51 protein-coding genes and 1 tRNA gene (1 of these 52 running past the window's edge) are annotated in these 57,671 nt (G+C 45.9%); 21 read left to right on the top strand and 31 right to left on the bottom strand.

Features of this window, described 5'->3' with window-relative positions:
* From KTH90_RS23520 to KTH90_RS23480, 9 genes are all read right to left on the bottom strand, one after another.
* A protein-coding gene (locus KTH90_RS23520) for a peptidase G2 autoproteolytic cleavage domain-containing protein (RefSeq protein ID WP_158355366.1) crosses the window boundary here: on the bottom strand, positions 1 to 1,553 show its 5' portion. It extends 397 nt beyond the left edge of the window; 1,553 of the gene's 1,950 nt are visible here — the first part of the coding sequence; its start codon is at positions 1,551 to 1,553; its stop codon lies beyond the left edge, outside the window.
* A 221-nt stretch (positions 1,554 to 1,774) separates the two neighbouring features.
* Entirely contained in the window at positions 1,775 to 1,918 is a 144-nt protein-coding gene (locus tag KTH90_RS23515) for a hypothetical protein (protein WP_238727541.1), read from the bottom strand.
* The gene (locus tag KTH90_RS23510; RefSeq protein ID WP_158355368.1) at positions 1,919 to 2,173 is read right to left on the bottom strand and encodes a hypothetical protein; all 255 of its coding nucleotides are present in this window, start codon (positions 2,171 to 2,173) and stop codon (positions 1,919 to 1,921) included.
* Positions 2,170 to 2,538, bottom strand: a complete 369-nt coding sequence (locus KTH90_RS23505; RefSeq protein WP_158355370.1) for a hypothetical protein — start codon at positions 2,536 to 2,538, stop codon at positions 2,170 to 2,172. The genes KTH90_RS23510 and KTH90_RS23505 overlap by 4 nt, the downstream gene beginning before the upstream one ends.
* Before the next feature lie 105 nt (positions 2,539 to 2,643).
* Positions 2,644 to 3,444: a hypothetical protein gene (locus KTH90_RS23500; RefSeq protein WP_158355371.1), complete on the bottom strand. Its 801-nt coding sequence runs from the start codon at positions 3,442 to 3,444 to the stop codon at positions 2,644 to 2,646.
* The gene (locus KTH90_RS23495) at positions 3,444 to 5,579 is read right to left on the bottom strand and encodes a hypothetical protein (RefSeq protein ID WP_158355373.1); all 2,136 of its coding nucleotides are present in this window, start codon (positions 5,577 to 5,579) and stop codon (positions 3,444 to 3,446) included. The genes KTH90_RS23500 and KTH90_RS23495 overlap by 1 nt, the downstream gene beginning before the upstream one ends.
* A gap of 1 nt (position 5,580) precedes the next feature.
* Positions 5,581 to 8,676, bottom strand: coding sequence for a phage tail protein (locus KTH90_RS23490; RefSeq protein ID WP_158355375.1), 3,096 nt, complete (start codon positions 8,674 to 8,676; stop codon positions 5,581 to 5,583).
* Positions 8,676 to 9,467: a phage tail domain-containing protein gene (locus tag KTH90_RS23485; RefSeq protein WP_158355377.1), complete on the bottom strand. Its 792-nt coding sequence runs from the start codon at positions 9,465 to 9,467 to the stop codon at positions 8,676 to 8,678. Before KTH90_RS23485 ends, KTH90_RS23490 begins: the two co-directional genes overlap by 1 nt.
* Before the next feature lie 370 nt (positions 9,468 to 9,837).
* Positions 9,838 to 13,848, bottom strand: a complete 4,011-nt coding sequence (locus KTH90_RS23480; protein WP_158355379.1) for a coiled-coil domain-containing protein — start codon at positions 13,846 to 13,848, stop codon at positions 9,838 to 9,840.
* Positions 13,849 to 13,867: 19 nt separating this feature from the next.
* Between KTH90_RS23480 and KTH90_RS23475 the strand changes: the two genes are divergently transcribed.
* Complete coding sequence (locus KTH90_RS23475; RefSeq protein WP_238727540.1) at positions 13,868 to 14,026, top strand: hypothetical protein; 159 nt, start codon at positions 13,868 to 13,870, stop codon at positions 14,024 to 14,026.
* Positions 14,010 to 14,516: a hypothetical protein gene (locus tag KTH90_RS23470; RefSeq protein WP_158355381.1), complete on the top strand. Its 507-nt coding sequence runs from the start codon at positions 14,010 to 14,012 to the stop codon at positions 14,514 to 14,516. The genes KTH90_RS23475 and KTH90_RS23470 overlap by 17 nt, the downstream gene beginning before the upstream one ends.
* A gap of 368 nt (positions 14,517 to 14,884) precedes the next feature.
* Here the strand turns inward: KTH90_RS23470 and KTH90_RS23465 are convergent, their stop codons facing one another.
* The 12 genes from KTH90_RS23465 to KTH90_RS23410 form a co-directional block, all read right to left on the bottom strand.
* A complete protein-coding gene (locus KTH90_RS23465) occupies positions 14,885 to 15,310 on the bottom strand; it encodes a hypothetical protein (RefSeq protein WP_158355383.1) in 426 nt (141 codons plus the stop codon).
* 99 nt (positions 15,311 to 15,409) lie between these two features.
* On the bottom strand, positions 15,410 to 16,033 hold the full coding sequence (locus KTH90_RS23460) for a hypothetical protein (protein WP_158355385.1): 624 nt from the start codon (positions 16,031 to 16,033) through the stop codon (positions 15,410 to 15,412).
* Positions 16,034 to 16,189: 156 nt separating this feature from the next.
* Complete coding sequence (locus KTH90_RS23455; protein WP_158355387.1) at positions 16,190 to 16,378, bottom strand: hypothetical protein; 189 nt, start codon at positions 16,376 to 16,378, stop codon at positions 16,190 to 16,192.
* A gap of 325 nt (positions 16,379 to 16,703) precedes the next feature.
* Positions 16,704 to 16,967 (bottom strand): hypothetical protein, encoded by a 264-nt coding sequence (locus KTH90_RS23450; protein WP_158355389.1) that lies wholly within the window; start codon positions 16,965 to 16,967, stop codon positions 16,704 to 16,706.
* 227 nt (positions 16,968 to 17,194) lie between these two features.
* The gene (locus KTH90_RS23445; RefSeq protein ID WP_158355391.1) at positions 17,195 to 17,998 is read right to left on the bottom strand and encodes a hypothetical protein; all 804 of its coding nucleotides are present in this window, start codon (positions 17,996 to 17,998) and stop codon (positions 17,195 to 17,197) included.
* 108 nt (positions 17,999 to 18,106) lie between these two features.
* A complete protein-coding gene (locus tag KTH90_RS23440) occupies positions 18,107 to 18,868 on the bottom strand; it encodes a hypothetical protein (RefSeq protein ID WP_158355392.1) in 762 nt (253 codons plus the stop codon).
* A gap of 5 nt (positions 18,869 to 18,873) precedes the next feature.
* Positions 18,874 to 19,356 carry a hypothetical protein gene (locus tag KTH90_RS23435; protein ID WP_158355394.1) on the bottom strand — a complete coding sequence of 161 codons (483 nt, stop codon included), beginning with the start codon at positions 19,354 to 19,356 and terminating at the stop codon, positions 18,874 to 18,876.
* A 14-nt stretch (positions 19,357 to 19,370) separates the two neighbouring features.
* Positions 19,371 to 19,619, bottom strand: a complete 249-nt coding sequence (locus KTH90_RS23430) for a phage holin (protein ID WP_158355396.1) — start codon at positions 19,617 to 19,619, stop codon at positions 19,371 to 19,373.
* Positions 19,620 to 20,274: 655 nt separating this feature from the next.
* On the bottom strand, positions 20,275 to 20,880 hold the full coding sequence (locus tag KTH90_RS23425; RefSeq protein WP_158355398.1) for a hypothetical protein: 606 nt from the start codon (positions 20,878 to 20,880) through the stop codon (positions 20,275 to 20,277).
* 188 nt (positions 20,881 to 21,068) lie between these two features.
* Positions 21,069 to 23,582: an RNA dependent RNA polymerase gene (locus tag KTH90_RS23420; protein ID WP_158355400.1), complete on the bottom strand. Its 2,514-nt coding sequence runs from the start codon at positions 23,580 to 23,582 to the stop codon at positions 21,069 to 21,071.
* A 27-nt stretch (positions 23,583 to 23,609) separates the two neighbouring features.
* On the bottom strand, positions 23,610 to 23,993 hold the full coding sequence (locus KTH90_RS23415) for a hypothetical protein (protein ID WP_158355402.1): 384 nt from the start codon (positions 23,991 to 23,993) through the stop codon (positions 23,610 to 23,612).
* Between the two features lie 564 nt (positions 23,994 to 24,557).
* Positions 24,558 to 25,859 (bottom strand): sensor domain-containing diguanylate cyclase, encoded by a 1,302-nt coding sequence (locus tag KTH90_RS23410; RefSeq protein WP_158355404.1) that lies wholly within the window; start codon positions 25,857 to 25,859, stop codon positions 24,558 to 24,560.
* A 317-nt stretch (positions 25,860 to 26,176) separates the two neighbouring features.
* On the opposite strand from KTH90_RS23410, the gene KTH90_RS23405 reads away from it, so the two are divergent.
* The 6 genes from KTH90_RS23405 to pdxR all read left to right on the top strand — a co-directional run bounded on the left by KTH90_RS23405 (position 26,177) and on the right by pdxR (position 32,654).
* A tRNA-Thr gene (locus KTH90_RS23405) sits at positions 26,177 to 26,249 on the top strand.
* 257 nt (positions 26,250 to 26,506) lie between these two features.
* Positions 26,507 to 26,671: a hypothetical protein gene (locus KTH90_RS23400; protein WP_238727539.1), complete on the top strand. Its 165-nt coding sequence runs from the start codon at positions 26,507 to 26,509 to the stop codon at positions 26,669 to 26,671.
* A gap of 302 nt (positions 26,672 to 26,973) precedes the next feature.
* Positions 26,974 to 28,011 (top strand): XdhC family protein, encoded by a 1,038-nt coding sequence (locus tag KTH90_RS23395; RefSeq protein WP_158355406.1) that lies wholly within the window; start codon positions 26,974 to 26,976, stop codon positions 28,009 to 28,011.
* 82 nt (positions 28,012 to 28,093) lie between these two features.
* Entirely contained in the window at positions 28,094 to 29,260 is a 1,167-nt protein-coding gene (locus tag KTH90_RS23390; protein WP_158355408.1) for an SAM-dependent methyltransferase, read from the top strand.
* A gap of 320 nt (positions 29,261 to 29,580) precedes the next feature.
* Positions 29,581 to 31,242 carry a glutamine--tRNA ligase/YqeY domain fusion protein gene (locus tag KTH90_RS23385; RefSeq protein WP_158355410.1) on the top strand — a complete coding sequence of 554 codons (1,662 nt, stop codon included), beginning with the start codon at positions 29,581 to 29,583 and terminating at the stop codon, positions 31,240 to 31,242.
* Positions 31,242 to 32,654, top strand: a complete 1,413-nt coding sequence (pdxR, locus tag KTH90_RS23380) for a MocR-like pyridoxine biosynthesis transcription factor PdxR (protein ID WP_158355412.1) — start codon at positions 31,242 to 31,244, stop codon at positions 32,652 to 32,654. Before KTH90_RS23385 ends, pdxR begins: the two co-directional genes overlap by 1 nt.
* Before the next feature lie 177 nt (positions 32,655 to 32,831).
* On the opposite strand, the gene KTH90_RS23375 is transcribed toward pdxR, so the two are convergent.
* The 3 genes from KTH90_RS23375 to KTH90_RS23365 all read right to left on the bottom strand — a co-directional run bounded on the left by KTH90_RS23375 (position 32,832) and on the right by KTH90_RS23365 (position 35,180).
* Positions 32,832 to 33,320 (bottom strand): hypothetical protein, encoded by a 489-nt coding sequence (locus KTH90_RS23375; RefSeq protein ID WP_158355414.1) that lies wholly within the window; start codon positions 33,318 to 33,320, stop codon positions 32,832 to 32,834.
* A 101-nt stretch (positions 33,321 to 33,421) separates the two neighbouring features.
* Complete coding sequence (locus tag KTH90_RS23370; RefSeq protein WP_275061488.1) at positions 33,422 to 34,228, bottom strand: histidinol-phosphatase HisJ family protein; 807 nt, start codon at positions 34,226 to 34,228, stop codon at positions 33,422 to 33,424.
* Between the two features lie 34 nt (positions 34,229 to 34,262).
* A complete protein-coding gene (locus KTH90_RS23365; protein ID WP_158355416.1) occupies positions 34,263 to 35,180 on the bottom strand; it encodes an ArsR/SmtB family transcription factor in 918 nt (305 codons plus the stop codon).
* Positions 35,181 to 35,448: 268 nt separating this feature from the next.
* On the opposite strand from KTH90_RS23365, the gene KTH90_RS23360 reads away from it, so the two are divergent.
* Together KTH90_RS23360 and KTH90_RS23355 are read left to right on the top strand one after the other, a co-directional pair.
* The gene (locus tag KTH90_RS23360) at positions 35,449 to 36,831 is read left to right on the top strand and encodes an alanine/glycine:cation symporter family protein (RefSeq protein ID WP_238727538.1); all 1,383 of its coding nucleotides are present in this window, start codon (positions 35,449 to 35,451) and stop codon (positions 36,829 to 36,831) included.
* Positions 36,832 to 36,922: 91 nt separating this feature from the next.
* Positions 36,923 to 37,402 carry a COG2426 family protein gene (locus tag KTH90_RS23355; protein ID WP_158355418.1) on the top strand — a complete coding sequence of 160 codons (480 nt, stop codon included), beginning with the start codon at positions 36,923 to 36,925 and terminating at the stop codon, positions 37,400 to 37,402.
* A 101-nt stretch (positions 37,403 to 37,503) separates the two neighbouring features.
* Here KTH90_RS23355 and KTH90_RS23350 read toward each other — a convergent pair whose 3' ends face one another.
* The 5 genes from KTH90_RS23350 to KTH90_RS23330 all read right to left on the bottom strand — a co-directional run bounded on the left by KTH90_RS23350 (position 37,504) and on the right by KTH90_RS23330 (position 42,413).
* The gene (locus KTH90_RS23350; protein ID WP_158355419.1) at positions 37,504 to 38,106 is read right to left on the bottom strand and encodes an alpha/beta hydrolase; all 603 of its coding nucleotides are present in this window, start codon (positions 38,104 to 38,106) and stop codon (positions 37,504 to 37,506) included.
* Positions 38,107 to 38,887: 781 nt separating this feature from the next.
* On the bottom strand, positions 38,888 to 39,436 hold the full coding sequence (locus KTH90_RS23345; protein WP_238727547.1) for an RNA-directed DNA polymerase: 549 nt from the start codon (positions 39,434 to 39,436) through the stop codon (positions 38,888 to 38,890).
* Between the two features lie 366 nt (positions 39,437 to 39,802).
* Positions 39,803 to 40,771, bottom strand: a complete 969-nt coding sequence (locus KTH90_RS23340) for an RNA-dependent RNA polymerase family protein (protein WP_158355423.1) — start codon at positions 40,769 to 40,771, stop codon at positions 39,803 to 39,805.
* A 147-nt stretch (positions 40,772 to 40,918) separates the two neighbouring features.
* Positions 40,919 to 41,773 (bottom strand): KilA-N domain-containing protein, encoded by an 855-nt coding sequence (locus KTH90_RS23335; protein WP_158355425.1) that lies wholly within the window; start codon positions 41,771 to 41,773, stop codon positions 40,919 to 40,921.
* A gap of 331 nt (positions 41,774 to 42,104) precedes the next feature.
* On the bottom strand, positions 42,105 to 42,413 hold the full coding sequence (locus KTH90_RS23330; RefSeq protein WP_158355427.1) for a recombinase family protein: 309 nt from the start codon (positions 42,411 to 42,413) through the stop codon (positions 42,105 to 42,107).
* A 388-nt stretch (positions 42,414 to 42,801) separates the two neighbouring features.
* On the opposite strand from KTH90_RS23330, the gene KTH90_RS23325 reads away from it, so the two are divergent.
* The 3 genes from KTH90_RS23325 to galT all read left to right on the top strand — a co-directional run bounded on the left by KTH90_RS23325 (position 42,802) and on the right by galT (position 46,574).
* Positions 42,802 to 43,974 carry a galactokinase gene (locus KTH90_RS23325; protein ID WP_158355429.1) on the top strand — a complete coding sequence of 391 codons (1,173 nt, stop codon included), beginning with the start codon at positions 42,802 to 42,804 and terminating at the stop codon, positions 43,972 to 43,974.
* 106 nt (positions 43,975 to 44,080) lie between these two features.
* On the top strand, positions 44,081 to 45,079 hold the full coding sequence (galE, locus tag KTH90_RS23320) for a UDP-glucose 4-epimerase GalE (RefSeq protein WP_158355431.1): 999 nt from the start codon (positions 44,081 to 44,083) through the stop codon (positions 45,077 to 45,079).
* Between the two features lies 1 nt (position 45,080).
* Entirely contained in the window at positions 45,081 to 46,574 is a 1,494-nt protein-coding gene (galT, locus tag KTH90_RS23315) for a UDP-glucose--hexose-1-phosphate uridylyltransferase (protein ID WP_158355433.1), read from the top strand.
* Between the two features lie 432 nt (positions 46,575 to 47,006).
* Here the strand turns inward: galT and KTH90_RS23310 are convergent, their stop codons facing one another.
* A complete protein-coding gene (locus KTH90_RS23310) occupies positions 47,007 to 47,894 on the bottom strand; it encodes a sugar phosphate isomerase/epimerase family protein (RefSeq protein WP_158355435.1) in 888 nt (295 codons plus the stop codon).
* Between the two features lie 239 nt (positions 47,895 to 48,133).
* Between KTH90_RS23310 and KTH90_RS23305 the strand changes: the two genes are divergently transcribed.
* Entirely contained in the window at positions 48,134 to 48,964 is an 831-nt protein-coding gene (locus KTH90_RS23305) for an aldo/keto reductase (protein ID WP_158355437.1), read from the top strand.
* A gap of 5 nt (positions 48,965 to 48,969) precedes the next feature.
* Here KTH90_RS23305 and KTH90_RS23300 read toward each other — a convergent pair whose 3' ends face one another.
* Positions 48,970 to 50,010: a LacI family DNA-binding transcriptional regulator gene (locus KTH90_RS23300; protein WP_158355439.1), complete on the bottom strand. Its 1,041-nt coding sequence runs from the start codon at positions 50,008 to 50,010 to the stop codon at positions 48,970 to 48,972.
* 550 nt (positions 50,011 to 50,560) lie between these two features.
* Here KTH90_RS23300 and KTH90_RS23295 point away from each other — a divergent pair.
* The 7 genes from KTH90_RS23295 (at position 50,561) to KTH90_RS23265 (ending at position 57,456) form a co-directional block, all read left to right on the top strand.
* On the top strand, positions 50,561 to 51,676 hold the full coding sequence (locus KTH90_RS23295; protein WP_158355441.1) for a Gfo/Idh/MocA family protein: 1,116 nt from the start codon (positions 50,561 to 50,563) through the stop codon (positions 51,674 to 51,676).
* Between the two features lie 163 nt (positions 51,677 to 51,839).
* A complete protein-coding gene (locus KTH90_RS23290) occupies positions 51,840 to 53,342 on the top strand; it encodes a 4Fe-4S dicluster domain-containing protein (RefSeq protein WP_158346328.1) in 1,503 nt (500 codons plus the stop codon).
* 280 nt (positions 53,343 to 53,622) lie between these two features.
* Positions 53,623 to 53,883 (top strand): YlmC/YmxH family sporulation protein, encoded by a 261-nt coding sequence (locus KTH90_RS23285; protein WP_158355443.1) that lies wholly within the window; start codon positions 53,623 to 53,625, stop codon positions 53,881 to 53,883.
* A gap of 154 nt (positions 53,884 to 54,037) precedes the next feature.
* Positions 54,038 to 55,063, top strand: a complete 1,026-nt coding sequence (locus KTH90_RS23280; RefSeq protein ID WP_158355445.1) for a molybdopterin-binding protein — start codon at positions 54,038 to 54,040, stop codon at positions 55,061 to 55,063.
* Between the two features lie 6 nt (positions 55,064 to 55,069).
* On the top strand, positions 55,070 to 55,564 hold the full coding sequence (gene moaC / locus KTH90_RS23275; RefSeq protein ID WP_158355447.1) for a cyclic pyranopterin monophosphate synthase MoaC: 495 nt from the start codon (positions 55,070 to 55,072) through the stop codon (positions 55,562 to 55,564).
* A complete protein-coding gene (gene moaA, locus KTH90_RS23270; protein ID WP_238727537.1) occupies positions 55,527 to 56,510 on the top strand; it encodes a GTP 3',8-cyclase MoaA in 984 nt (327 codons plus the stop codon). Before moaC ends, moaA begins: the two co-directional genes overlap by 38 nt.
* Position 56,511: 1 nt before the next feature.
* Positions 56,512 to 57,456: an MOSC domain-containing protein gene (locus KTH90_RS23265; RefSeq protein ID WP_158355448.1), complete on the top strand. Its 945-nt coding sequence runs from the start codon at positions 56,512 to 56,514 to the stop codon at positions 57,454 to 57,456.
* Positions 57,457 to 57,671: the final 215 nt, after the last annotated feature.

The following is a 57,671-nucleotide window of genomic DNA, read 5'->3' as shown; positions in this document are numbered from 1 at the left end:
CCCAACCAGTCTTCGTCGCCGGAGCCGACTACGGAAGGAAAGCCGGATGTCACTCCGGCGATGTAATCTGATTCGCCGGCGTATTTTAATTTCTTGTTTTCTATGGTTACAAAGTGGCCGACACGGTCTTCGGCGCTGGGGTTGCCGTCCTGCCATTCGTAGATGAATTCGGCGTAATCGGCGCCGGAGGTGTTGAAGGTGCCTAACCCGTAGGCGGTACCGGTGAAGCTTACACGGAAAGCGTTCGCCAGGTTAGAGGAGCTGGTGCCTTTTCCTATTACGAAAGCATCGCCGGTTGTGTTATCCACAGCGCCACCAGTCACCAGGGCTTTGTTATATTTTCCGAATACGGTTGAGGCTGTATTGGCTGCGGTTGTATAGTTTCCGGCGGCATGCGAATACACACCGGAAGCTGTGGTGTAAGAACCCTCCGCATGAGAACCAAGACCGGAAGCAACTGTGTAGATACCTTCCGCATGAGATCCGCTATTTAGTGCTTTTGTATGATTCCCTTCCGCATGAGAACTAGAGCCTTGAGCATAGGTCTGTTGGCCTTCTGCATGTGAAAAAGCACCATCAGACGCAGGTCCGTTAATCGTTACGGAAGATGAGGTTACATCGGTAGTTTCCCAACTTGTACCACTGTAGCCGCCCTCCGAATGAGAATAATTTCCTTTTGCGGATGTACGTCCCCCTTCCGCATGGGAAGATGTTCCTATTGCTATTGTGTTTGAACCCTCTGCATGCGAATAGGTTCCCGTGGATTTTGTATCGTACCCTTCTGCATGTGATCCATATCCTGCTGAAATAGTATTCGTTCCTTCAGAGTGAGAATAATTTCCTGCTGCAATTGTCTGTATACCTTCCGAATGTGAGGTGATTCCAGATGCTATAGTCTGATTCCCTTCCGCATGAGATCCGGCAGCAAAAGCGACGCTTTCAATTCCCTCCGAATGAGAGGTTACCGGACCTTGAACCGTGGGAATATATAATATATAGTCAGATGCCGATGAGCTTAAATAGTTATGGTTACCTACACAAACATCGATGGTAGAATTAGTTGAACCATAACTGGCACTTAGTATATGTTCTCTATATAACGCATTATTTTGAAGAAAGTATACAAATACGATTGCATCTTTTCTTATATAATTTATAAATGAAGTTGAGTCTGTAATTCCAAAATGATTGAGGGATGTATTTGATATTGTAAAAGTTTTAACCGTTAAATTAGTTACTACGCTACCAGGCCTTATCACGATGCAGCCGCATGAAGATAATCTTCCTTCTGTATGAGAAGTTTGTCCATTTGAAACAGTCAGATAACCTTCTGCATGTGAAAATTCACTAAGAGCCATATTCTTTTTCGTATCTACGTAAGCATTAAAAATTTCGCCGACACCTTGTGAGTCGGTCTGGCCTATGCCAACTCCATCTTTTCCTTTCGGTCCAACAGGGCCGATATCACCGATATCACCTTTGGGACCTTGAGGCCCGGCGGCACCGACGTCACCTTTTGGACCAGTAAAGTTACCAACAAAAATTTTTGACATAAAATGTCCTCCTGATTTGAAGTGTTTATGGCCTATTCTGTATTAAAATTTATAGTAGAAATAACAGATTTTTAGGTATGTTACCTGTAAATTTGTTACCTTTGAATCGAGCATTCCTAACGGAAAATAGAATTACCCGATTCTACAGCAGAGCAGGCGGAAGGGTGGTCCTTCGCCTGCTGCAAAAATTTTTACGGACATAAAGCTTCCCATAATGCATTTTATAATCGTGCGAGAATTTCTTCTTTTTCCGAAGCTGTTAATTTCGCATATTCCTGAATAATGTCCGCCGCGGTTCTGCCTTCGCGTTCCATACGGACTTTGATCGCATTTACAAATATATTTAATTTCCATTGCGGCATCATTTACACCCCCAGTAATTCGGCCATAGCCAGTGTCAGATCGTCGATCTGTGTTTTCAGTTCATCCATGGTGACCATCCCTTTGTGAATCACTGGAGTGTGCGGCGTCGTGGTAACATCCATACTCTCCACATAGTCACCGGGATCCAGCTGTAGTTCCATATACTGCAGACCGTCCGGGGTACCGAGGCCTGAACCCTGGTACCATACTTTACCGGTATTGTCGTAAATAACAACGACAGAGTTTATTTGAGTCATATTGATTTCCTCCCTTGATTAAATTCTTCGTAATCGTATTTATCATAAAGCCTTTCTTTGTTAAGATGATTGTAAATATTAACTGATTTTACATAGAGATCCCTTGGCGGGACTCCTCCGGCGGCGATAAACAAAAGTTTTCCTTCTTCGATGAGACACTGTATGCCATATTTTGGAATATCCGGTATACTGCGGGGATCGAAGGTAACATCGACAGCGCTGACTCCTTCCAGAAATACTTCGCTGTACATGATAAATATATTGTTTTCCCAGGCATGGGCAGGAATGATAAATGATGGAAAGCGGATAGATACATCCCGGACCGATGTCTCACGGTCCGGGAGATAATTGGGATTTTGATGCAAACCTAATTCGCTCCTCTCTGTTTCTTTTTTCGCTTCGAAAGTTATCCATAGTGACCATTTCTATATGGATCGCCGCAGTGTCTATGCCAGATCGGCTGCCAGGTGTCAGGCACTGCAGGTGACGGCATAGTTACCGGAACCGCTGTGGCCGTCTCCGCCGAAGCCGGGTATGTCCGGTCCGTCGGAATATCGGGCTACGCCGCCGTTTAACCAGCAGTGGTCATTTTGCTTTGTGAGCCATGAGATGTTAGGATCGTATGGATCCAGGGATACGGTGTACCACCAATCGGCTAATTGAGCCCGGCCAAACAGAAGCGTAGGGTTAAACCCGGGTCTAACCTGAAGATAACTGTTATTAATGATAAAGCCTGTTCCGGACCAATAGTACCTTACCCCTGCGGTACCGGTGATTTTCGCACCATTTACCCAAGCGGTATATCCGGAACGGATATGCCCGGCTGAGGCGGTGGCAGAGGTCTGGCTGGCCAGACTGTTGGCAGTGATTTTACCGCTGCCGGCGTGATAACCGGCAGGAACGGTATAGGTGCCGCCGCAGTTCAGGGAGCTGGATACATTACCTCTGTTCGGCATCGTACCTGTTATTTTACTGCCGCCGGCCCAGGCAGTTTTTCCTGTTAGTATGTGGGAGGCACCGGCAGTGGCGGAAGTCTGGCTGGCCAGGCTGTTGGCTGTGATCTTGCCGCTTCCGTTGTGGTAACCTGCCGGGATGGTATAGCTGCCTCCGCAGTTTAAGGAGGAGGTGACACTGCCCCGGTTGGTCATGGTGCCGGTTCGGATGTCTGAATTGGTACCGGCGTAAAAGGTACTGCCGGACAGCACCTGGGTTTCTGTGGCGTTGGCCTGTGAGGGATCGATCCCTCCTTCTAGATTAAATCGTACTGGCATTAGGGATTCACCACCTTTATCACATCGATTGTTAATTGGGCCAATGGGGTTCTCTGGGCAGTGAGCACCAGCCGGCCGTCAAAGGTTTCACCGGTGATTTTCGATTTGGCTGCTTCTGCCAGAGAGTCATTGGAAAAGTAGACATCACAGATACTGGTTGCCTTGATCAGAGAGTTTGTGATGGTATAAGTATTGCTGGACCAGAGTTTAATTGGCAGTTGTATGGATGTAATAGTTTTTATCGTATTTTTCAACTCGTTAACAGCGGCTACCATATTTGTTTTTGCAGTGGTCTGTAAGGACGACAGGGTACCGATTTTATTGTCTACGGCATTTAACTGGGGCGTTTTGACAACGTCGGCTCCGGTTACGAGATCTTGTGCAGCCTGAGCGGCTTCATTGGCCTGGGTAATGGCGGCGGCCGTGTCTGTCTGCCGCTTTGTTTCTGCAGTCTGTCGGGCGGTCTCCGCGGTTTTTCTGGTATTTTCCGCTGACACACGGGTGGATTCGGCACTTGCCCGGCCTTGTTCCGCAGTGACCCGGCTGGTTTCCTGGGAAACACGGGTGTTTTCTGCGCTTACACGGGCAGATTCTGCATTTTTTCGGGCTGATTCCTGACTGGATCTGGTGGATTCTGCCTGAGCTCTGGCGGTTTCGGCTTTGGCCCGGTCAGATTCTACAGAACTGCGGTTGGTTTCAGCGGTTACCCGGGAGGATTCTGCAGATTTCCGGTTGTTTTCCGCAGTTACTCTGGCAGATTCCGCGGTCCCCCGGGATGTCTCAGCGGTTACTCTGGAAGTTTCCGCTTTTACACGGTTCTGTTCTGCGGTTATTCTGTCGGTTTCCTGAGCAGTTCTGGTATCTTCTGCTGCAGCGCGTGAAGTTTCGGCATTCTGTCTGTCTGTTTCCTGGCTGATCCTGATATCTTCGGCCTGACTCCTTTTGGTTTCCGCTGTGTCTCGGGCGGATTCCGCAGATTTGCGTTTGCTTTCCTCTGATATTCTGGAGGTTTCCGCGGTTTTGCGGATGTCTTCTGCGGATACTCTGGTGGATTCCTGGGAGGCTCTAGTAGTTTCCGCGGTGGCTCTGGCTTTTTCGGCGTTAACTCTGGAAGTTTCTGCTTTTACACGGTTCTGTTCTGCGGTAACTCTGCCAGTCTCCTGGGACTTTCGGGTGTTTTCTGCTGCATCGCGTGAAGATTCAGCGTTCTGTCTGGCGGTTTCCTGACTGCCCCGGGTATCTTCTGCCTGGTTTCTTTTCGTTTCTGCTGCATCACGGGCAGATTCCGCAGTCTTACGTTTGTTTTCCTCCGCAACTCTGCCAGATTCCGCAGTTTTACGGCTGTCTTCAGCGGATACTCTGGCGGATTCCTGGGAGGTTCTTGTGGCTTCAGCTGTGGATCTGGCTTTTTCGGCGTTGCTCCTGGAAGTTTCTGCAGTTTTCCTGGAATTTTCCGCCTGGATTCTGGCATTCTCAGCGTTCTTACGGATTTCTTCATTGGAACTGCGGATGGATTCCGCGTCATCTCTGGAAGTTTCCGCGGATATTCTCGCGTTTTCGTGAAGAACGCGCTGTTCCTCTGCGCCGGTTACTTTATCATTTAACTGGCGGCAGTCCTCCGTGGCTTGTATGCAGTCGTTAGAAATCTGCCGGAACTCCTGGTTGAGGATGGAGAAGTCATTGACGACTTTGTCTGCCCGGCCGAGAGCTACCAGAAGATCGCTGAATTCATCGGAGCTTATGATATGGGCTTCGTCGATCATGCCGCCGGAGATTTTGATTTTGAAAAGGGCGGATTTTAATATAGTGATTTCCTGGGTGGCTTCACCGGCTTCGTTGAATTGGGTATCTGTATAAAAGGAAATCTTGCAGACGCAGATGCCTTCGGTGGTGCACATCTGCTCGGTGAAAGGGATGACCACTTTGTTGCCTGCGATCTCTACATTTTTGGTTACGGTTTTGCGGTCCGGTTTGTCGTACTGGATCTTTGCTTTCACGCCTTCGGGGATGGGATAGGGTGCTCCGTGAAGGCGGGGTTCTACCAGGAGAACGCGGCTTCCGCGCTCTCCCTGCTGAAATTCTGCAAAGATTCGGTCTTCGTACCGGCCGATGTCAACTTTAATTAATTCTTGCAAGTTATTTCACCTCCTGGTTCGTGGGTGGGGTTTTTGTGGGTTGAGTAATGGTTTGGGGGGCAGTGAGTTGATTGATCTTTTCTTCGAGGGCGGATACTTTGGCGGCCAGTTCTTTGACGCCGCCCCAGAGGACGCCGATGGAGGAATACATGTTGATCCGTTGGCCATCTTTGCTTAGAATCTTGTTACTGGTTTTGTAACCGTCGCCGATTACAAATCCGTAGGTCGTGTAGTCTACTCCACGGGCCAGTGAACTGTTGTAATTATAGGAATACACATCGGTGTTCAGCACATCATCCAACAGATTATCTGGAATAAAAAAGTTAGATTTCAGTTCGGCTCCGGATCTTTTTTCCGGACCATCCGTAGTGTAGATAGTTCCGTTACCGTTGTCCAGTACGGATACAAATTGGGAATGAACCTGCGTTTCTTCTTTGCCGTTTTTCACTACCAGAGAATTCGTACTAACTTTTGTCACTATATCTTTGTTAATATCACCAGAACGATAGATATGGAACCCGCCGCCAAACATATCTGTGCGGTATGATTGGTCTGAATTGTATATAATACATTTTGCTGCGGTTTCCGTATTACCGTTGATAATAGCATCTTGGGTATAAAATTGCCCATTATGGCCGATTCTGGTCAATGCATCAGTTCCATCCGGATTATGGCCTCCGGCGGCAAAGGCATATTTCGACGGGTTAGAACTGATAAATACGTCGTTACTGCTGATGCTGTCACTGGTGATCTTCCAGCCGCCGATCGTACCGCCGGTCGCAGTGAGATTCCCGGATATAGTGGCCCCCGTAGCCGTTAATTTCCCATCGGTTGTGATCTCTGAGGATATGGTGCCTGAACTGTTGATGATTTTCAGATGGCCGCCGATGATATTCGGAGAGTGAAGCTCTGTGGCGCTGATATAGGTGCTTTTGAGGTAATCGGGAACTTTGGGTAACTCATCCTTCGTGGCCATATTTTCCGGTTTATTTACCTCATCCCAAGTGATCGTCCCGCCCAGGATTGTTATTTTTTTGGCAGTTACAGCGCCGTCTGTACTAACTGTAAAGTTATTTCCATTGCTGATTTCATTTCCGACCAGATGCGATGCTCCGACATAACCGGATAATACAGCGTCAGCTAACAGACCGTAAAACTTCTGTCCTTCAATTTCAAACTGGCCCAGACCGGTTTTAGCAGTAGCCATATTGTCATCGGAATATAATAGCTTATTACCGGTTAACACAGCTTCACAGGTACTGTAACTTCCGTCCTCTTCGAGCATACGAAGATGGATGCCGGTTTCATCAATGGTGATATCGTTTCGGTTAGATGCGGAGTGGATGGAGGTGACGGCCGTATCGAGTCCGTCTTTGATCATATGATCAATTTCCGTAATTTTATCGGCAGATTTCTGCCAGTAGGATTTCCAGTCAGCTACGGTTTTTCCGGAAGTCACAGCCTGCTCCAATAAGTCGGAATGGTTATCAAACTCACTTTTGCTTCTTGCAGCATTGCCGAATTCACAGGTAAATTCGGATGGATTGTCAAAAGAGATCGTGTATTGCAGAAGTCTCACCAGGAAAGAATAATTTTCCCGCAGCGTTACATGAATGTAGTTTCCCACTTCAAACCGGCCAGCCAGAGGTTCGAATTCTTTCAGAGCGAAAATATTGCTTATATCCATGGAAAATGTCAGCTGAGGCCTGGATATTTTTGAAAGATATTTTTTGCCATATGCCAACAGCTCTTTTCTGGTCTTATCTTCTTCGGCAGGAGATTCGTTATCGGTTACGACAAAGTTCGAATCCTGCCAGGTATCTTCTCTGATAAAACGGGTTATTTTCTTTTGCTGCTCAGGGGTTAAGATGTTTTTCCAGTGGACGGCGGCGGCAATCTCGTTCATTTGTTTTAAAAGTTGTTGGATCGCTTCGTTGACGGCATCAATCTCTATATTGCGATTTTTGAGTGCCTCTTTTGCTGCATTTAACTTGTCGAACTCATCTTTATATTTTTTATAATTTTTATTTTGGGGATCAGACCAGCCCAGATCACGTTTATTTGAATTCGTGATTTCTAAACTTTTGATCGCGGTTAACAGTGCTTCGCGGCCATATTTTGTCCAGTCCCCTTCTTTGGCATCAGGAGCCGGTGCGCGGTTGATCAGCTCGTAGACCTCCAGATATTTCGTGTCCACCTGAGTGGCCAGATTCCTGTATTCCTCTGTTCTGGAATTGAATTTATCCAAATATACATTCCAGGCATCGTAAAGCTCCTGCCCCATCCACTCGGGAGTGTGATAGTAGGAGAGGTCCAGGACACTGTCCTGGCCCATATTCAGGTTCCGCACGTCCAGGTCATCGGCTCCGAGAATGGTAAGAGAGGTCACGATATCGTCCGCGTTGTAATTGACAGAGACTGTATTTGCCAGATTCTCATAGGATATGTAGATGCTGGTATCTTCTCCTATATTGTCTTCGGCATAGACCTCAATCGTGTTCGTAATAGTATTAAATACAAAAACACAACCAAAGGTATCTGCCACGTCCTTTGTCAGAAAACTGTATACATCCTGTTCCTCGATTTCAAAGGAGCGTTTGTGTTCTCTGATACTTGAATCTACGTTGCCTATATTCCATTGAGGAAATTTTTCAAGACACAGGTGCAGCAGAGACTTGGAATGATCGATATTCCAAAGCTCCACCCCGTCGATATCTTCTCCGTTGTATAGGTTGATATAAAAGGATTTCAGCTTTTTTTTAGTCAGTTCATATTGCAGACTGTAGGCTGTACATTCCTTATGTTCCGAGACCGCATCTTTTTCGATGGAAGGTTCCTGAATCTCAAAATAACCGAAATTTTCAATATAGATCAAACGGAGAGCCTCTATTTTTTCATACAAGGGTGTCAGGATTTTAGTACCGTAAATATCGGTATATTCTCTGGGTACCTGGAAGGTGATTTCGTCGATATCGTTGAACTTCCTGGTCAGATTAATGCCGGTGGCGGGCAGCGCTCCAAGGATTTCCTTATCCACTTCACACAGATATAGTGCAGGGGGATCGGGCATGTCATATAAATGGAAAGGATATGGCATTACAGGTCACCGCCTTTCAGAAGATAACGATAGCGGAACTCCAGAGAGCTGTTTCCGTTGACTCTGATCTCATTGATTCCGCGTTTCAGACGGATCCAGCCGAGATTAAAGTCTGCCCCCAGATTTTTATAACGGCTGTTGATCAGGATGATCTGATTCTGATTATCTACTGTGATCGTATCGCTGGAGAGGATATGATCCAACTGAAACGTATCGTTGGCAGTCAGGTTCTCGATCTTCAAAGTAGGGAATGAGGGGGCCATTTGTGCGGTTATGAGCGGCCGGATGGGTGTCTCCTCATCGGAGTCGTTATAAAGGGTGAATGTGTAATCGGGTTTATCGATCATAAAGCTTTTAGTGATCTCATCGGAAAAGCCGAAGGACGAATTACAGGTAAATACGATACTCAGGCCGATGATTTTTCCATATTGTTTTCTTTTGTAGATCTCTGTGGCCCGGCAGCAGTAATGAACATCATCGTACTCCGGATGAAGAATCTGAAGCCAGCAGGGATGCTGACGGCCGGTGAGCCAGGCTGCGATTTCCCGAATCTGAAAATAACTGAAATAGGAACCGTCTTTGTGGATTACGGTGATTCGGAAGGATAAGGGATTCGAATACTGGATACCGTAATCCTGCTTAAAGGGTAGCGGGCTTTCGGATACCAGAGGCTCGACATTTAGACCCATATCCACTTCATCGTCGGTTTCGTCGCCAATGCTGGCGAGTAATAATTGGTAGCGGTCTGAGCTGATTCCGTCGTATATAAAGCTTGTTCCATAGACGGGCATAGCAACACCTCCTAAATTTTTCTTTGCTTTGATGGTTATAATTTATTGATTGTGTGGTTGGCTGGAACAGTGGACATGTCCGCTTGGATTAGTTTGGGACATGTTGAGTGGTGTTGATAGGGGACATGTTGATGGGGGACATGTACAAACAGTTCGAGGCTGCTGAAAAAGTCCCTTCTCCAGCAGCCGCTTTCGATATGGACATGTCCCGGATTATGTGGACATGTCCCGGATTATGTGTCCAGGATTATGGATTCCCGGATAAAGGTTAATATGATTGGATTTTGGTGTGGATGGCTGATTAACAGGTTTTAATTTAAATTTTAATTTATTGGTTAATGTTAATTGTCTAATCGTATTTAGTTAATAGTTATGCTTTTCTTACACCTGATTTGTATAAAGATTGGTTCAGCTTTCCTACAGCTTTGAGGATAGAATGGTCTATCTGTTTTTGGATTTTCTGTATATTCTGGTTGTCTACGCTGCCCTGGATGTAGACCGGGCATTTGATGTCGATGTTGGTTGGCGAGTTGGACTGCTGCTGGAGATATGCTCCGGTTCCAGGGAGAGCGGGGGAGGCAATGGCGGATAGAAGAAGGGAGGGGGCAGCGGTGGAGAGACGGTAGAGGTTATCGGTCTGCTGCTTGGTGAATACTTGGTCGCCCTCGTTCATTAGATGGAAGGAGCCGGTTGAAGTTTTGGAGAAGATGGCTTCAGGGCCTTGCTCGTTGACCCAAGCTAGACCTGAGGAAGCGTGGCGGGTTCCTTTAGCGAGTTTTCGTATATATAGATTTTTATCATTATTGACCCATGCACTGGCTTCTTCGTATGATGAGAACTCTTTTACTAAATTACCAAAATAGTTTAAAACTTGATATTTTTGTTTACTTCCTTTATTTGAATTTGAGCCCTTTTCGTTTTCGCCTGATTTTTTTGGAGTTTCTTGTGAATTGGTCGAAGAATCCATGGACTTATAAGACTGATCAATCTGATTAAGCATATTCAGTATTTTATTTGCAGTTTCATCAGCTTTTTTGCCAAGTTCTTCAAAATCCGTTTTTAGATTCCCTAATTCAGTACTAAAATGACTCTTTTTTTCATCAAATGATGTTGTAAACGTTGCCAGAGCTCCCGTGCTTTCAATCCAAGGATTAACAATCGCACCAGACAGTTGTATGCCATATTCATCCCCCATTTGTGTTAGGGTATCATAAACAGCTGTGTGATTGTCCTGAACTGTTTGGAGACTGGTTTTGATAAGTTCTTCCTCGTTGGTAAGAGATTCTTGGAGAAGTGTAATTTTATTTTCCTGGTCCGCCTTGTAGTTTTCAAGTTCAGTATCTAGTGCAGCTTTTTGTTGGTCAATGGATTCGTCATAATAAATTTCATCCAGTTCCTTTTGTGTATCTGTCAGTTGGGCCTGTATTTTTTTCTTCTTAGCGGCAGCTTCCTGTGAATCATCGGTTGCAAGCCCATTTAACTGTCTTTGGAGCTTGTATATCTCATCCTGCTTTTCCGCCACAGAATTCTGAAAATCATGGCTTTCTTTCTCAATATCCAGAGCTTCTTTTTTCTTGTCGATAAGTTCTTCAGTAGCCTTTATTTCTTTTTCGATGCCTTTTTTGGCGGCGTCAACTCTGGCCTTATTTAAATCAATGATCCCTTCTTTTGCCTTTTCGGCAGCTTTGATAGATTCCCATTGCTTATCTGTTAAATCCTGTAGTTTTTCCTGATACTCGGTACTGGAATATTCTCCCCGCTTATAAGCATCCTCTAATTTTTTGATTTCGTCTGAATACTGCTGAGCTTCAAAAATGGCAAGCTCGTAGGCCTGCCCATAGAGAGCGAGGGTAGTAATCCCTTCTTTTGTCCATTCTCCTGTATCTTCTTCGACAAGATCCTTTTTAGATAGAATATCTTGTATATTACTAATTTCACTGTCCAAACCATCCAGCCGATCAATAAAATTGTCGAATTGCTTCCAATGAAGTTCGTTGATCTTATTCTGGAATTCCTCGACATTCAGAGTACATTTCATAATCTCGTCTTTGGTGTCTTCGACGGCTTGGGTCATCTTAAACCATTGTTCCGTACCGACATCAATCTTACCGGAGGAGACACTGTCATTCAGATAGGCTTCAAGATCGGAACGTTTTTGTGTTAATATCTGTATTTGTTTGTTTTGGGAATTGATTAGTTCATCGTAGAAAGCCTTTCCAACTTGATTGCCTTGGGATTCTAATAATTTAATGGAGTCTTTTATTTTATCGTCACGGTCGGTAAATAGGCTGAGGCGAAGATCGTGGCCTTTTTCTAATTCGTCGAATTTCTTGATTAATTCATCGAGAGCTTTTTTGGCTTCTTCAGCAGCATCTTTAACTGAATCTTTCGCACTATTTGCTGAATTGCGAATAGAATTTTCTGCATCCTTAGCATTCTCCTTGTAATTATTATTCCCAGAAGAACTTTTAGATTTTGGACTATAACCACTTTTATTAAACCCAAGATCTTCTACCGTAAGGAACTGATTTTTCGCACTTTCGTTTATAGTTTTACCAACATTTTTAATAGCAGTGCCAATAGCGGATAAAGAATCAGAACGTGCATCTACGGAGAGATTTAGTTCTCCATCTTTAAATGTAGGTTTAAAAGTTAAATCCACATGGAATTTAGAGATTTGTTCTCCTAAAACAGTAAACAAGTCACCAATCGATTTGGCCATGTTAGAGATGGCGATATTTGTATTTGCGACGATTATTTCAGCAGCAATAGCCTGATTTTCAACACTACCTGTCATACTTGAAGCTATTTCAGAAGTAGTAGTTCCAAGCTTTTCTTTTATCTTTTCAGCCATATCACCGTTAGTATTAACTACATGTGATAAAGCTTCGGCAATTACATTAATATTATCTTCGTATTCGGATGTACCTGTCAGAAATTCACCAGAAGAAAGTGCGGATAATGACTTTAAGCTGTCCTTAAAGGTATTTATCTGTGTTATAGCATTTGATAATTGCTCCTGATAATTATCAAGTTGATTAGAGGTAGAAGAGTCTAAAGCCTCTTGATTAGTTAACCATTGTTCATTATTATTTTGTAGAGAATCTGTTAGCGAATTTAAATTTTCAGCAATTGCTGAATATCCATCTAAATAGTCAGTGACATCAATAGTACCTGAATTAAAGTCATCAATTAATTTGGTTAGAAAGTTAGCAGATTCTTCAACGCTACCTAAAAATAATTGTTTGGTTAAATTATTTGCGTCTTCTACACTTGATGTGTATTTACTTAGGTCTATATTATCGAAGCAATCTTGTAAGGAATCAAAATACTGTTTATAAGTAAACTCTCCATCTTCAAATTTTGCTTTAATTTCATTTAACTGTTTACCTATATCAGTATTTTCTAAAAATGAAAATGATGATGCGGGTGCAGAATTACCATAAAATCTTGCAAAGGTTGGCAGGACTGATAGAGTGTCATTAATTGCGTCAGTAATCTCTTCCTGTGTTCCTAAGAATTTGCCACTTTCTGTTGCTGCATCAATAATTTTTTGTTTAAATTCATCAAATTTATCAAGTGATTCAGGGATATCATTAGAAAATATATATGGATAGATTAATTGTTGTGCCTGATTAGTATTTACTTCCTTATTAGCGTTCAAATACTTTTCATATTCTTGATTTAATATATTAATTCTGGATGTTAAATCAAGATACAAGTCTGAAGAAGTCAATTCTTCTATCTTGTCAATTGATGAATAGGCCTCATTTAGAGCAACTATCAAAGCTTCTAACGTCTCTATGTTTGATTTGATTCCTTCTGGTGTATTTGTTGGATTTTTAAGTTCGATGGAATCCATACCATTACCCAGATTTAAAAATGCGTTGTTTAACTGTTTTTTATTTATAATTTCTTCTAATTTCGTATATATATCATTAGGACTTTGCGCCGGTATATTTATACGTTCAATATGTGAATAATTTTTACCATTATCTGAAGTTGTTAATAAATCCTTTTTAGCTAAACCAGCATTAATATACAAATCTGATTCATTTAATTGTAATTTGCTTATTATTGCTTTTTGCGTTGCCTCTTCTAAGCTGCCGTATTTTTTTATTAGATTTTCAATTTGATTTTCCTCAAATCCCAATTGTCTCAAGTAATTATTTTGCAAATTTGACATGCTGATTTTTTGTTCATTATTATTTGACACTTCTTGTGCTAATTGACTATAATTAGTCATTAGATTTTGTATTTCTTCAGATTCGGCTTCTGATGATTGTGCAGCTAATTTGGCATTCTCTATTTGCATTTTTTTAAGTTCTTTTTGTCGCTCTATAGCACTTATTATTCCTGATATACCAAAGTCTATTGCCATAGATATTAAGGAAGATTTTATGGGAGATGAAATTCCTTGTATATTTCCGGTAATTTTGTTATTATATATCTTGCTAGTAATGATGTTGGGAATCATATATGGAAAGGTGAATACATATAAGTTAATAGCTACTAAATTAGAATATGTGAGTGGGGATAGCAATGAAAAAGCAGTATAAATTAAGATTAATTGTTTTATTCGTTATAATAATTTTGATTTGTATATCATTCCTTATATTTATATTTATAAAAAAGAAAGATAATGGAAACATAAATCAGCCTATAGAATATTACATTAAAGCTAATAATTCACGTAATCCGGAATGGTTTGAAAAATGTTTTAAGGATGATGAGTATACTTATACCCTACATGGTGCAGATGGAGTTGTAACAAAACATTATGAAAATATTAAGTATTCGACAAAAAAATTTAAAGAATTTATGGATAGAAATGATGAGCGTTATGGTAAAGATTGGGAGCTAAGTTATCGTATACTATCATGTGAGTGGTTTGAGGATTTAGGATATTATGAAGTATCGGTCGAGCTTTTATTTAAGGGTAACCTAAATTATGAAGTTGATGAAATCAGTTTTAATATAATTAATGATAAAAATCAATATTATTTTACCGAAGGTATGCGGAGCTTATTTATAGATATCATGGTATAGATTTGTCAAATTGCTATCTAATGTTTTTTGACTAAACACCCAACATGCACAAGCTTGAGGATAGCTGCAAGCTAATAGTTTTAACGAATTGTGCGATCCGTAGCTTTGAATACACATTTATGAATTTAAAATCCATATGGCCCTGATACTCGATGAGCCTAGTTCTCAAAAAGAACTGTCGACTGCGGATTGTCCAAGATAAGGAGTTTTTACTATACCTTCAGCTTTCGCTGTTGCCGATGTTATGTTACCATAACAAATTAGTATCCCTATCTTAACGGAGTTTCCCGTCCCTTAACTATTAAAGGGAGTATATGTTTTTGGACATATACCATTTTTGCCATTTAACTATGGAAGTCCTTATTATATTAGGAAATATAACTCGTACACATCACTGCTAAACTTCCCAGTGGCATATATAGAGGATAATGCGTTTTATTCCTACCACTGCTTTTGATTAAATTAATTATTGAATCTGTTATTCCGGTATTTAATTTGCTTGAAATGGAACCTATTATATTATTGGCGGTGTCTTTAAAGACATTTGATTTATTTAGAGAAGTATTTAATGAAGCTTTTATTTTATTTGTATCCACAGAAATCTTCTCAATCTTCAAATTCTTAGATATCTGAGCCGATAACTGATCCACCGTTTTCTTCAACGAACTCTTATCCAATGTATAACTCAGCTTCACCGGATTCCGATTCAAATAATTCTGTATTTCTTTCAGGTCACCCCGGACACCGGAAGGATCCAGCCCTACAGCAACCATATTTTCTGTATTTTCACTCATATATAATCACTCCTTTCGTCATTCTGGCACTCCTCCAATCGCTAGAATAACCTTTCACAATACCTGCATCCAGGCCTGACGTTCCAAGTCAAGCCCATTCTATGCCACCACACCTTTCCTCTCAATACCACCAATCATATCAGAATCCGCCCTGTCAACCCCGTTAGAAACCACTCTGGCGGAATCCAATCTGTCAATCCGCCCTGCACCACCAGCCTGCTGCATCCAGCTGAAATCCCCGGCCTTCGCCCGGTCCACCAGTGCCTCCATCAACTGACCGAACCCATCCTTCCCTTTCAAAGCCATCGATTTCCGATACTCGATCTTCTGGTCACACAGCTCCACCAGCCGCTGCAGGAATCCGATCGCATTCGTCTGCGTCCGAACCAGTTTCCCAACCGGGGAAAGGCTGCACCGGTACATTTCCTCAGCATCAAAATCTCCGAGCTTCACATCCGCAGAGAGACTCAACACATAATACAAAACCAGCAGATCCCGGATCTCCGGGTGATACCCGCCGTCTTCCGGCACAACGACTTCCGCCACCTTTTCAGATACAGCAGCGATCGTGGCAAAATCAAAAGGGCGGAATACGATTTTTACCAGTCCGTCCGAATTTTCCACAAGTTCCTGCGGCACAAATCCGGCGTGGTCCTCGTGATAGCAGAATACGGCATTATAGTCGGCTGCTTTGACAATTTTCTTCATTTCCGTTTTATTCATGAAAACTTCCTCCTAACGAATCATTACAATAAAAGTTAAATTACGAATCCTAAAAAAACAAACCTATCTTAAAAAGTATAAATTATGATTCCTTTAAGTTATATCCCCAAAAGGAACCAAAAGAAAACGAGAGCAGAAGAATATAAATAACTCTGCTTAATACAGTTCATGCCTGCACCAAAGCTCATAAGCCTCCTTCGTATCCTCCCTGTTAAATACAAACACGAGCGTATCCCTGGACCAAAACAGATCCACAAGCGGAATATTATGCTTAATATACATCCCCGCCTGTTTCGTATTCACGATCCGCACCGTATCCTCGATTTCATATTCCCTATGAAACATTTCCGAATATTCTTTAATGGCTGCTCACTCCTTACCAATTATTTTTACAATTTCCACACAATATTACAGAATCTTACACTTATCCGAACGAAAGGCAAAAGAAACGCCAGCCGAAAGCCTAAAATAAAACTCAATCGAAAGTCCGAATCTATCTAAAATCCGAACCAAATCCCCCGCAGTCTCGTAAAAAAATGAACTGTACGAAAGCGAATAGCGTTCCGTACAGTCCACATAGAAACAAAGGAAAAATCACTATTCAATATAGAGCGGTTGCCCATGAACTCATTTATGAAAATCGAATGTTCGTAACCGTGTGCATTCGAAATTATGAATGAAGAATCTCTTCGATTCTGGCCTGAATCTCCGGCAGGTAGATGTCAAGATCAGAAAGATCACATTCCGCTAGCGCATCCCGGGCCGCCTGGCGGTCCACAGAGCGGATTTCAAAGTCATGCAGAATCGAATTTTTGAAGTGGCTGACCGTATCCGTAACCGTCCGCCAGGGTTTGAACTGCCTGGTTTCCAGGCAGCTTTGGCAGACGTGGTATCCGGCGCCGCAGATCGCGCAGTGCGCATTTATATAATCCATATTTTCCTCCATGTGTGCTTTATCTGCACATACAGGTATGAGTGAACAACTTTTTGCTCAATCTTTCCCCTTGCGCACGTATTCACGCACATTCAGGTAAGGATGAAATTTGTTAGCCATTACCACCCATGATAAAATGCCCGATACAATTCATTTATTTGAGTACCGAAATTACATGGGTGCCGAAATACACACGACCGAACATTCCGGCACTCGGTCCATTATAATTAATCTCTGGACACCAGGATATCAAACAGCTTAGCGGAATCCGCGCAATACGGTTTCTTCAGAGAATAAGTGAACGGATGCTTTCCGTCAGACTTCAGAGACAGGCTGATCGCCGTGGGATCCAGCTGAGCTCTCGGGCAAACGATCATGCCGGCGTATACCAGATTCGCGTCACAGGGATCATGGAAGATGGCATGGATGAGCAGCTTCTGTACTTCCGGGATCTTATCGGTGGATTTGGTGATGGACACGGCGTTGTCGCTCTCGTAAGCATAATTTACGAAGACGCGTCCGGCAGTACCTTCAGGTAAAGTAATGGTTTTGGTAGCAGCGGCCAGCGTAAACTTGCCTGCACCGGCAGCAGCGGCTACTTCATAAGTTTCACCAAACGTGTTATTGTCGTTGATCACTTTGACATACTTGATTTCCGCGCCGGCAGCACCTACGGGCACATGCTTCAGAACTACGGTCGCGTCCGATCCGATGGTGACCGTCTCAGAAGCATACATTGTAATCTTGTTGTCTGCGGTAGCGACTACTTTCTCAGCACCGAACTGGCTGGCAGCCAGATCCAGGGAGAACAGGGAATTACTTCCGCTGAATTTACCCTGCTGTGCATTGTAGAATGTGTGAATCGGGGTACCCATGGCGTCTACCACGTCCAGGGCGGTGGCGGATGTCTCCAGAACCGGTTCCTCGATCTGTGTCAGTCTGCCGATTAATTCGTCTGTAGCGGGATTATAGGCTTCTACCGCTCTGATCCTTTCGAGAATTAACTCATTGGGGTTAAAATTGAATTCCATATTGAATTCCTCCTTGTTTTTTATTTGGATTACCGTTTGCGGCATCCGATTTATATAAACCGGCCGCGTCAGTCCCTGACTGCGGCCGGCTTATTTCTTTAAAAATCTCTATTCCAGATCCCCCATCCAATCCAGCTCCTTTTTATTGATTTCCTTAAGCGAAATCCCAAAACCGGAATAGCCGCTTTCTAACAAAAGCCCCGCATTTTTAATCTTAGCGATCCGCTTCACGCTGTCCATAAAGGCATAGATTTTCATATTCCATACCTGCTCCAGATTGTATTTGAATCCTTCGCTGTTGACCATGGCGGAGATCAGGTTCCTTAAGTGACTGTGGTATTCTCTATCTTTAAACCGGAGATACTCATCTCTGGCATCTTCGATCAGGATCTGTTTCGTGGTTTCATTGGCCGGTTTCTTCTCATCTTTGACAAGGCCGTGCATCTGACGCAGATAATCCGTCATTTTCCCATATAACGCAGCGTCTATGACAATATCCTCCGCGCTGTTATACATAACGACCTCCTTGCTTTCCCCATTCACAAACGGTTCAAATCTCTGCAGATCCAGATCCCCGAACAGGATCCCGGTCTGTTCCCGGCCATAGTATTTGGATAGAAAGCTGTAGAAGAGCTGGAACTCGTCGATCAATGTGTAATCGATCCCCATATCCCAGAGCTGCCATTTTAAATCGGCCGGGACACTGCAAAGAGTGATCACCATTTGATAATATTCTTTTTCCCCATACATACAAATTTCGTCCAGCGCAGGCTGATGGATGAGGATCTGTCCGGAGACCGGATAATCCGCCCCCCGGTAGAGCAAAAGTTCATCGACGGCTGCTTCTGGCGATACTTCTGATCGTTTCAATATCCTTACCCCCTGTCCTCACAATAACTGTTCAGACAGCTGGTTTCGAACAGCAGCTTGCGGTACAGACAGTTATTTTCCAACACACCTTCCATATCGGAAGTCAGTAAAAACGGGCCGAAGCTGCCCAGATCATTGCGGCCATGGAATTTCTGCGTCAGCAGGTCCGCCAGATAGTCATTCCGATTCCTGAATGCCGGCTCAGAGCCGGCAGGGGCTAAATGCTGTTCATGGGATATAATCTGCAGTTCCAGAGTCGGAACCAGCCATTTCTTATCCTCGCTGACTTTAGGTATGTGCAGCTGCACGGTCAGATAGGTAGCCGTCTTATCCCAGGCGGCCGGGTTTTTCTGGTGATCAAACAAAAACTGCCCATACGGATCAATGGCAGTCACGGTGTCTCCCAGTTCTTTTGCCACAGTGGGATCATTGCGGATCTCGTCGATTACGGCCTCCTTAAGCCTGGATAAATTCATACAATTTGACATTGGCGAATGCCTCCTTAATTTGGTTCTTCATAGGTAAGGGCGCGGCCGGAATCATTTACCCCCTTCGTGGTGGGATCAATGAGAATGCCGAGGCCTGCCAGCATGTTAACGAGCAGCGAGAGAAGAGACAGGATATCATTCTGCGCCACGGCCGGGGTGATCCCCAGGAGAGCCAGAACCTGATAAATAAAAGCCACGACGGCTGTGATAAATGCGATAACAAATGCTTTGTTTTTAAATCGTACTTTCCAGTTAATTTTCATATTTACCTCCAGCGGCGCACGATGCTGCGCCATAGATTCATTGATTATAGTACTGCTGGCCGCTTAACCTATGAGCCTGCCGGTAATCTTCCAGCAGTATACGGTTCTTTCTGTTCTCGATCATGTAGTATTTCTTGTATTTGTGCGTTTTGTTTGTCATTGGACAGAAGATGCCGTGGCTTCTAAGATAGAAGCATTCGGCCTGTGTAATCGGTATAATATGGCTTCACTCGCTTTCTAAATTGTATTTGTGTTCATGGTTGTAATTTGGAACATAATTCAGGTTTTCGGGTAAATGTAAGGATGAATTTGGGAACCGCCTTATCGGCCGCTGTTTGACGGGATGGTTGATAATATGGATTATTGGTGAGGAGATGTCGATCGCTGAGATACGGCTTCCGGCAACTCTTCGGTTTCCGGCATCCCGCTGCGTTTGTTCCGGTTGGTGATTGAGGCGCTGCGGATGCATTCCGAAGAGCTGCCGGAAGCCGTATCCCGCGCGTCTGCCAGGAGGCGGTTCCGTTAGTCAGAAGAAAGAACAGAAGTGTAATATTGATACGAACCACACGAAACGTATGTTCGATTATTGGCGCGCTGGAATCACACACCGGATGTACACATTTTGCCTGCACTTATTTCTAGTATTCATAAACAGTCAGGAAAACACTTCTTCATATAATTTACGGATATCATTTTGAACCAGCTCGTATTCCCCGCTGTTGTGCAGAGAAGCCTGTATGCGGTACTTCGTGTTCTGCGGGTTAGACCAGGTATAATTATTTTTTGGTTTTTCCAGTTCCTCCAGATATTCAAAATCGATCAGTTCCTGGATATACCGCCGTTTCAGCTGAGAGCGGTGCATGCCGATCCACGCCCCCAGGGACACGGAGGATATATGGAATTCCCGGTTTTTATTCCCATATGCTTTGGCATAGCACAGAAGTGCCAGAGCCACCAGCCTGGTTTTGGGGTTAGTAGTGATGCGGCTGATCGTATCCCGGTCCTTCTGATTGATTTTGACGGTTTTCTCTTTCAGCGGGAGAGGATTACTCATCACGTAGGTGATGATGGCATTCAGGTCATGTTTTATGTAAATGTGGTATTGACCGGCCCAGTCGAAGATGGTATTGCGGATATCCACATGCTTTAGCCCCTCCTCTTTGTAATAACGCGCGATGATCAGGCAGGTCCGGTACATGTTGTCCTCCTGAATATGTTTTCCCTGTAAATAGTCCAGTGCTTCCTGTTTTTCGTTTATCATGTTTTCCTCCAGTGGCGCATATACTGCGCCATAAATTCTACGGAAAAAGGTTCACGGAACCTTTTTCGCATGCTGCGCGGAAGTATAGGTGAACTTTTGTTCAACCTTATTCCTCCGTTTGATATGGATTGATCGTTCAAATTTGATATTTAGAACCAGATTGATGGCTAAATGTTGAACCTGGTTTATTAAACCGTGTTATGGTAAGAAGCCAGACGATACCGTTTGCCCAGATATTCATAATCGCCCTGCTCATCCTGCAGCGGAAATGCTGCCTCCTGCGTGCGGATATTTTGGAGAAGTCCGTCCGCGGCCACCCGCCAGATGAATTTTTTATTCTTGTTCGGATATTTTTCATAGCACAGCAGTACCGCGATATTGGCTAAAACCTTCGGATCCGGGCAGATATCCCGGCAGGCTTTCTGATATTTGTTATAGTAAAACTGCCAGTTTATCTGAAACTCATTCGCCTGCTCCCGTGTGAGCCAGCCCTCCAGCTCCTCTTTGTATTTGTCATACTGTTGGATCATAGACTGCTCTTTACCCAGTTCCTGCATTTCCCGGCAGAAGTCCAGATAAATTTGTTCCACAGCCGTAAATAACCCGGCAGGGATCGTGATATCCGGATCCAGCATAATCCTGTAGTCGAAGTTCTGGAAGGATTTCCCGAACCGGATGGTTTTGTCCCACTTTTCCAATTCCATACACAGCCGGTTCATATTGCTGTGGGAGCGGGAGAATTCTTTTAATTTGGCATAATAAGGTCCGGCATATTTCATAAAATAGGGCAGTGGCCTCCCGTATTTAGCAATATTTCTGGGGATCTGATAAAACACTCCGGTTTTGGCATAGTCGATCGCCTTTCCATTGATAATGCTCAGCAGATCGATGTAGGATTCGTAGACCTGCCTTTGTTCCTGGGTCTTTGGCATTTTGTTATGATAGGCGGTCGCGCAGTTGCTGGTTTCGCCGATCAGATTGTTCATGGTGCGCAGGATCATCTCTGCCCTGGCATCCGGTGTGTCGGCCTGCTCCATGGCGGTGACCTTGTCCTCCCGGTCCATTACGATGGGGATATCCGGATCCACGCCTTTTATCATCTGCGGTTCATCGATCACCAGCACCAGATCCCCGTCGAAGTCCGCGCCGTTCAGACGCTGGGGGGTAATGCTGAGACCGTTGATGATGCAGGTGTTGGCCAGATGGCCGCAGTATTTTTCCAGCACCTCATTGGTAACGGCGTTCAGGAGCACGTGCTCGGAACGGCAGATGTGAGGATTCCGCTCGATCAGCCGTTTTCCCAGATAATGGCCATGTATGTCAAAGGAATAGAACTCATCGCTCTTAAGCGCGCCCACTGGTTCCAGCCCGCCGATGTGTTCCATCAATAAAATGGGGTCGGCGGCCAGGAATTTAAATGTGGATTTCAGAAACAGCTTGCCGCATTTGAATTCGTCCCGGTACTTCCGAAGCAGAGTAGTCAGATAGTTTCGGACACCGTCCTCCTTCAGCATCTCCGGATTTTTCAGAACGGCTTTGCCGTAAGCGTTCAGGGTTTCAATCGGGGAATCGGCGAACAGACCGAGAAAGCAGCAGGCCGAAAAGGGATCTCCCTCAACAATGCGTTCCGCCCAGCAGATAGATTCCCGGGCCAGTAGGGCGAAATCCTGATAGGGAAGATGGAGGTCCTGCAGGATCTGGTAATTGGCCCGGGTATAGAGCGGCTCTTCCTCCACAGAGTAGTTCCATTTTGCGGCACCGATGCAGTGGTGGTATTTCCGGAATATTTCCCAATACCGTTCCCAGTCCGAATAATCTTGAGCCTGTTCAAAATAGTTTTTCCCTTTGTACATCGATTCGGTCATGAGGATCATAGGTTCCGACAAATCATGGGCTTTCCCCCAGATATCCACGATATGATCCACACCTCGTTCCCGGTAAAAGGTCTCATAGTCCATCTGATGGGTTACGCCTTTGATAAAAGGCGCTCTCCACAGGATCGTGGTGGGATCAGTCCGGCTGCCGGTGAGTTCTTTTACCATGGCAGTGATGGCCGGATGATGGATTCCGCTGCCGTCAAAGACATTGATGGGGATGTCCGTGGTGGTCTCTTCGATTTCCTTCTGGACCCAGTCCCGTTTGACTCCGTTTCGGTCCGTGAACTGGCTGTGATGATCCGCTGCGTAGCGGATATGCTGAGAGCGGATCACCCTCTTATAATCCGGGACGATGACGATCTTTGGAAACCAGCCCTCCAGGCAGTGACATGAACTCAAAGCCAGCCCCCGGTATGCATAATATTTGGACAGGACGGTCTGATCCATATGAAGATCCATTGTGATTCTCCGATTGATTTCCGTTTCAATGGAAGCATCGATAAAGCTTAAGATCGAAGTTCGGGTCATGGACGCGGAACGCTCACTCAGCAGATATTTGCGGCCGTTCAGCCACAGGCCGCCTCTGATTAGGAGTAAGAGTTCCTCCTCATAGGATTTACCGCCTTTGCAGTTCACGAATATCAGATAGGGCAGAAAGTCACGGCTGTCTCCGGTGACCAGACGGATCTGGCGGAATAACTGGTTGTCCTGCTGTTTGATGTGATAACGCTGTTCTTCCCGGGCAGAGAGCTGCAGGTGGAATTCATGATCAATTAATAATTTGAGCGGAAATTTCCGTACGATATAAGACTTGGGTGCATGCATGGATAGAAAATACCTCCCTTTTTTGATTTAAAGCCAGACTTCGAAGTAACGGCCGGCCGGTTCGTAACGAGTCTTCAGCGTGTCGTGTTCATATCTCAGAAGATCGCAGATCTGGTAAATGTAATAGCAGTATTCTATGTTTCCTTTGCGGATCTGGCGCAGTACGTCGTTTATGTAATATTTGTAGCGCTGGTATTGGGTGTCACCAGATTCCGGCAGGCTGTATATTCCGCTGATACGGATGTGGCTGTTTCCGCCTTTCATTTTTGTGCTGCCGGATGGGATGGTCTGCTGCTTCAGGTCCGTAAAAAGGTACTGCCATTGCTCGTTGGTGAGCTCGGCCGGCGGGATTCCAAACTGACGGACGCAGGGGCTGGGACCCGGGCCTGGGTGGTTTGCTGTGTGTTCCATTCTATTTTCTCCTTCCAGATATCGTTATAAGATTGTTCATTTGCCGTGCTGATACCATTTGTAGATGGTAATAAATGGAAAACGAACGTATGTACGATTATAATACATCGAAACACATATCGTGTCAATATGTGAGATAAATAAAAATAATTACGGAAAATTGTTCTATTTTTTTCTTTGGATTTGACACATAAAGTGAATTGTTTTAATTATTTATTGAAATTAAATTTATAAATATTTACTGAACAATTGACTTTTTAGAACATATGTTCTATAATATTGATATAGTAAATAACGTAATGATTTGTATTAAAGTTTTGGGATGGAACCACTGATGGAATGAAATTAGGTTGAGATAGGTTGAGATAGGTTAAAATCTTTGGAAACGATTAAAGAATTATAAAAGCTTAAAGCTTTGGGAACAATTAAAGAATTATATATAGATTTTGTTAAATTACAAAGAATGAAAAGGTTTGTAACAGACCAAGAAGATACCAACATCTTCATAAAAACAGGAGACCCCGATCGAGTCTCCATTTATAAAAAACATACTATTTCTAATGATTATGATTCATGAAAAACAATAGTATTCCGCCCTTTTTTCTTCGCCTGGTACAGAGCCTGGTCAGCTTCCCGGTACAGCGTGTCAAAGCTTTTCCCATCACCCTGATACATAGCGCCGCCCACACTGCAGGTTACAAAGATTTCCCTGTTGTTTTTCACTTGATATAATGGAACCGTCCGAAAGATCATCGAAGCCCTCTTGCTTGCATCTGCCTGTGAGTTGACATTTTTCAACAGGATCAGGAATTCATCTCCGCCGATTCTGCCGATTACGTCATCTTTGCGGAAGAGCAGTCTTAACATTTCCGCTATTTTTTGCAGTACGGTATCACCAAAGGGGTGGCCCAGCTGATCGTTGACCTGTTTGAAATGATCCAAATCAATAAACAAAAGAGCATGGTTTTTCAGGGGCGCGGAATCCCCGATGCATTCGATGATCTGAGAAATGGTGCTTTCCCTGTTATAAAGTCCGGTCAGAGTATCGATTTCTGATTTTATTTTTAAACGCTCTTTATCCCGGATTTCCTCGTCCAGATCATTTAATACGACCGTTATTCGTAAAGAGTTCGTTATTTTGGAGAAGTAAAGACGAGCCTTGAATTCGATCCATTTATAATCCGCCTTGCTGACCAAAAGATAGGTAATATGGCTGAAATCTCTTTCCCCTTCCTTATAAAAATGAGTCAATTTTTCAATGTCAAAAAAATTTAGAAACGCTACCGCATAATCATTATGAATCATGCGGACAGCCAGAAATTTCATAGTCTCCGAAAAGGTATCGGCTTTTATCATGCGATGGGATAAGGAGGACCCTTCCGCGATCAATAATTTATCCAGGGTTAAATCTGCTTCTATTACACCTTCAAACATCTGGCGGGAAAGCTTACGGTTTTCTCTTTCCTCTGCTAACTGCACCTGAGCGGTTACATCACGGCCCACCCCATAGATCCCGATTACTTTTCCTTCTGGATTTCTTATCGGATATTTTGAAGTGGAAGAATAGCTCTTGCGGCCATTCTGGTCCGGGATCGGTTCGATTTGATCTTTCATTGGAAGGCCGCTTTCCAGAAGCTTTAGATCATCCTGCGTGTAACGTTTGGCCAAATCCGGTTCAAAAATATCAAAATCAGACTTACCGGCCAGCTCGTTCGCAGTTTGATGTCCAACCATGTTCGCGAAAGCCTGGGAGGCGGAGATATAATTCAGGTCAGTATCTTTTATAAAAATCAGATCCAGCGTATTGGCCAGATAAGACTGGAAGGTCAGCAGCATAAAAGTATCGTTATCATTTTGACTAATCATAGAAAATAGCTCAACTCCTGCTCAGATAATTTTTTATAAAACGTTCCGAACTTTCTATAAGTAAAAGTAAATTCCACGATGTCGATTCTTGAAAGACGGTAAATAGCAATTTACAAACAAATTTGTTATAAGTTTAACATAAAGAAAATGAGATGTCGAATATTTTAATTATGTTTAAGAATCACGATTGAGAAACAGGGGTGTTCAGAAGCAATTATATATTTATCGAATTGTGTAAAAAAAATACAGAATTTTGGAAAAATAATATTGACAATTAGTAGGAGCATATAGTATAGTATACAAGGTTGCTGAAACACGCTGTCATAGCTCAGACGGTAGAGCGCAGCATTGGTAGTGCTGAGGTCACGAGTTCGATTCTCGTTGACAGCTTATTGGAAAGACTTTCCAGGGAATTTATCCTTTGAGAGTCTTTTTTTGTTTGGTTTATATATGATCTATTGCCTTCATACATTTTATCCCACATATATTGAATACTAAAATGGAATACTAGCTAATAGGTGTTAAAGGCTAATCCGGATCTGCGGATATCATATTTTACAGTTTTCGCTGATCATCTGCCTTTAAAGCATGTATTAAGAGTACCTGTATAAAGAGATAACTAAAAATCACACATATGGAGGGAAAACATGAGCCAAAAAGAAACAGAAAACAGAAAAGACCAGGAAGTCCAGGCCCGAAAAAAAGAAAATGAAGAATTCAACAGCATCACGAATAAAGTGAAAGTAGAAAACCAAAACCAGAGGCATAACGCCCGCAAAGAAGGTATCGGTGCCATTTACAAAAAAAGATGAGCGTAAGTTCAGACCATTTCTAAAAGCCGGTGGAATCATCCATCGGCTTTATCCTTGCCTAATAATAGAAAACGGCCTTATTCTTTGAGTTTTTTCATATAGTATGTTAGTATTTATAAATAATTAGATTCGTATGATCGCATTTTTAATAATGTAAAATCCAGGTCACCTCATACGGAACATATTTCATCGAACCGAAAGCCAGTGTGGAGTCAAAGAATGGCTATAGATTGACAGAGAGACTAGGAAGCCATAGATAAGCCATAGAGAAAGCCAGCCAGATAAAAAGGAGGAATTGTACTGTGAATACGCAGTTACTGTATCAAAAATTATTATCCACCCTCAATGCAGGCACCTGCTGCCAGATCCTATCCAAATACGCGTCAGATGCCGGCAAGCCGGCCGAAAAGCTGTTCCTGCCATCCGAAAACGAAGAGGAATTTGCCGCTCTGTTTCCAAATGGCATGACAACCGTAGAAGAGACGGAGGGAACCGTCACGATCCGGGAACCGTTTTTTCCGGAAGAACGGCTGATCATACTGGGCGGAGGCCATGTGGCTCTGGCATTGGTGGAATTCGCCGCCAGAGTTGGATTCACAGTCACGGTTGTGGATGACCGTCCGTCGTTCGCCAGCACAGCGCGTTTTCCACTGGCCAGGCATGTTATCTGCGACGCTTTTCCAAAAGCAATAAAAGAACTGCAGATCACAGCTTACGACTATGTGGCGATTCTCACCAGAGGGCACAGATACGATCTGGACTGCTTGCGGATGATCTTAAACGGAACACAGCCTTATTACCTGGGCATGATCGGATCAAAACGGCGTGTAAGCGGGATCAGAGAAATGCTGCGGGCAGAAGGCTGTACAGAAGACACTCTATCGCGTCTGTGTGCTCCGATCGGATTGAATATCGGAGCGTTGACACCGGAAGAGATCGGAATCTCCATCGTGTCGCAGCTGATCAGCAAGAGAAGGCTCTGCGAAGTGACGGAGGCTGAGAAAAATCATAAAATCGTAAATGGTTCCGATGTGGATTTTGAGGTGTTGTCAGAACTGGCTGCAGCAGACAGAGGCCCTAGGGCAGTAGTAACCGTGATTTCCTCGAAAGGCCCCACCCCCAGAAAAGCAGGAGCGAAGATGGTGATCTATCCCGACGGACAGTTGGTCGGCAGTATCGGTGGGGGATGCAGCGAACACGAGGTGATCGTACGCGCGCGGAAGCTGATCGGCACAGGTGCGTATGAGTTCTTCCCTGTGGACTTAACCGGTGATGTGGCGCAAGAAGAGGGAATGGTCTGCGGAGGAATATTGACGGTGCTGCTTGAAGATCTGTCCTGATAATTTTAAGGACCATTTATGGATACCATAATGTATAAATTTACCATTTTCTTGCAACACTCTAACAAAGGAGTGAGCAAGCATGAAACAAGAAATGAATTTCATCGTAAAATATCTGGAAAAATTTGATCAGGTGCCATTCTGTGTGGCGATGGATCAAAAGGAATACCGGATCGGAGCCGGAGACCCGAAATTCCGGGTTGTGATGCGTAACCCGATCTCAAAGACCGCGCTGCTGACCAGTACGTCACTGGCGCTGGGGGAATCCTACATGAAGGGGGACCTGGAGGTGGAAGGAGATCTTTTCGCGGCTCTGGATCTGTTCCTGGGGCAGATGGAACGGTTCATGACTAATAAGACAGTACTTCATAAGCTGATCCACACCTCCACCTCCATGAAAAACCAAAAAGCGGAGGTATCCTCTCATTATGATATCGGAAATGATTTTTACCGGCTGTGGCTGGACGAGACGCTGTCGTATTCCTGCGGATATTTTGCGAAGCCTCAGGATACACTCTATGAGGCGCAGATGGGAAAAATCCACCATACGCTGGATAAGCTGGAACTGGAAAGAGACATGCTGCTGCTGGATATTGGCTGCGGCTGGGGATACATGCTGATCGAAGCGGCGAAGAAATATCACGTGAAGGGAATCGGTATCACGCTCAGCGAGGAACAGTGCAAAGCCTGCCGCCAGCGGATCGAGGAGGAAGGACTGCGCGGGGAAGTCCAGGTGTATGTGATGGACTACCGTGAACTGGCCGGCTCCGGTATGCAGTTTGACCGTGTGGTCAGTGTCGGGATGCTGGAACATGTGGGCCGGCAGAACTATGAACTGTTTTTAAAAAGTGTGGACTCCGTCCTGAAACCATCCGGCCTGTTCCTGCTGCACTATATCAGCGCGCTGAAAGAACATCCGGGAGATCCCTGGATTAAGAAATACATTTTTCCGGGCGGAATGATACCTTCCCTGCGGGAAATGATCCAGTTGTTTGGCGACCACCGGTATTATACTCTGGATGTGGAAAGCCTGAGGCGGCACTATGTGAAAACTCTTCTCTGCTGGAGAGACAATTTTGAAAAACACCGGGAAGAAATCGCAGAAATGTTCGATGCGGAGTTCGTAAGAATGTGGGAACTTTACCTATGCAGCTGCGCGGCTTCCTTCGATAACGGAATCGTGGATCTTCATCAGATTCTTCTGTCCAAGGGAGTGAACAACCGGATTCCCATGACCCGGCCCTGTTAGGGAGCTCTGTCAGATCAGGATTTCGGCAGGAGCATGGAGCTTGCAGGGGCATGAAGTCTGCAGAGTTGATGAAAAATGTAGGTTTGCAGAGTTTATAGAGTTTGTGAAAAAATACTTTTCCAATACTAAGGTTTATGATATGATGATATATAGCATTCTGAAGAGAAGTGAAAGGATACCGGCGGAGTAACAGACGCCGGTATCCTTATCCGGTCTGAGCGCAGCCGTAAAGTATCATCAACCTGGCCTTAAACGCGGAACGCAGCAGTCCGGAAAATAAAAAACAGAAGATCATCGGAACGAGGAGGGCGTAATTCGCTATGGAAGAAACAGTTTCCAAAAATTTTATTGAACAGATCATTGAGAAGGATCTGGCAGAAGGGCATTGTACCGCAGTATGCACCAGGTTCCCGCCGGAGCCCAACGGATACCTTCATATAGGACATGCCAAGTCCATCCTGCTGAACTACGGTCTGGCAGAAGAGTACCATGGGAAATTCAACATGCGGTTTGACGATACGAACCCGACCAAGGAAAAGGAAGAGTTCGTGGAGTCCATAAAGGAAGATATCAAATGGCTGGGAGCGGACTGGGAAGACCGGCTGTATTTTGCTTCCGACTATTTTAAGAGGATGTACGAGGCGGCGGTTACTCTGATTAAAAAGGGAAAGGCCTTTGTGTGCGACCTGACGGCGGAGGAGATCCGGGAATATAGGGGAACGCTGACGGAACCGGGGAAGGACAGCCCATACCGGAACCGCAGTGTGGAAGAAAACCTGGACCTGTTTGAGAAAATGAAAAACGGCGAGTTCGCGGACGGGGAGAAAGTGCTCCGGGCGAAAATAGACATGGCTTCCCCGAATATCAACATGCGGGATCCGGTTATTTACCGGGTGGCCCATATTTCCCATCACCGGACAGGCGATCAGTGGTGTATCTATCCGATGTATGATTTTGCGCATCCGCTGGAGGACGCGTTCGAAGGGGTGACCCATTCGATCTGCACATTGGAATTCGAAGACCATCGGCCGTTGTATGACTGGGTGGTGAAGGAGGTCGGTTTTGAATGCCCTCCCAAGCAGATCGAATTTGCGAAGCTGTATCTGACCAATGTAGTGACCGGCAAGCGGTATATCAAGAAGCTGGTGGAAGAAGGAATCGTTGACGGCTGGGATGACCCGCGTCTGGTATCCATCGCCGCGCTGCGCCGCCGGGGCTTTACGCCGGAATCCATCAAGCTGTTCGTGGATCTGTGCGGTGTTTCAAAGAGCAACAGCTCTGTGGACTATGCGATGCTAGAGTATTGTATCCGGGAAGACCTGAAACTGAAGAAACCCCGGATGATGGCGATTCTGGATCCGGTGAAGCTCATTATCGATAACTATCCGGAAGGCCAGGTAGAATATTTCGATGTGCCCAATAATCTGGAAAATGAGGAGCTGGGCAGCAGGAAAGTTCCATTCAGCCGTGAACTGTATATTGAGCGGGAAGATTTTATGGAGGAGCCTCCGAAGAAATATTTCCGCCTGTTCCCGGGAAATGAAGTACGCCTTATGAACGCCTACTTTGTCACCTGCGTGGATTATAAAAAAGACGAGGACGGCAGGATCACCGAGATTCACTGTACCTACGATCCACAGACCAGAAGCGGCTCGGGCTTTACGGGACGCAAGGTTAAAGGGACGATCCACTGGGTATCCGCCGCACAGGCCATACCGGCTCAGGTTCGGCTGTACGAGAATATCATCGATGAGGAAAAGGGCGTCTATAACGAGGACGGTTCCCTGAATCTGAATCTCAATTCACTGACCGTATTAAAGAACTGTTTGCTGGAGCCGGCATTCGCAGAGGCGAAAGCCTATGACAGCTTCCAGTTCGTCCGGCAGGGGTACTTCTGTGTGGATGCTAAAGATTCCAAACCGGATGCTCTGGTATTTAACCGGATCGTTTCGCTGAAGAGCTCATTCAAGCTGCCGAAATAATGCAGGAACTGACGATGGAGCTTGACGGTAAAAGCAGGACTCCGCTCTATGAACAGATCTATGAATTTATAAAATCAGAACTGCAGGCAGGGACGATACAGTACAAAGAAAAACTGCCATCCGCCCGCGCGCTGGCCGCACACCTGGCGGTGAGCAGAAGTACGGTGGATCTGGCCTATGAGCAGCTCCGCTCAGAGGGTTATATAGAAGCGGTACCCTGTAAGGGATATTTTGCCTGCCAATTAGAAGGGGTATTCCGCTTGGATGAGAATCCCGGAATCCGGCAGAGGGAAGACTGTGATCCGCGCAAAGACTATCTCTATGATTTTACGCCGAATGGAGTGGATCTGGAGCGGTTTCCGTTCAATATCTGGAGAAAAATCAACAGACAGGTCCTGTCTGAGGAACATACGGACCTCTTTTTGCTGGGAGATCCCCAGGGGGAGGCTGGTCTGAGGGAAGCCATCGCGCGGTATCTGCATCAGGCCCGGGGCGTAAACTGTACACCGGAACAGATCGTGATCGGTGCGGGTAACGATTATCTGCTGATGCTTCTGTCCCGTATCTTGGGGACAAAACGGCAGGTGGCGATGGAGGATCCCACCTACCGGCAGGCTTACTGCGTTTTTGAAAATCTGGGATACTCCATGTGCGCCGTGGAAATGGACGCCATGGGAATGATGGTGGAGGAGCTTGAAAAGACGGAGGCTGATCTGGCCTATGTCATGCCTTCCCACCAGTACCCAATGGGAATCGTTATGCCGATCGGCAGGAGATATCAACTGCTGCAGTGGGCAGCACAGCGGGAGAACCGGTATATTATCGAAGATGATTATGACAGCGAATTCCGTTATAAGGGAAAACCTATACCGGCTCTGCAGGGATATGACAGGAAGGGAAAAGTAATTTATCTGGGGACCTTCTCCAAATCCATTGCACCTGCCATACGGATCAGCTATATGGTCCTGCCGCCGGCCCTTTGCCGGTTATATGAACGGACGGCTATGCTGTTTTCTTCTACGGTTTCCAGAATCGATCAGCGGACGCTGGAGGTATTTATCCGGGAAGGTCATTTTGAACGTCATTTAAACCGGATGCGGACGGCCTATAAGGGCAAGCACGATCTTCTGGTGGAGCACTTAAAGGAACTGAAGGCCGTGTGCAGTATTTCAGGAGAACAGGCAGGCGTACATCTGCTGGCCCGGTTTGAGGACGGGAGAACGGAAAAAGAATTAATCGACGCGGCCCGGGAGCATCGGATAAAAGTATACGGACTGTCTGAGAATATCGTACGGCATCATGAACGGGAGGACGCTGGCAGTCAGCCGGCCGGAATTATACTGGGCTATGCGGCGCTGAGTGAAGAGCAGATCTGTCGGGCCACGGACATTTTAAACGCAGCCTGGCTTTAAGTACCATGAATTATTTCCGATCCGCCGCTGAGCGATCCCTTGGAAGTTTTTTAATCAATAGGAGCGCTTTCCTATAAAAAATGGGCTTTGCAGTTAAACTGCCAAGCCCATTTTTTTAAATCAATCCACCATCTGCAGCTAAAACTGCTAAGACATGGGGGAACATTTTGTTCAACCTTATTTATCCAGGGTATCCTCTTCTAATTCAAAGTCCAGATCCAGATCGTCAAACTCCGGGAGATCATTTTCCAGATCCGCGATCTCTTCCGGAGTCAGAGCATCCTCCAGCTCGATCCCCTCGATATCGGGATCGGCTTCGTCCTCATCTTCCAGTGCAGCAGATAATTCATCATCGGCATGAGACTCCGTTTCGGCAGGTTTCTCATCATCGGCATGAGACTCCGCTTCGGCAGGTTTCTCATCCTCTGCCTGCGTATCAAATTTTAACGGTACATATTCTCTGGAGGCTGTGGAGGAACCCTGCTCCTCATCCATAAAATCAACATCCTCGTCTTCCTCTTCCAGATCATCATCGAAATCATCATATTCATCCTTGCAGGAATCCAACAGCTGCCTGTATTTTTTATAATAAGCGATACCTGCGGCCACTGCCGTACCAATAATCGCAGTAGCGGCTAATAGTTTGCCCCAACCCTTCTTTGCCATATAAAAATCTCCTTCCTGTTCCTATCTAGTTTATGCATTTATCAACATTGTAATACTATTTTTTACAATTGAAAAGGGATTCTATAGAAAAATTCATTTTGTTATCTAATTTTAATAAATTCCGGTTTCCGGTTTCGGAACACAGTATAATAGCGGAAACCACACCCGGTCAGCAGTTCCTCCAGCTGTGGGAAGGAATAAGCGATGTGCTCAGGCCGGTGGGCATCGCTGCCGATCGTCAGGATTTCCCCGCCCAGCTCTTTGTAGCGTTTCAAAATATCTGGATGAGGATTCGGCTGTCCAAGGCCATATTTAAATCCGGCGGTGTTCACTTCGATTCCCACTCCCCGATCGATCAAAGCCTTCAGGATCGCATCCAGAACATCCCGGTAGGCTTCATAGGAATAATACCGGTCCTGATTCGGACCATACCGTACCACATAATCCAGGTGGCCATACACCTGATAACCATCAAAGGCAACTATATTTTCCACAATGGATTCAAAATATTCCCGGTAGCCTTCCTCCTCGGTAATACCCTTGAAATAGGACTTTAAAAAGGGATCTTTTCCGTGGGCCAGGTGGGAAGAGCCGATGATGAAATCAAAGGGATATTTCCGTACATATTCCTGGTAGCCTTCCGCCAGATGAGGCTGGAGCCCCAGCTCGATGCCCAGCAACAGTTCGATCTGGCCGCTGTATTTTTCTTTGTATTTCAGGTAATCTTCCACATAAGGAGTTGTGTCAAAGTGCCATACTTTGCCGTCGGTTTCGTAATCCCAGTCCTGGTGGTCCGTCAGGCAGATGCGATTTAAGCCCAGCTGTATGGCGCCCCGGATCATTTCCTCCATTGTGCTGTCGGAATCTGGAGAATAACTGCAGTGTAAGTGAAAGTCGGAACGTATCATGGATTTTGCCTCCTGATCTGATGAGAAATAGTTGTCAATAAAATAATTTAAGTTCAAGATTCTGGGGATAATCTCCGAAGCTGTCACCGAAGATATTCACACCGCCGATATTTGGGGCGTCCTCTTTGATGCCGATTCGCACCGAAATATAAGGGCTGTCGGCCAGAGCGTAGTCTTCCAGAGGGCGAGGACTGACCTTCGCGCCGTTCAGATAAGTCCCGTTCCTGGTAAAGCGCCAGGTCTTGAGCTTCCCGTATTGGGAATTCTTATTGGGCCACCAGTCGGGATTCAGTTTTCCCCGCCTGCCTCCGAAGTCCGACGGGCAGGTCCAGGTACCGGCGTCCAGGCCGTTCACCCACAGGGTAATGTCCGAAGGGCAGTCCAGATTATAATCCACGGTCTCCGAACAGAGCTCCGCGGATAGTTCCATACTCTTTAAACGCACATTCTGCAGGGAGGCGTTGGGAAACCGGTATTCCACATACCCGGAACCGAACCAGAGAAGCTTGGCTTCAGAGCGCTTAGGATTATAAAAGACACGCGGCTCATCCTCCTCATCGATATGCCCCGCATTGCTGACGATCCCGCAGGTGGGCGTCACCTGATAATCCACGAAGCTTCCAATGGGCATGCTGATGACCTCGGATTTCTGTGTCTCTTCCACGGGAGGATCCAGTGAGATGTGCAGCAGGTCCAGCTGACGGCAGCATATTTTCATGGAGCCCCGGGTAGCTGGTTTCAAGGATGTCGTGATCAGGCCGCTTTCCTCCAGCACCTTGACATGCATGGCGGAAGAGGAGGCAGGGATATCCAGCCGTTCGGCGATCTCATTCACATTCAAAGGCTCTTTGCCCAGCAGCCGGAGAATCCGGATCCGGATATCCGAGGACAGAGCCTTACCGATCAAAGAAAGCCGTTCGTCATTTAAATCTATCGTTTGTTCCTGCAACATAGAAAAATCTCCTTAAAGGTTGTAATATAACAGGATTCTTGTTTTGAAAACATTGTAACACATGACACCGTTTTGTCAACCATAAGTCGGGTATGGGGAAATTCTTAAAGTTTTCCGGAGGCGGAATTCTTAACAGTTTTCTGACTTTCCAGGAATTGGAACTTATGATATACTTAGACTGTTATGCTGATTTTAACAGTATGGACGGTAAGCATGATATGCGAAAGAAAAAGTTTGTGGGGTGTGAGATAACGTGGATATTCAGGAAATGATAAAACGTGTCAATGATTTCGTGTGGGGACCTGTGATGCTGGTTCTGCTGGTTGGAACAGGGGTTTTCCTTACGGTGAGGCTTCATTTTTTGCCGTGGAGAAATCTGCCGCATGCATTCAAAGCGATCTTTTTGAAATCGGAAGGGGAGAGCGAAGGGGATATTTCTCCGTTCCAGTCGTTAATGACGGCGCTTGCGGCTACCATAGGAACCGGAAATATCGTTGGTGTCGCTACGGCCATGGTGTCCGGCGGGGCAGGAGCTCTGGTTTGGATGTGGCTGTCCGCATTGTTTGGTTTGTCCACGAAGTACGCGGAGAGTGTCCTTGCGGTGAAGTACCGCACTGTAAATGCGAACCAGGAGATGGCCGGCGGACCGATGTACGCCATGAAAAATGGATTCAAGATCAAATGGATCGGGTCGGTGCTGGCTTTTTTATTTTCCCTGTTTGCGGTGCTGGCCTCCTTTGGGATCGGTAATCTGACACAGGCGAATTCCATCGCAGATGCGGTACATACCACCTTCGGCGTACCGGTATGGGTTACCGGGGCGGTAATAACCCTGCTGGCTCTGCTGGTGCTGATGGGCGGTATCAAGAGTATAGGACGCGTATGCGGGTTTATTGTTCCGATTATGGCGGTATTCTATTTCCTGGCCGCACTTATTACGATCCTGCTGAATCATGCGAATGTGGCGGAGGGAGTCGGTGAGATCTTCCGGATGGCCTTTTCCGTCAAGGCGGTAGCCGGCGGCGTGGGCGGGACGATCGTGGCCGGTATGTTCCAGGCAATGCGCTGGGGCGTGGCCAGGGGCGTCTTTTCCAACGAAGCGGGCCTTGGCTCCGCGCCGATCGCGGCAGCGGCGGCGAAGACGGATCACGCATCCCGCCAGGGATATATCAATATGACAGGCACATTTCTGGATACCATCGTCATGTGTACCATGACGGGCCTGGTGATCGCGTCTTCCGGTGTGCTGGGTGTCACGGACGCAGCCGGTAAGGCGGTTGACGGCGCGCAGCTGACGATCCAGGCATTCTCTACCGCCATGGGACCCGCCGGAGCGTGGGTTATCACCATCGGGATCGCACTGTTTGCTTTTTCCACTATCCTGGGCTGGGAATACTATGGGGAAAAAGCATTGGAATATCTGGTGCGTTCAACAAAGGCTAACAAATTATACCGGCTGGTCTTTTCGCTTGTGGTATTTCTGGGGGCGACGACCACACTGCAGATGGTCTGGAATATTTCGGATACAATGAACGGTCTGATGGCGATTCCGAATCTGATCTGCCTGCTGGTTCTGAATAAGTCAGTGGCCGAAGAATGCTTTGATTACCAGAAAAATGTACTGAAACGGAACAAGAAGGATTATATATGATATATCGAAAAGAATAATTCAGAAAGGCTTATGGCTGAACAAAAGTTCACCCACACCTATCTGTGCGGAAAGACGCACGTTTGGAGGAAAAATGTTTATAAAATATTTTTGGGTATTTTTCATTTCTATGGTACCGCTCATTGAACTGCGCGGAGCGATTCCATTTTCACAGGTGGAAGGACTGCCGCTGTTTACGTCCTATGTAGTTGCGATTCTGGGCAATATGCTGCCGGTGCCTATTATCTATCTGTTTGCCAGGAAAGTCCTGGAGTGGGGAGCGGATAAACCGGTGATTGGAAAGTTTTTCCGTTTCTGCCTGGAAAAAGGAAAACAGGGAGGAGAAAAACTACAGGAAAAAGCAGGGCGCGGGTTATTTATCGCATTGCTGGTGTTTGTGGGAATACCATTGCCTGGGACCGGGGCCTGGACCGGCACGCTTGCCGCCAGTCTTCTGGATATGGACTTCAAATCCAGTGTGCTGGCCGTCATGGGAGGCGTTCTGGTAGCCGGTGTAATCATGGGTCTGGCCAGCGCGGGAGTTCTCGGATTCCTGAACAATATTATTTTTTAAGAAACAAAGAGTAAAGAGCCTTTCCGGCAATCTGTTATATGTCCATATTTGCTCCGGCGTGTTCCAGCCCGGATCGTAGGTTCATGCAGGCCCGCTGTAAGTCAGACGATTGCTTTCTTCATCCACTCATCTAAAAAAGCGATCTGCTCCTCGGTATGAAACCAATGTTCCCCGTTTTCCATTATTGTAAGATTAGCGCTATGAGTATCAACAAAAGTATCTACTGTTTTACGGGAGGTGAGGTTGTCTTTTCCGGCATACAGAATTTCTGTGAAAATATCCCATTTTATTGGATTCTCTCTGACAAAACATAAATATTTCCATGACAGTGTCTCACCAAAATCCGTTGGAATTTCCTCTTTTTCATAAAGCTCAGTTTCCGACACATTGGCCCATTTCATCATGTCAAGAATAAGTCTCTCCATATCCAATACAGGTGAGATAAACAGCGCTTTTTTAATTTCGGAATTTTGTAATGTGTGCATTGCGAAATAGGCGCCTATGCTGTTGGCAATGATATAAATCTGTTCATACTCATGATGCAGCTTATCATACGCTGTCTTGATTTGTTTTTGCACAATCCATGGAAAATAATCTTTGTAATCCACACCGAATATATCAAACCCGAAACAATTTTTTCTATATTGTTCCGCTTCCAAATGACTTCCGCCTTTTCCATGGATGTATAATATAGCCTTTTTCATAATATCACCTGAGGGATTTTCGTTTCCACCAATTCCCTTGCTTCGTCCGTCCATTTATAAGTCAAACACGATGAGTCTCCTGCTGGCGGAATAATAGTATTAATTAGTTGTATTAAAAGTATATCACAACAATTTCCTAATTGAAATTGTTTCATAGAATTTTGTTGTCACAATCTCCGCCACCTTTATGTCAAACCCACGATAAAAAATCGTCTGCCGGATCAGAAATGCCCAGACTATTGTTAAAAGGGTATTTCTGCTCTTGGTTTGGGTAATGCGGATAAACATACTGGGCAACTCAAATTAATCTATAGGAATTTCATTATATGGGTAACGTGCCATTCGATTATTTTTAACACTGCACAGATTTAAGTATTGTGAGAAATTCAAAGAGACAATCTTAAATCTTTAGAGTCGCCCATATCAATTACCTTTTATATTTTAATCAATACTCGCATATAGCCCATATCGTGAGCCTTTGTATTTCTTAAATAATGTTCGTTGGAATGTGCGATACGTAAGGGTTTCGCTAATTCTTGTGCTATTGTCCCAATTGAAGAAACCCACTTTTGTATTGAGAAACTCACAAATCATCATTGCAATTTTCTTATTAGGAAAGTTTTTGGGGTTCACCGCTGCATCGTTTCTTATGCAATCAATAACATTTTGTATTTGACTTTGACAACTGTTATCAAGCAATGTACAGTTGTGGAATATCAACACATACCAGAATTCGTCTTGGAGCATCTGTTCATGTGGCGATATTCTGCCAATTCTGTCCTTAATAATCAACTTTATTTTTTGCCGTAGCTTTGCTGTGAAAGCATTTGTCAATTTTATCCGCAAGTATCCGTGTCTTTTCTATCCAATTACTAAATGTCGCAGGAGTGTCGCACTCGATGTATTTTAGCTCATTGAGATTTAGCATATACTTACCACCCACGTTCCGGTAACTTTTTACAATCGACTCTCTGGCTTGCGGAATATTTGTAAAAATATACAGATCATCAACATAGCGAAAAACTCTGTAATCCTTCTTCCACTCATACCCCTCCTGCGCAAGTGCAAGGAATACCTCTTTGTCAATCTGTTCAAGTAAGATTTCTGCAATCAAACGAGAATATTCCGGCCCGACCACAATGCCATTCGAGGATTTACCATTAATATTCATCAACATTCTATCAATAGTCAAAAATAGACTTGAATTACTGGCACTTTTAGAGTCCACCACATTACGCTCCATTATCCATGCAAAGACATGGGAATAGATACTATCAAAGCAGGACTTATAATCTATCTTTGCAAAATGTGTGTACTCATAATTGCACATTCGCCAATTTCGGGAGGCAGTAAATGAGTTGAGAGAATCAAAGGGGTATACCTTGAAGTAACTCCCAGTCTGTTGCAAAACACTTTTTCCGAGTTTTCGAGTGACGTTTTGTATGTATCGCGTGGTTTTACTGGAACGGGTTTTATAATATAAATCATTGCATTTCCGATGGTAACGAATTGAAAACCGATGATTTTCTTCAAAAAAATATAAAATGTCCTTTTCAAAGCACTCCATAAAGAGATATATATTCAGAGCGGAAAATGGCTGAATAAGGCTCATACGCCTCAGAGAATCGTTTCCCTTAAGAATGTTGTATCTTAGTGGCATTGTTCCCCATTCATTATCAAAAATTTTCTGATCGCTTTACGCAAAGGCTAATATTCTATGGCGCATAAGCTCTACATCGTTGTTTTGTTTATAGTCTTCAATAATTTCCTCTATTCGCCCACTATATTTACTTTGCTTCTCTGTAGTTATTCCGTACTGCATTGCTGTTTTCCCTTTTGCATCTGTTTTGAAAAAGAATTCATAACCTAAGAAGTCTACTGATGACCAGGTTGCAGTTAAAGAACGCCGGGTTATCATGCTGAACTTCGATGGGTTGAACTTAGTTTTGCATGGAATACTGGTCGTAATGCTCGCATCGTGGTAAATTTGCCAGAGGGAATCATTCAAGATTTTCTCACAGGCACTCTGTTCCAAGTGCTGATTTAGGATGATGATAGTATCATCAATATATCGTTCGAAAAAGAGTAACCCATATTGTGAAAATGCTTGCCGAATAAGTTCGTCAAACTTTGTGGCAATTATCTCTGCGAACAGATTTGAAGTATGTAGTCCTGCATATGAATATTTCGTCTGACTGGCGAACGTAGAAATAAGTTCCGTTTCGGCGCGGTTTGTCATTTGACCCTTTATGTACTTCTCAAAAACATAAGCAGATGATACAGAATTGAAATAGTCCTTATAATCACACTTAATAATGGTAAACTCCGACATCTGTTTAGATGCTTTAAAAAAATCGAATAGTGTATGCACAGCCTTGTTCTGATTTGGGTATTTTATCTTGAATATTCTATCCAATATCTGTTTTACATATTGACATAGGATATTTTCTGTTGAAAATAGCTTGTATAGTTTAACTTGACGTTTTTTGGCACCTTGTTTCAAGACCATAGAATTGTAGGTTGAAAAATTATAATTACCACTATTCAAATCGGCAATAGTTTGTACTGTATATGCTTCAATTTGCTCGTCATCAATTTTGGCACTAACTGGAGCATTAGCATTAAGATACTTGACTGCCCGTTGTATTTCATTCATGATTCTCATAGTAATCCCCCAATTCCACTCCATGTCTAAAGGCTACTAAACAACTTCCTTTTTGTACTATTAATTCAATTAATGTTAAACGCATAACTATACATTGTTAAACTGTTATCACAATTTCACTATATCTTTATAATTAGAACTACCTAATTATTTTGAATTATTGTATTGTTCTAACCGTTTAACTCCTGTCGATTTCAATAAAGATGTCATCTGTTCCTTTGCAATTCGATTTAATTCCACCAACCGGTCATTACAGCTTATCCCACGCTTAATCATCTCAGCATTTAAACTCTCCATGTTAGATAAAACAATAAGTTGCTGAAGCGTAGCATGGTCGCGGACATTACCATCCAATCCAGGATTAGAATCACGCCACTGCTTTGCTGTCTTTCCAAACATTGCTACATTTAGAACATCTGCCTCCGTTGCATATGTAAAACTCTGATATTGCTTGGGAAGCTCCGGAACAATCAGATGCTCTTTGATTGCATCTGTATGAATCCGATAATTAATTTTAGAAATTTCACGGTTCATATTCCAGTTCAGTGACAGCCGGCTATTTTCATCCGCTTTCAGCCTCTGATAGTCCGTAATAATATAAAGCTTGAATTCAGCAGAAATCCAGGAAGCAAACTCAAAGGCAATATCTCTATGGGCAAAGGTACCGCCATTTCTCCCGGATTTAGAGTATATCCCAATCGCTGCGGTTGCCTCAATCCAGCGCTTGGGAGACAGCGTAAATGCATTTGAACCAGCTCTTGCTTTAAACCCCTCGAATTCGAGGGGTTTAAAATCCGAATTATGCAGCGATTCCCACAGCCCCAAAAATTCAATAACATCGCGGCTTCGCATCCAGTTTTGAATGGTAGCTGCCGGATCTTCACTTTTGTATTTTGCAATATCCGTCAACGAAATATAGTCATCGTAGCCGCCGTCAGAGACAACGGAAATTTGCATTCCCTTGGCACTAATCTGAGCCTTTAACATTTTATCAGTCTCCATGTAACCCTCCGTTTTTCTGAGATATATCAATTTAAGCCGCAATAATACTAATTACTTCGCATCAAACTCAACAATCATTTTTTTGTCCGTAAAAACAGTAATCTTCAATAAATAGTGACTCACAAGTTTTTCAAAAGCAGCTTGTTCCTTTTCGGCATTGCAAAACATTTGAAATTGTTCTAACGTAATTCTTATTTACTCTAGAACTTCTCCCCAGGGGATTCTGATTCGTCACACCAACTACGCTGTCCCAGCCATCATTAATAGAAATGAATCTTACTCTTTTGAGAGGTAAGAACTGTTCAAGATAAAATCCTGTCTCTATAAAATTTTAGCCAAAGCGTGACAAATCTTTTACAATTACACAGTTTATTTTTCCTGCCGCAATATCATCCAGCATCTTTTGAAAGCCTTTGCGTTGAAAAGATATACCGCTTTCATTTTCATCAATATAACAGCCCTCACGCTCCATCACATCCTGCTGAAGAATAAAATCCTCAATCAGATGCAGCTGACCTTCAATCGAGTCAGATGGCTGACCTGTTTTCTCAACAGAAATCCGAGCATAAGCGGCAACTCTGTATTTCTTAGTAATCGGTTTGGTACTTACAACAATATTTTTTCTGCTTTTTCTGGCCATAATATAGCTCTTCTTTAGAATAAAGGACTATGGTACTTTTATCATACCATAGTCTAAAGATTTACACATTATTATTTTTAATCTTACTTAATGTGACGGTAACGGATATCGTTTTAAAGGCGTTTTTATCATATCTTGTCGAAAATCTGCTTCCACGACCTTAGCCATACAGTGAGAAACAATATGCACCAACGGACAGTCAACTTCTATACCGTGAGCGGAACTTGCTTGAACGCAGATGTTTATCAACAGTTTGGTAAATATAACGAATACTTTTCATATATAGAAGAGAAAATTTCTATTTACAAATGGGCAATCTGTGTTATAATGAGCTCATAAACAGGAAAAATGTTTTATAACAGAAAAAATGAAATAAAGGAGATGCGTCATGAAAGAGCAATTGATGGGGAAGTTTGCAGAGCTGTTCGGAGGGGATGGAGATATCCGGGCTTACTTCGCGCCGGGGCGGGTCAATCTGATCGGAGAGCATACGGACTATAACGGAGGGCATGTATTTCCCTGCGCCCTGACCATCGGAACCTATGCCATAGCCAGAAAAAGACAGGATCAAAAACTTTGCTTTTATTCCATGAATTTTGAGCAGCTTGGCATCGTGGAGTCCGGGCTGGACGAACTTACATACGGAAAAGAGGCGGGCTGGACGAATTATCCGAAGGGAGTTATATGGGCGTTCCGGTCCAAAGGCTTTTCTATAGAGCAGGGATTTGACCTGCTGTTGTACGGTAATATACCCAACGGTTCGGGGCTTTCTTCCTCCGCGTCAGTCGAAGTGGTGACCGGGGTGATACTTAAGGATCTGTATGGATTCGACGATGTGAGTATGACACAGATCGCGCTGTATGGCCAGTATTCGGAAAATAAATTTAACGGAGTCAACTGCGGAATCATGGATCAGTTTGCCATTGCTATGGGGAAAAAAGATCATGCTATTTTCCTGGATACCAGCGATCTGGCCTATGAGTATGCGCCGGTCAAGCTTGAAAATGCCAGGATCGTGATCGCCTGCAGCAATAAAAAGCGGGGACTTGGGGATTCTAAGTATAATGAGCGCAGGAGTCAGTGTGAAGCCGCGCTGGCAGATATTCAGAAGGTAAAGAAAATAGAGGCTCTGGGAGAGCTTACGGAAGCGGAGTTCGAAGAAGTGAAAGGAGCGATATCGGACCCGGTCTGCCGAAGACGCGCCAGGCATGCGGTTTATGAAAATCAACGGACCATCCGGGCGGTGGAAGCGTTAAAGGCAAATGATATCGAACAGTTCGGAGCGCTCATGAACGCATCCCACGTCTCTTTGCGGGATGACTATGAGGTGACCGGGATAGAGCTGGATACCTTGGCTGAGGCGGCCTGGGAAGCGGAAGGCGTCATTGGATCGCGTATGACCGGAGCCGGGTTCGGCGGATGCACGGTAAGCATTGTTCAAAATGATAAGACAGATGCCTTTATTGAGGAAGTGGGCGGCAGGTATTTAAAAGAAATCGGATATGCCGCGGATTTCTACGTGGTGGATATCGGAGACGGAGCAGGGAAACTGGAAAATTAAGTTGTTTGAAGGATTATGGATACAGTAAACAGAGGAACCTGATATTTAGAAGAGATTCTGAAGACCCGAGAACCTCGGAAGATTAGAAGAGCAGGAGGAAAAAATTATGTCCATATTAGTACTGGGAGGAGCCGGATACATCGGTTCCCACACCGTATACGCATTAAAAGAAAAGGGGGAAGATGTGGTCATCATTGATAATCTGGAGACAGGTTACAAGGAGGCGGTGCATCCGGAAGCCAGATTCTATCAGGGAGATATCCGGAACCGGGCGTTTTTGGATGAAGTATTTGAAAAAGAGGCCGGGATTCAGGCGGTGATACATTTTGCAGCCAACTCGCAGGTAGGCGAGAGCATGGTAGACCCGTTAAAGTATTATGATAACAACCTGTGCGGCACAAAAGTCCTTCTGGACGCCATGGTCGCGCATGAGATTAAGCACATCGTCTTTTCCTCCACCGCGGCGACATACGGCGAGCCGGAGCGGATTCCGATTCTGGAAACGGACCGGACGGAACCTGTCAACACTTACGGGGAGACCAAATTGTCCATGGAAAAGATGTTTAAATGGGTGGGAAAAGCCCATGGGCTTACCTACGTGTCCCTGCGCTACTTCAACGCCTGCGGGGCACATATAAGCGGTGAGATCGGAGAGGCTCATAATCCGGAGACTCATCTGATTCCACTGATCCTGCAGGTTCCGCTGGGGCAGCGGGAGGCCATCAAGATCTTCGGAGAAGACTATGCTACCAAGGACGGCACCTGTATCCGGGATTATATCCATGTGACCGACCTGGCACAGGCACACATTCTGGCGGTGCAGTATCTGCTGGATGGAAAAGAAAGCGACATATTCAATCTGGGCAACGGTATTGGATTTACCGTAAAAGAAGTAGTTGAAACGGCCAGAAAAGTAACCCAACATCCGATACCGGCCGTCATCGAAGGACGAAGAGCCGGGGATCCTGCCCAGCTGATCGCATCCAGCGGGAAAGCGAAAACCGTTCTGGGCTGGAAACCGGAACATGCGGATCTGGAAGAGATCATTGAGACAGCATGGAAATGGCACAGTACCCATCCAAACGGTTATAGTAAGGAGGACTAAAATGCTGTTTGAAAATATCAAAAAACTAGTACAGTATGGATTGGAGACCGGGTTGATTGAGGCGGAAGACGCCATCTATACGACCAACCGGCTGCTGGAATTGTTCGAAGAAGCGGAATACGAAGAGCCTCAGGAAGAATATTCCGGTATAGAACTGGAACCGGTCTTAAAAGAATTACTGGACGAGGCCCACGCCCGTGGAATCCTGAAAGAAGACAGCATCGCCTACCGGGATCTGTTTGACACAAAGATTATGGGCTGCCTGGTGCCAAGACCCAGCGAATTCCAGAGAAAGTTCTGGACGCTCCACGAAAAAGACCCGCGGGAGGCCACGGACTATTTCTATAAATTCAGCCAGGATACGGATTATATCAGGCGCTACCGGATCTGTAAGGACATGAGATGGACGGTGGACAGCGATTACGGTTCCATCGATATCACCATCAACCTGTCCAAGCCCGAAAAAGACCCCAAAGCCATCGCGGCAGCCAAACAGGCCAAAGCCAGCGGTTATCCGAAATGCCTGCTGTGTAAGGAAAACGAGGGTTATATGGGGCGCGTGAACCACCCCGCCCGCCAGAATCACAGGATCGTACCGGTCACGATCCAGGGAGGAGCCTGGGGCTTCCAGTATTCCCCCTATGTCTATTACAACGAGCACTGTATCGTGTTCAACGGCGAGCACATCCCGATGAAAATAGACCGGGCGGCATTTGCAAAGCTCTTTGACTTTATCAAACTGTTCCCCCACTACTTCCTCGGTTCCAACGCCGACCTGCCGATCGTCGGCGGCTCGATCCTAAGCCACGATCATTTCCAGGGCGGAAACTACGAGTTCGCCATGGCGCGGGCCGCCATAGAAGAGCAGATCACGATCCCGGGATATGAGGATGTGGAAGCCGGCATCCTGCACTGGCCGTTATCCGTCATCCGCATCCGCCACAGGGATTCCGCCCGTCTGATAGAGCTGGCAGACTACATTCTGGGAAAATGGAGGGCATACACCGACGAGGAAGCGTTCATCTTTGCAGAGACGGATGGCGAGCCCCACAACACCATCACCCCGATCGCCCGTAAAAAGGGCGAAGTATACGAGCTGGACCTGACCCTGCGCAATAATATTACCACAGAAGAGCATCCCTTCGGGGTCTATCACCCCCACGCGGACCTGCACCACATCAAAAAGGAAAACATAGGATTAATCGAAGTGATGGGACTGGCCGTACTGCCCGCCCGCCTGAAAGACGAAATGGAAAATCTGGCATCCGCCATCCTAAGCGGAGAAGATATCCGGGCAGATGAGCAACTGTCAAAGCACGCGGACTGGGTGGAAGAGTTCCTGCCCCGCCATCCAAACCTGAACAAAGAGAACGTACACCGCATTCTCCGGCAGGAAATCGGCCAGGTATTCGTAAAAGTCCTGGAAGACGCCGGCGTATTTAAATGCAGCCCCGCCGGACGCGAAGCTTTCCGGAGATTTACTGCTGAATTGTAACAGGGGATCTTTAGACTTCTCCATAAGAGTATTAATAACGATCCTGGTAAAAGTTAAGCACTATTGGATACGGTTTGGGCATCACTAAAGCAGGAGCGGGCCGGGGCAGGGATTGCCTTCCTATGCGGGGCCAACGCGCGGGGGCGTCCAATCCTTACGGGAGCCAAATCGCTTGAGGTCAGACCTTAGTACGGGTTACGCAGATGGTGGGAGAACCTCGCAGGGCCTGGAACACTGTCCGAGCCGCTTTTTTGGCGAGTTTGTTCCGGGCCCTGCTAATAAGAGGTTCTCCCGCCATCGGAGTTACCCGTTCTTAGGTCTGACCGATGCGATTTGGCTCCCGTAAGGATTGGACGCCCCCGCGCGTTGGCCCCGCATAGGAAGGCAATCCCTGCCCCGGCCCGCTCCGGACCCATCAGATACCTCCCAAAATCACCAGTCCACACCCCGGATTTTTCTGTAATTTCGAAGGCTGATTTCGATACTCTCGAATTCCGTGGGCTTGCGTGTGAAATCTTGCTTTAGGAGGATATAGGATACGTTTCCGATTTCATTGGCCAGGTCTATGATAGGCTGTAGTTTCAGGATACCTTCCCCGATTTCCGTGAAAAGTTCACATTGCACAGGGTGGATGTTTTGGATTTCATTTCCTTGCAGTAATTTGTCATAGCGAATGTTTTCCGCTATGGGATGATGGTTTTTAAAATTCCACATGTTGAATTTGTCGATCTGATCCAGAGGGAAGTCTTCCTGGACGATGGATCCTATGCGGTCCGGGTATTTCTGGAAGAATGCGTAAGGATCTACCAGGCCCCTCATGAGCCAATATGTGTTAAGGGAGAGATGAAACCGCTCAGGATCGGTCTGGGCCAGCAGGAGATCCATGACGGTCTGGCCGTCCATCAGCTGGAATTCGTGGTAATGATTTTCATAAAAAAGAGAAAGGCCGTATTTCTGGCAAAGGCTTCCGGCTTTATTGTAGAAACGGCATTTTTCATCTAAGATCTCACGCGAGGGAAAGTAGTCAATGGGAATCACCATTCTGCTGCATCCCAGCTCCTGAAAAAAAGCACATGTTTTTTCTAAATTCTCATCCGACAGATTCGTGGCATAACCTCCGATGATCCTGATACCGGCCGCATCCGCTTCTTTTTTCCATTCTTTTGCACTTAATCCATAATAGGCACTTCCGGAAGCATCGTAATTCGGCAGTTCTATATACCGATAGCCAATTCCGGCAGTTTTGCGAAGCGCGCCCAACGGGTCAAACCGCATGTATTCCCGAACCGTATATCCCTGCAGACCAACTTTAATACCCATAATAAATACCCACCCTTTCCGTTGACATCAATTTTATTGTTAACTGCGTTTTGTAACATATCACATGTTATGCAGACATTATAAAATAAAAAATGAAAACTTTCAACATGTTTTCATAAATAAATCAAAAATTTTCATGAAAAATGTAAATAATCATTGACGAAAGGCCTGAAAGATCCTATAATAACAATAAAATACAGTGAAACAACTTATGGAATAGTGGATGGGAGGGTTATGTAATGAAAATTTTCACCAAAGAACTGGCCAACGGAGTCCAGGTACCTTGTATCGGCATCGGCATGGACCAGGTTACCGATCAGAAACAGGCATATGACGCGCTTCAGTGTGCTTTTGAAGCGGGATATCGAAGTATCGACACCGCGTCGTCCTACAAAAATGAGGAGGCGGTTGGAAAAGCGGTCCAGGAGAGCGCGCTCCACAGAGAAGAGCTGTACATCACCACAAAGCTGACGGCAGCAGACCAGGGGTATGACGCAGCCCTGCGGGCATTCGACAGAAGTATGCAGGCGTTAAAGCTTACCTATCTGGATTGTTTCCTGATCCACTGGCCGGGAAAATATCTATATGGAGAGACGTGGAAAGCTTTTGAACGTCTATACCAGGAAAAAGCGGTCCGTGTAATCGGCGTCTGCAATTTTAATCCGCACCACATAGAAACGCTGGCCGATCAGGGAAGCATGCTCCCTCTGGTCAACCAGGTAGAAAGCCATCCATACTATCCCCAGAACGAACTGCAGTCCTACTGTGAAGACAAAAACATCCTGATGGAAGCATGGAGTCCGCTCATGTGCGGCGGCATTATCCTGAAAGACCCCGCCATTATAAAAATCAGCAAAGAAACAGGAAAGTCCCCCGCCCAGGTCGTTCTGCGCTGGCACATCCAGAAAAACCACCGGATCTTCCCGAAGTCCGTAACCCCCGCCCGAATCCGGGAAAACCTGGATATCTTCGACTTCGAACTGACCCAGGACCAGATGTCAGCCATTGAAACCTTAAAAGACCACAATCAAAAAATAGGACCGAATCCTGACATCTTCTTCGAAGTATAGAACAGCTATCCCCGCATCACCGGAATAGCCGTAGATTCCCGTATAATCAGCTCGGTATTCAATACCATATGCTTCGTCTCCGCGGAAGGATTCGTCAGTTTCTCATGCATCAGTTCGCAGGAGATATAGCCCAGCTGGAATTTGGGCTGATTGACAGTGGTAATGGAGGGCATGGTTATGCTGGAAATGTCTACATTATCAAAACCGACCACGATAATATCTTCGGGCACCCGGTAATTCGTATGCTTCGTGGCGCGGATCACCGCGGCCGCGCACATATCGGATACGGCGAAGAAGGCATCCGGCGGATTGGGCATGGTCAGAAGCTTGGCCACGGAGGAAAAGGCCATATCTGCGTTGATTTCCGGAAGCTGAATCATCCAATCGGGATTCACCTCGATCCCGGCGCTTTCCAATGCTTTCAGATAACCCTCTTTGCGGTGGCGGGCATATTTGTATTCCATGGGCCCGTTGACAAGAGCGATTTTCCGGTGACCGGTGGACAAAATGTAATCCATGGCATTTTTGGATGAGAGAAGATCATCGATTCCCACAGTGGACACCGGCGAATACTCTTCAAATTCACAGCACTGTACCAGAGGGAAAGAGGCGGATAGAGTCCGCACTACATCAGCGGTTAAATGATTCAGCGTGATAATTCCTTTTGCATTTACCCTGGACAGCATGTGCATGATCGATGAGAGATTCCCCTCATTGATATGCCCCTGGTTAAGCAGCATATCGTAATCGTGGAGCTCGGCCGCCGCCTTGGCGCCCTTAACGATTTCATTATAAAACGGGTTGCTCAGGGAGGGGATATTGATAATGAGCAGATCCTTTTCGGAACGCCGGCTGTCGGCCGGGATGGGAGCCGGAGCAGCGGCACTTTTCTGATAATTCAGTGCCTGCGCGGATTCCATGACTTGACGATACGTATCTTCATTGACGATACCTTTGTGATTAAAGACTCTGGAAACAGTCGCAACAGAAACTCCGGCATGGTTTGCGACGTCTGTGATCGTTGCTTTCTGTCGTTTTGGGCTCATCTGAAACACCGCCTTCTCAAAAATAATGCTCCATTTATCAGGAAAATAAACGGAAATAAATGGAAAACTTTTGTTCATTATAGCATGTAATTCGTTCACTGCCTAGTGTTCGGGTGAAAAATCTTACAAAACAATGTAAAATTACATCCTGATAGAATCACGATAGAACGGAGCGGATCGGCTGCGGCAGAAGGGACAAAATTGCAGGAACCTATTTTGCTGATTCTAAGTGAATCCGTAATTTTACAGGTAGATAACTACCTACATAGTGCACAAAACCAGGAGGATTCTTTTATGCAAAAGATCAAATTATAAGAAATCCTGTAATATTTTGCGAAACCTAATTGACTGATTTTGGGGATTGTGCTACTATATTTTCATGAAAAATATGAAAATATTTGGGTGTTTCATGAAAAAGAAAGAAGCTGATAAATCAGAAGAGAAACAGTCCTTAGCAGTCAGATAAAACAGCCGGATAACAGAGAGACGTAGTATTAGGTAAAAAATATAATGGAATCTGCCGCCCAGAAGCGGCAAATGGAGGCAAGGTATGGAAAAAGTAAACGTTGGAGTCATTGGGTGCGGAAATATCAGCGAGAAATATTTGGAAAATCTGTGCGGAATCTTTAATCATACGCAGGTGATTGCGGTTACAGACATAAAAGAGGAGTCTGCTAATCTTCGCGCGGAGCAATTTCACATTCCCAGAGTGTGTAAAAGCAGCGAAGAACTTCTTGCCATCCCGGAGATCGACATCGTGGTAGTCCTGACACAGCCGGGACAGCACGCGCAGATCTGTGAACAGGCGCTGCTGGCGGGAAAACACACCTATGTAGAAAAGCCCCTGGCCCTGAACACCGGAGACGGCCGCCGTCTGGTAGAACTGGCGGCCAGGAATAACAAAATGCTGACCAGTGCGCCCGACACGGTATTGGGAAGCGGTATGCAGACCGCCCGTAAACTCATCGACGAGGGGTGGATCGGCCGGCCTTTCGGAGCCATCAGCCATATCCTGACAGGGGGCCCGGAATCCTGGCATCCCAATCCGGCCTTTTTGTATCACAAAGGAGCTGGCCCATTATACGATGTGGCGCCCTACTATGTAGCCGGTCTGACTTATCTGCTGGGGCCGGTGGACAGCGTTATGTGCTCCGCAAAAAAAGTGCATGAGGAGCGCACTATCACCAGTGAACCCCTGTACGGCACCAAAATCCAGGTGGAAGTTCCCACTTATCTTGCCGGAATCCTGACCATGGAAAATGGAGTCGTTGCGACTATTCATCATTCCTTCGATGTGGATGCCACACGTATGGATGACAGCGTAGAGATTTACGGTACGGAGGGTACCCTTGTTATCCCCACCCCCTGCGGTTTTTCCGGTAAGATTCAGTACCGGAGAAAAGGAGATCCGGACTGGTCCGACATCCCCTGTATCTTCGAATATAAGAAAGATATGCGCGGAATCGGCGTGGCCGATATGGCCTCTGCGATACTGGAGCACCGGAACCAGCGTCTGAGTGCGGACTTTGGCTATCACACATTAAATGTACTGGAGGCGCTTAATATTTCCGCCCAGGAAGGAAACGCCCAGAACATTTCCAGCACATTCGAGAGAACAGAAGCGATGCTTATGAACCCGGGATGGGGGGACGAGCGGAGAATTTAGATTGAAAGACGGGAGACAAGAGGGACCGTCGGAAAATCAGATAATTTAATGCAGGAGGCGTAACACCCGTGAGGATGAAACGCCTCCTGTAAAATTTTTTCCCATTTTAGGACGAAGTGTGATAAAATATTGTCGAAAATGAAATTTTAGGAGGTACGAAAGAATGAGAGGACTGGAAACCCCCGTTCGTAAACTGCGCCATCAGGTATTTACGGAGGTTGCAAAAGTAGCTTATGCTTCGGAAAATGTGAATAACGATATTGAGGCGATTCCCTATAAAATTACCCCGGGTGATGTGCCTTTGTATCGGGAGAGTATTTATAGAGAACGGGCGATTGCTTCCGAACGGGTCCGGCTGGCGATGGGAATGTCCCTGCGGCCGGAGGACAAGCCGGTACATATCACAGATGGAATTGAACTGAGCAATATTGATCAGAAATATTATGAACCGCCGCTTATGCAGGTGATTCCTTCTGCCTGTAACTCATGCGCGGATAATAAGATGGAAGTCAGCAACGAATGCCAGGGCTGTATTGCCCATCCCTGCCAGGAGGTATGTCCCAAAGGCGCGATTTCCTTTGTGAATGGCAAGTCTTTTATTGATCAGGAGAAGTGTATACAGTGCGGCAGATGTAAAGCGGCCTGTCCATATGACGCGATCGCCAGGAAGATCCGTCCCTGCGCGGCGGCTTGCGGGATCAAAGCCATTGAGTCGGATGATCTGGGCCGGGCGAAGATCAACACGAATATGTGTGTTTCCTGCGGCCAGTGTATGGTCAGCTGCCCCTTTGGCGCGATTGCCGATAAGTCACAGCTGTTCCAGCTGATCCGCTGCATGAAAAATGGCGGGGAGGTAATCGCGGAGGTGGCTCCCGCGATTATCGGCCAGTTCGGACCGGAGAATAACCAGAAGAAAGTGAAGGCCGCCCTTTTGGAGCTGGGCTTCAGCAAGGTATATGAAGTGGCCATGGGCGCGGATGTGGGCTGTGTGACGGAGGCGCATCACTATGTAGAGAAAGTGGTGACCGAGGAGCTGCCGTTCCTGCTGACTTCCTGCTGTCCTTCCTGGTCTATGATGGCGAAGAAGTTTTTCCCGGAGATGATTGACAGTGTGTCGAATTCCCTGACTCCGATGGTGGCGACAGCCAGAACGATCAAGCAGAAGCATCCGGATGCCAAGGTCGTGTTTATCGGGCCGTGTGCGTCTAAGAAACTGGAGGCTTCCAGAAGAACGGTGCGCAGCGATGTGGATTTTGTTATTACCTTTGAAGAGCTGTTGGGTATGTTCGACGCGAAGGGAATTAACCTGGACGAATATGACAAAGAGGTTTCCATGCATGACGCGACCGGAGCGGGCCGTGGCTATGCCATCGCCGGAGGGGTTGCCGAGGCGATCGAAAAATGCGTGAATGAATACTATCCGGATGTGGATGTGCTGATTGAACATGCGGAAGGCCTGGAAGAATGTAAGAAGATGCTGATGCTGGCAAAGGCCGGCAGGAAGAACGGCTGTCTGATAGAGGGTATGGCCTGTCCCGGCGGCTGCGTGGCCGGCGCGGGAACCAATATCCCGATTAACAAGGCAACGGTGGAGGTTAAGAAATTCGTAAAAGCATCCTCAAAACCGATCCCGGCGAAAGAATTAGAAGAAATCGAACTGCCCTGATCCGATACCGGAATAAGTTGTTTAATATTGAAGCGTTTTCTGCTTTTTACCCAGAGGTAAAAAGCAGAAACGCTTTTTCTTTGGAAAGGAAAATAAGCGCGATCACCATCGTGGCCGCTTCCGCCAGCGGCACGGCCAGCCATACGCCGGGAGTGACCAGAAAATTTAACAAATACGGAAATATGAAGTTTCATAAATCTTGCTATAAAATCCGAACCAGGTATCATTACCCGGCCCGCGACATATATATAAAACATAGCAAGAATAAGCGGGGCTTTTCATGCGGGTATATGAATTAAAACAAAAAGAAGTGATTAATATATGTGACTGTGCCCGACTGGGTTGTGTGATCGATATTGATTTTGACATCAAGACCGGCTGTGTCCGCGCACTGATTATTCCAGGACCGGGAAAAGGTTTCTGCCTGTTTGGACGGGATATGGAATATGTGATTCCCTGGTGCCAGGTAAAGCAGATCGGCGCGGATATCATTCTCGTGGATGTGGATATCGAAAAGGTACTGGTAAAGTGCGGTATTTAACTGGAATACGCAGGGCGCCGCACCAGAAATTACCACGGTTTTTGCGGGGCAACAAAGCCAAATTCGGTTGCATTGCCCTCCCGAATCATGTATGATTGTAATAAATAACCGTTATTCTCAAATGAGAATAAAGAAGAGAAAAGAGGGGGATGCCTTGAAACTCATTCGAACAGAAGATGCGGTGGGACAGGTCCTGTGTCATGATATCACCCAGATCATTCCTGGTGTGACAAAAGATGCGGTGTTCCGCAAAGGGCACGTGGTGACAAAAGAAGATATTCCGGTGCTGCTCAGTGTGGGGAAGGAGCATTTATACATATGGGAAAAGCAGGAAGGAATGCTCCATGAAAATGAAGCGGCGGAAATCTTATGCGCGATCTGCAAAGGACAAAATATGGAACGTACTCAGGCCAAGGAGGGGAAGATCGAATTGATCGCCGCCTGTGACGGCCTGCTGAAAGTAGATGGCAGGAAATTGAAGGCGGTGAACTCATTAGGAGAGATGATCATTGCCACCAGGCACGGCAACTTTCCGGTAAAAAAAGGGGACAAGCTGGCGGGGACACGAATCATACCGCTGGTTATTCAGGAAGAAAAGATGGAAGCGGCGAAAGAGGCTGCAGGAGAGAAACCGATACTGGATTTAAAACCGTTTGCGCGTAAAAAGACTGCGATTATTACAACGGGCAGCGAAGTGTATCATGGACGGATTCAGGACAAATTTACGCCAGTGATTTTGGAGAAATTGGCCGAATACGATGCGGAAGTGATCGGCACCCTGATTCTGGATGACAGGCATGAGCAGATCACACAGGGAATTCTGGATTTTATCGCAAAGGGAGCGGAACTGATTATCTGTACGGGTGGAATGAGTGTTGATCCCGATGACAGAACTCCGCTGGCGATCAAAAATACTGGGGCGGATGTGGTGAGTTATGGAGCACCGGTACTGCCGGGAGCCATGTTTATGCTGGCTTACTACGATGGCCGGATTCCCATCGCGGGACTGCCCGGCTGCGTCATGTATGCGAAACGTACGATTTTTGATCTGGTACTGCCGCGGCTGATGGCAGATGACAGAATACAAAGGGAAGATCTCCAGGTATTGGGACAGGGAGGCCTGTGCCTTTCCTGTCCGGTCTGCACATTTCCAAACTGCGGTTTTGGGAAAGGAGAATAGGTAGATATGGAATTGACACATTTTGATGAACAGGGAAATGCACGGATGGTGGATGTGGGAGAAAAGGCGGAAACCCAGCGGGAAGCTGTGGCGGTAGGCCGGATCCAGATGAACGAAGAAACCTACCAGGCTGTGCAGCAGGGGAGCATGTCCAAAGGGGACGTGCTGGGGGTGGCCAGGATCGCCGGAATCACCGGCGCGAAGAAGACCTCGGATCTGATCCCGCTGACCCACAATATAAATCTGACAAAAGTAACGCTGGATTTTAAACTATACCCCATGACCCGGGAGATAGAAGCGTCCTGTACCGCACGGACATTCGGAAGGACGGGAGTGGAGATGGAGGCCATAACCGGTGTCAGCATCGCGCTTCTGACCATATACGATATGTGCAAGGCGCTGGATAAGGGAATGGAAATCGGTCAGATATACTTACAAAAGAAAACCGGAGGAAAAAGCGGGGATGTCTATAATCGAAGACAGGTACGGAAGGAAGATTGATTATCTTAGGATTTCCGTAACCGATCGCTGTAATTTCAGATGTAAATACTGCATGCCGGAAGAAGTGGACAGCATTTTGCATGATCAGATTCTAAGCTACGAGGAAATCCTGCGCATTTGCAAATGCGCGGGATTACTTGGCGTTCACAACTTCAAAGTAACCGGCGGCGAGCCCTTTGTGCGGAAAGGATGCATGGAGCTTCTGAGAAACCTAAAAGAGCTGCCCGGCGTAGAAACGGTCACAGTCACCACAAATGGAATGCTTCTGGACGAATATCTGCCGGAATTAAAGCGGATCGGAATAGACGGTGTAAATATAAGCCTGGACTCCCTAAGGGAGCACGTATTCCGGGAAATTACAGGCGCCCCCGGCCTTTTGACGGTCAAAAAAGCGCTGCTGGATGCTGTGACTATGGGTCTGCGGGTCAAAATAAACTGTGTGCTTATGCAGGGAATCAATGAAGTGGAAATCCCGGATTTTGTACAGCTGAGTCAGCAGTATCCCATCGACGTGCGGTTCATAGAGCTGATGCCCATCGGTTATGGGAAACAGTACACCTCCATTCCGGCAGACCAGGTATTAGGCATCATCAAAGAATCCGTGCCGGATCTGCACAGCATAGAGGAAAAACGCGGGAATGGCCCGGCGGTATATTATACAGGAAATAATCTGCAGGGTTGTATCGGAATCATTCAGGCAATCAGCCACAAATTCTGCGACACCTGCAACCGGCTGCGGCTGACGTCGGACGGTTTCTTAAAACTGTGCCTGTACTATCCCGACGGAGTGGATCTGAAAGGCCCGCTGCGAAGCGGTGCCTCCGACCGGGAATTGACGGATGTGATCGATCAGGCCATTTTACAGAAGCCAAAGGAGCACCGGTTCGGGGAGCTCCAGGAAATACAGGAACAGGACACCCGGGTGATGTCCGGGATAGGAGGCTGACATGGGAACCGTAAAAGCGATCTGTATCAGTGACAGAAGAGGAATCCAAAAAAACTATGTGGAAGAAGCATTTTTCCGTAAAGACTGGGGGATTGAAGGCGACGCCCATGCCGGGAATTGGCACCGCCAGGTCAGCCTGCTGTCCCACGAACGGATCGAAGAGTTCAGGGCCAGGGGTGCTGACGTACAGCCGGGTGCTTTCGGAGAAAACCTGATCGTATCCGGTTTTGACTTTCGGAATCTGCCGGTGGGCACCGTATTCCGATGCGGGGAAGTACTGCTGGAAATGACCCAGATCGGCAAGGAATGCCACACCCACTGCCAGATCTATCAAAAAATGGGAGAGTGCATCATGCCCACCCAGGGAGTATTCGCCCGGGTGCTTCACGAAGGAACCATCCACGCAGGGGATGAGATGAGCATAGATGAGTCCAGCAAAGATCCCAGATCTACCGCAGCGGTCATCACCTTAAGCGATAAAGGCGCCGCAGGAGAACGCAGGGACCAGAGCGGTCCCCTGATCACGGAGTTACTGACAAAGGCAGGTTATCGGGTCATCGAGGAGCTGCTGCTGCCGGACGACCAGAAAAAACTGGAAAACGAGCTGATCCGTCTCAGCGATGGAAGACAGGCATCGCTGATCCTGACCACAGGCGGAACCGGATTTTCCATGAGAGACGTGACTCCGGAAGCGACCATGGCCGTAGCCCACCGGAATGCCCCGGGCATAGCGGAAGCGATCCGGGCGGAGTCCATGCGCTATACCAGGCGGGCGATGCTTAGCCGGGGAGTATCCGTTATCCGCGGCAGCTCCCTGATCATTAACCTGCCCGGCAGCCCGAAGGCTGTCCGGGAGTGCGTGGAATTTCTGCTGCCGGAGCTGGAGCACGGGATCGCGGTGCTGCGGGGGACTGCTTCTGAGTGCGGGAGAGGGGGAGGAATTTAGGGCCGGGGGCGTGGAAGCCGCAGGGCGGTTGGTTCGTTTGGGCAGGCGAAAAGCTGCGGGGGGGCCAAATCGCCGGGGCCTATGGTGTCTGCCTGGGAGAGCGAAGGGCTTGCGCTGGCAGCAGCTAAGTGAAATCGGAAAGCCGGGTTCAGGAACCGAGCCTATTCACCAGGAACACAGGATGTGTTCCCGGTTCAGAGGCTCTTGCCCGTCGG

Origin of the sequence: Diplocloster modestus (genome assembly GCF_019042245.1) — a bacterium.
Classification (GTDB): domain Bacteria; phylum Bacillota; class Clostridia; order Lachnospirales; family Lachnospiraceae; genus Diplocloster; species Diplocloster modestus.
The sequence above is the reverse complement of the archived record's forward strand: the minus strand, read 5'-3'. Positions and strand labels throughout refer to the sequence as shown.

Bases quoted from the DNA above. Each gene is read 5' to 3' on its own strand.
- KTH90_RS23515 (WP_238727541.1), bottom strand. From the start codon at position 1,918: ATGATGCCGCAATGGAAATTAAATATATTTGTAAATGCGATCAAAGTC.
- KTH90_RS23510 (WP_158355368.1), bottom strand. From the start codon at position 2,173: ATGACTCAAATAAACTCTGTCGTTGTTATTTACGACAATACCGGTAAA.
- KTH90_RS23500 (WP_158355371.1), bottom strand. From the start codon at position 3,444: ATGCCAGTACGATTTAATCTAGAAGGAGGGATCGATCCCTCACAGGCC.
- KTH90_RS23490 (WP_158355375.1), bottom strand. From the start codon at position 8,676: ATGCCATATCCTTTCCATTTATATGACATGCCCGATCCCCCTGCACTA.
- KTH90_RS23485 (WP_158355377.1), bottom strand. From the start codon at position 9,467: ATGCCCGTCTATGGAACAAGCTTTATATACGACGGAATCAGCTCAGAC.
- KTH90_RS23480 (WP_158355379.1), bottom strand. From the start codon at position 13,848: ATGGCAATAGACTTTGGTATATCAGGAATAATAAGTGCTATAGAGCGA.
- KTH90_RS23475 (WP_238727540.1), top strand. From the start codon at position 13,868: ATGGGAGATGAAATTCCTTGTATATTTCCGGTAATTTTGTTATTATAT.
- KTH90_RS23470 (WP_158355381.1), top strand. From the start codon at position 14,010: ATGAAAAAGCAGTATAAATTAAGATTAATTGTTTTATTCGTTATAATA.
- KTH90_RS23465 (WP_158355383.1), bottom strand. From the start codon at position 15,310: ATGAGTGAAAATACAGAAAATATGGTTGCTGTAGGGCTGGATCCTTCC.
- KTH90_RS23460 (WP_158355385.1), bottom strand. From the start codon at position 16,033: ATGAATAAAACGGAAATGAAGAAAATTGTCAAAGCAGCCGACTATAAT.
- KTH90_RS23455 (WP_158355387.1), bottom strand. From the start codon at position 16,378: ATGTTTCATAGGGAATATGAAATCGAGGATACGGTGCGGATCGTGAAT.
- KTH90_RS23450 (WP_158355389.1), bottom strand. From the start codon at position 16,967: ATGGATTATATAAATGCGCACTGCGCGATCTGCGGCGCCGGATACCAC.
- KTH90_RS23445 (WP_158355391.1), bottom strand. From the start codon at position 17,998: ATGGAATTCAATTTTAACCCCAATGAGTTAATTCTCGAAAGGATCAGA.
- KTH90_RS23435 (WP_158355394.1), bottom strand. From the start codon at position 19,356: ATGTCAAATTGTATGAATTTATCCAGGCTTAAGGAGGCCGTAATCGAC.
- KTH90_RS23430 (WP_158355396.1), bottom strand. From the start codon at position 19,619: ATGAAAATTAACTGGAAAGTACGATTTAAAAACAAAGCATTTGTTATC.
- KTH90_RS23425 (WP_158355398.1), bottom strand. From the start codon at position 20,880: ATGATAAACGAAAAACAGGAAGCACTGGACTATTTACAGGGAAAACAT.
- KTH90_RS23420 (WP_158355400.1), bottom strand. From the start codon at position 23,582: ATGCATGCACCCAAGTCTTATATCGTACGGAAATTTCCGCTCAAATTA.
- KTH90_RS23415 (WP_158355402.1), bottom strand. From the start codon at position 23,993: ATGGAACACACAGCAAACCACCCAGGCCCGGGTCCCAGCCCCTGCGTC.
- KTH90_RS23410 (WP_158355404.1), bottom strand. From the start codon at position 25,859: ATGATTAGTCAAAATGATAACGATACTTTTATGCTGCTGACCTTCCAG.
- KTH90_RS23400 (WP_238727539.1), top strand. From the start codon at position 26,507: ATGAGCCAAAAAGAAACAGAAAACAGAAAAGACCAGGAAGTCCAGGCC.
- KTH90_RS23390 (WP_158355408.1), top strand. From the start codon at position 28,094: ATGAAACAAGAAATGAATTTCATCGTAAAATATCTGGAAAAATTTGAT.
- KTH90_RS23385 (WP_158355410.1), top strand. From the start codon at position 29,581: ATGGAAGAAACAGTTTCCAAAAATTTTATTGAACAGATCATTGAGAAG.
- pdxR (WP_158355412.1), top strand. From the start codon at position 31,242: ATGCAGGAACTGACGATGGAGCTTGACGGTAAAAGCAGGACTCCGCTC.
- KTH90_RS23375 (WP_158355414.1), bottom strand. From the start codon at position 33,320: ATGGCAAAGAAGGGTTGGGGCAAACTATTAGCCGCTACTGCGATTATT.
- KTH90_RS23370 (WP_275061488.1), bottom strand. From the start codon at position 34,228: ATGATACGTTCCGACTTTCACTTACACTGCAGTTATTCTCCAGATTCC.
- KTH90_RS23365 (WP_158355416.1), bottom strand. From the start codon at position 35,180: ATGTTGCAGGAACAAACGATAGATTTAAATGACGAACGGCTTTCTTTG.
- KTH90_RS23360 (WP_238727538.1), top strand. From the start codon at position 35,449: ATGATAAAACGTGTCAATGATTTCGTGTGGGGACCTGTGATGCTGGTT.
- KTH90_RS23355 (WP_158355418.1), top strand. From the start codon at position 36,923: ATGTTTATAAAATATTTTTGGGTATTTTTCATTTCTATGGTACCGCTC.
- KTH90_RS23350 (WP_158355419.1), bottom strand. From the start codon at position 38,106: ATGAAAAAGGCTATATTATACATCCATGGAAAAGGCGGAAGTCATTTG.
- KTH90_RS23345 (WP_238727547.1), bottom strand. From the start codon at position 39,436: ATGTGCAATTATGAGTACACACATTTTGCAAAGATAGATTATAAGTCC.
- KTH90_RS23340 (WP_158355423.1), bottom strand. From the start codon at position 40,771: ATGAGAATCATGAATGAAATACAACGGGCAGTCAAGTATCTTAATGCT.
- KTH90_RS23335 (WP_158355425.1), bottom strand. From the start codon at position 41,773: ATGGAGACTGATAAAATGTTAAAGGCTCAGATTAGTGCCAAGGGAATG.
- KTH90_RS23330 (WP_158355427.1), bottom strand. From the start codon at position 42,413: ATGGCCAGAAAAAGCAGAAAAAATATTGTTGTAAGTACCAAACCGATT.
- KTH90_RS23325 (WP_158355429.1), top strand. From the start codon at position 42,802: ATGAAAGAGCAATTGATGGGGAAGTTTGCAGAGCTGTTCGGAGGGGAT.
- galE (WP_158355431.1), top strand. From the start codon at position 44,081: ATGTCCATATTAGTACTGGGAGGAGCCGGATACATCGGTTCCCACACC.
- galT (WP_158355433.1), top strand. From the start codon at position 45,081: ATGCTGTTTGAAAATATCAAAAAACTAGTACAGTATGGATTGGAGACC.
- KTH90_RS23310 (WP_158355435.1), bottom strand. From the start codon at position 47,894: ATGGGTATTAAAGTTGGTCTGCAGGGATATACGGTTCGGGAATACATG.
- KTH90_RS23305 (WP_158355437.1), top strand. From the start codon at position 48,134: ATGAAAATTTTCACCAAAGAACTGGCCAACGGAGTCCAGGTACCTTGT.
- KTH90_RS23300 (WP_158355439.1), bottom strand. From the start codon at position 50,010: ATGAGCCCAAAACGACAGAAAGCAACGATCACAGACGTCGCAAACCAT.
- KTH90_RS23295 (WP_158355441.1), top strand. From the start codon at position 50,561: ATGGAAAAAGTAAACGTTGGAGTCATTGGGTGCGGAAATATCAGCGAG.
- KTH90_RS23290 (WP_158346328.1), top strand. From the start codon at position 51,840: ATGAGAGGACTGGAAACCCCCGTTCGTAAACTGCGCCATCAGGTATTT.
- KTH90_RS23285 (WP_158355443.1), top strand. From the start codon at position 53,623: ATGCGGGTATATGAATTAAAACAAAAAGAAGTGATTAATATATGTGAC.
- moaC (WP_158355447.1), top strand. From the start codon at position 55,070: ATGGAATTGACACATTTTGATGAACAGGGAAATGCACGGATGGTGGAT.
- moaA (WP_238727537.1), top strand. From the start codon at position 55,527: ATGTCTATAATCGAAGACAGGTACGGAAGGAAGATTGATTATCTTAGG.
- KTH90_RS23265 (WP_158355448.1), top strand. From the start codon at position 56,512: ATGGGAACCGTAAAAGCGATCTGTATCAGTGACAGAAGAGGAATCCAA.